This is a genomic window from Streptomyces sp. NPDC017676 (assembly GCF_044329325.1).
GTDB lineage: Bacteria > Actinomycetota > Actinomycetes > Streptomycetales > Streptomycetaceae > Streptomyces.
Genome location: NZ_JBIRJA010000025.1, coordinates 1 through 57,417, shown reverse-complemented (window position 1 = coordinate 57,417; position 57,417 = coordinate 1). Strand labels below are relative to the sequence as shown.

Genomic DNA, 57,417 nt, shown 5'->3' with positions numbered 1-57,417 from the left:
GCACCGTCGGCGGACTGGGCGTACGCGAGTACGAACACCTCGTCAGCCGCACGTCCGGCACGCCGCTGACGGTGGTGCGCGCCGCGACACGGGGCACGGCTCGGTTCGTCAGCCGGGCCCGTTCCTCCGCCGAGCGGGGAAGACCACGCGGGGCGGTCTCCGACCGCCGGGACCCGGCTCTGGAGGCCGGCCACGCCGTCTGGGCCCGCCGGGGGAACGTGTTCACCGTCAACGCCTCCGGCAACCACCCCGGCGTCCACCGGTTGTGGCTGGAAGCGCTGGCGCTGGGCTACCGCGTCGCCGTGCGTCCGTCGCGGCGGGAGCCGTTCACCCCGCACCGGCTTGTCGCGGCATTGCACCGGGCTGGTGTCCGCGAGGACCAGCTGATGCTGCTGCCCACGGACCACCGGACCGCCGACGTGCTCATCCGCGGTGCCGACCGCGCTGTCGTGTACGGCGGCGACGAGGTGGTCACCCAGTACGCCCGCGATCCGCGCGTGCTGCCCCAGGGGCCGGGCAGGACCAAGATCCTCGTCACGGCGGACACCGACTGGCGGGAGCACCTCGACACGATCGTCGGCTCGGTCGCCGACGAGGGGGGCACCGCGTGCGTCAACGCCACCGCCGTCTTCGTCGAGGGCGATCCGGCGCCGCTCGCCGAGGCCGTCGCGGCCCGCCTGTCCCGGCTGCCCGTTCTGCCGCCGCAGGACGTGCGGGCGGTGCTCCCGGTGTGCCCGCTCGACCGGGCGCGGGCCCTGGACTCCTACCTGAGGTCGGTGGCCGCGGGGACCCGTGCCTGGCTCGGTGGCGACGGCGTCGTCGGCGACCTCGGTGACGGAAGCGCCGTCCTGCGTCCCGCCGTCCACCAGGTCGGCAGTTCGAGTGCCGCGCAGCTCCGGACGGAACTCCCGTTCCCCTGCGTGTGGGTGGCGCCCTGGAACCGTACGGACGGCATCGCTCCGCTGCGGGACACACTCGTGCTCTCGGCGCTCACCCGCGACGGGGCGTTGCTCGACGCGCTGCTGGCGGAACCCACCATCGCCAATGTGTACGTCGGTGACCACCCGACCTACTGGATGGCTCCGGGTGTGCCCCACGACAGTTACCTGTCGGACTTCCTGATGCGCAGCAAGGCCGTCGTCGGCGCCCTGTGACAGGCGGTCAGTGGGGCATGAGCAGCATCAGGGCCGTCCCCAGCGCCATCGCGCCGTCGCGGACGTGACCGTACGGGTCCGTCGCGGCGGCGCGGTGCGCGGCGTCCGGGGTGGACCGCAGCGAGGGCATGGGGCGGGTCAACGACCACATGGCACAGGCCAGGAGATACACCGTCAGCAGCCCGGTGACACATGCGGTCGGCACCGGTGCGCCGGCGGCATGGCCATGAGCCGCGGTGTCGTGCACGGTTGGGACGCCCGCGGCCAGGGTCTCGTGGGCCGGCACCCCACGGCCGTGGGGTGTGCGCAGCATCCAGGCCATCGCGGCCATGCCGGCCGCGGACGGCAGCCGGCCGGCGATCTCCGCCACTCTGTTCGCCGTGCGGCGGCGGAGGGCGGTCAGCGGGAACCACAGTGCGGCGAGCGCGAAGAGAACCGTCGTGGGCCGACCGGTCAGCGATCGGCCGAGACTCCAGGGCATGGCCGCCATGGCCACGGACATGGCGGCGTGCAGGAGGTGGTCCACCCGGTCACGGCGTCCCGCCCCCGTCGACCGCACACCGTGCCACAGTGCGTGCACCGCCGCGAGGGCGAAGAGGACCGTCAGCATGAAGTGCACGATGTCGACGGGAGTGTCCATGGGACGCGTGCACCTTTCCTGGTCCATGACCTTTCACGGTCTTGACCGGGCGTGCGGTTGTTTCGTGACAGAGCTCGCTCGCCACCAGGAGCGGACGGGTCGCGGACCGGTGTCGTGCCCTGCACGGGGACGGCGCGGACTCTCCGAGTGCCACGGTGTGCCCGCTGGACGGCGTCCGGGACGGTCGTGCCGACGCCCCCGACGCGGCCCTCCGCAGCCGCTTGTAGCATGGTGCGCACGAAGCCAGAAGGGAAGATCCATGCAGGCTGGCGCCCACCCCGACACCCTCGATCAAGCGACGAAGGACTTCCTTTCGGCGCGCCCGCGACTCTTCGGCATCGCCTACCGCGTGCTGGGCAGTACGGCGGAGGCCGAAGACGTGGTGCAGGAAACCTGGCTGCGGTGGCAGAACACGGACCGCACGAAGGTCCTCGAACCGGCCGCCTTCCTCACCACGGTGGCCACCCGGCTGGCGATCAACCTGGCCCAGTCCGCACGGGTGCGCCGGGAGTCCTATGTCGGTCCCTGGCTTCCCGAGCCCGTCGACACCACGGAGGATCCGCAGCTGGGCGCGGAGCGGGCCGAGGCCCTGGAGATGGCGGTACTGCTGCTCCTGGAGAAGCTGAATCCCGTGGAGCGCACCGCCTACGTGCTGCGGGAGGCGTTCGACTACCCCTACGGGCGGGTCTCCGAGATCCTGGAGACGAGCGAGGCCAACGCCCGTCAGCTGGTGAGCAGGGCACGCAGGCACCTCGCCGCCGAGCGCAGGGAGCGCGTCACGCCGGCAGCCCACCGGCGGCTGCTGGAGGTGTTCCTCTCGGCGGCGCGGACGGGTGATCTGTCGGTGCTGGAGGACGTTCTCACCGCTGACGTCGTCAGCTACTCGGACGGTGGCGGGATCCGCGGCGCGTCCAAGATCCCGGTGATCGGACGCCCTCATGTCTCGCGGTACCTCGTGGCCTTCGCCCCTCGCTTCTGGCCGCAGGCGGACATCCGGTGGGTCGAGGCGAACGGCCTGCCGGCCGTGCTGGTCTCGTCCGGCGAGAAGGCTGTCGCCCTGCTGTCCGTCGACGTTTCGACGGAAGGCATCGACCGGCTCATGTGGGTGATGAACCCGGCCAAACTGGAGCCCTACGTGGCCTCCCTGCGCGGCTGACCCGCCGGGCGCGGGGGCATTGTCCCCGGCCGTCGGCGGGCAGGCGTCACAGGAACGGTTACTTGTCGGTCAACCAGTAGTCCGGATCCCGGACGCCCCCGGGTACGCGCTCCCGGACGTCCGCCGGGACGCCGTACCACGACCACATCGGAGTCATGCCGTGACCGAGCGCATCCAGCCACCCAGTCTGCCGACCGAGAAGGACTACGAGGGGAACGAGTTCTCGCCCATCTACACGACCACCGTGACCGTCGACGGTGGCGTGGCCTCGCACGGTCGGGCCTCCGGCCGGGCACGCTCGTCCGACGGCGCCCTGGACCTCGATCTGCGCATGCCCGCCGAACTGGGCGGCGACGGCCAGGGAACCAACCCGGAGCAGCTTTTCGCGGCCGGCTTCGCGGCGTGCTTCCACGGCGCGCTGAGCCTCCTGGCACGGCAGGAGGCGCTCGACCCCGCGGCCATTTCGGTCATGGCGACCGTCGCCTTCGGACGGGATCCGGAGGACGGTGGCTATCTGCTGCACGTCGATCTGGTGGTGCGGTGGCCAGGTGTCGCTCGCGAGACGGCAACGGAACTGATGGAGAAGGCCGACGCGCTGTGTCCCTACGCGCGCATGGCCTGGAGAGGCACGCCGACCACCATCACGCTCGCCTCCTGACCGGCACGTCCGGCATGCGTCGGCCGTCGCCCCGGGCGACGGCCGCTCGGCCGGCACACCCGGTCAGGACGGGAACCACAGGTCCGCGTCGGCGGCTTCCTCCTTGCGGACGGCGAAGGCGGAGATCTCCTTCTTGTGGAGACCCTGCCGGGGCAGGGCCGCGACCAGCGGGTGGTCCCGGTCCGTGCCTTCCCGACGGTCCCGCTCCGGGGTCGCGGCTTCGAAGAACTCCGCGTTGACGGACCGGTAGTGCGCCCAGTGCCGCGGCAGGTCGTCCTCGTGGAAGATGGCCTCCACGGGGCACACGGGCTCACAAGCATGGCAGTCGACACACTCCGCGGGGTCGATGTAGAGCGTGCGTGCACCCTCGTAGATGCAGTCCACGGGGCATTCCGTGACACACGCCCGGTCCTTGATGTCGACGCAGGGCTGCGCGATGACGTACGTCATCCCTCTCCTCCTCTTCGCCGTCGAACACGCCACGGGGCCGCGGACGGCCGTCGGACTCATCGGTAGGACCGGAGACGCCGTCTCGTTGTGACACGTGTGCTCTCCCCGGGGTCACCCACCGCGGAGCCGCCGGGCGACCGTGTCACAAAGCTCCGCCGGGCCTGGTCGTAGTCAGTGACACCCACAGCGACGGGAGCAATCGTGGCCATCACCGAACAACGACTGTCGACCATGGTCCTCGTGATCGGTACCGGCGGAGCCGGCCTGCGGGCGGCGATCGAGCTGGCCGAGGCCGGCGTCGACGTCGTTGCCGTCGGCAAACGCCCCAAGGAGGACACCCACACCTCCCTGGCCGCCGGCGGGATCAACGCGGCCCTGGCCACGATGGACCCCGAGGACAGCTGGCAGCAGCACGCCGCGGACACCCTCAAGGAGAGTTACCTGCTCGGCGACCCTCGCACCGCGGAGATCGTCACCCAGGGCGCGGCCCTGGGCATCGACGACCTGGAGCGCTACGGCATGGCCTTCGCCCGCGAGGGGGACGGCCGCATCTCGCAGCGCTTCTTCGGCGCGCACAAGTACCGCCGCACGGCCTTCGCCGGCGACTACACCGGCCTGGAGATCCAGCGCACGCTCATCCGGCGCGCGAGCCAGCTGGACATACCCATGCTCGACACCGTCTACATCACCCGTCTCCTGGTCCACGACGGCGCCGTCTTCGGGGCCTACGGATTCGACCTCACCAACGGCACCCGTTACCTCATCCACGCGGACGCCGTCATCCTCGCGGCCGGCGGGCACACCCGCATCTGGCGGCGCACCTCCTCGCGACGGGACGAGAACACCGGCGACTCCTTCCGCCTGGCGGTCGAGGCCGGGGCCCGCCTGCGCGACCCCGAACTGGTCCAGTTCCACCCCTCCGGCATCATCGAACCGGAGAACGCGGCCGGCACCCTCGTCAGTGAGGCGGCCCGCGGCGAGGGCGGCATCCTGCGCAACGCCCTCGGAGAGCGGTACATGAGCCGCTACGACCCTCAGCGGATGGAGCTGTCCACCCGTGACCGCGTGGCCCTCGCCTCCTACACCGAGATCAAGGAAGGCCGCGGCACCCCCAACGGCGGGGTCTGGCTCGACGTCTCCCACCTCCCCCGGCAGACGATCATGAACCGGCTCCCCCGGGTCTACCAGACGCTGCTCGACCTGCAGATGCTCGACATCACCCGCGAACCCATCGAGGTCGCCCCCACCGCGCACTACTCGATGGGTGGCGTCTGGGTCCGCCCCGAGGACCACAGCACCGACGTCCGCGGCCTGTACGCCATCGGAGAGGCGTCCAGCGGCCTCCACGGCGCCAACCGCCTCGGTGGCAACAGTCTCATCGAACTCCTCGTCTACGGCCGCATCACCGGCCGGGCCGCCGCCGCCTACTCGGAGTCACTCACCGCGCAGCCCCGCTCCGCCGCGGCCGTGGCCCGGGCGCGCGCCGAAGTCGACGAACTGCTCGCCGCCGACGGGCCCGAGAACGTCCGCGCCCTGCAGCGCGCCATCCGCAACACCATGACCGAACACGCCGGTGTCGTCCGTGACGAACGGGGTCTGCGCACGGGCCTGGCGGAACTGGACACCATCGAGAAGCGCATGGAGAACATCGGAGTCCACCCCGACATCGCCGGCTTCCAGGACCTCGCCCACGCCTTCGACCTCAAGTCGGCCGCCCTGGCTGCCCGCGCCACCCTCGAAGCGGCGCTGGAACGCCGGGAGACCCGCGGTTGTCACAACCGCAGCGACTTCCCCGACATGGATCCCGCCTTCCGCGTCAACCTCGTCTGGTCCCCGACGACCGGAATCACCCGTGAGAGCATTCCGCCCATCCCGGGCGAGATCGCGTCCCTCATGGAGGACGTCTCCACCGATGGAAAGCTCGTCGAGTAGCTGTCCGTCATCCCCGCGATCCTGCTTCACACTCTTCGCCTTGTCACAGAAATCGTGCGCAGCCGGTCTTTTCTGGTGCAGACCGACTTCACACATCACTGAAAGGATTCCACTATGAAGGTCGTAGTGATCGGCGGTACCGGACTGATCGGCTCGAAGCTGGTCGCCAAGCTCAAGGAGCACGGTCACGAGGCCGTACCGGCGGCCCCCAACACCGGCGTCAACACGCTCACGGGCGAGGGCCTGGCCGAGGTCCTCGACGGTGCCTCGGTCGTGGTGGACGTCTCCAACTCGCCGTCCTTCGCGGACGACGCCGTCATGGAGTTCTTCCGCACCTCGACCACCAACCTCCTCAAGGCCGAGGCGGACGCCGGGGTGACCCACCACGTGGCCCTCTCCGTGGTCGGTACGGAACGGCTCCAGGAAAGCGGCTACTTCCGTGCCAAGCAGGCGCAGGAGGGGCTGATCAGGGACTCGGGAATTCCGTACTCCATCGTGCACGCCACGCAGTTCTTCGAGTTCATGAAGGGCATCGCCGACTCGGCGACCGACGGTGACACCGTCCGTCTGGCCCCGATCAAGATCCGGCCCGTGTACTCCGACGACGTTGCCGCCACGGTCGGCCGCACCGCTGTCGGTACCCCCGTCAACGGGGTGGTCGAGGTGGCCGGGCCCGAGGTGTTCCAGCTCGACGAGCTGATCCGAAAGGGCCTGGCCGCCAAGAACGACCCGCGCACGGTCGTGACCGACGTGCACGCACCGTACTTCGGCGCGGAACTGCAGGAGACCACCCTGCTCCCCGGTCCGGACGCGCACATCGCGGAGACGCGTTTCGCCGACTGGCTCGCGCAGCAGCAGCACTGAGCCGTGAGGTGGTGGGCCCTGGGCCAGGGCCCGCCATCCCTTCGAGGGGGCCTGTCATCCGCGCACCGCGGCACGACAGGCCCCCGCCTCATGTCCGGCGCGGCGACGGCCGAGACGCCGGCACGCCTCGTCACCGGCAGACAGCAGCCACAGAGAAAGACATCCGCCATGCTGATACGACGCGATCAGTCCGTTCCTCCCCGTTCCGGTTCGTACCCTGGGGTGACCGGTGTGTACACCATCGACCCGGTCCACAGTTCGATCGGCTTCTCCGTCCGGCACTCCATGATCTCCAATGTCCGCGGGAGATTCGACCGTTTCGAGGGCCTTCTCAAACTCGACGGCTCCGACCCGTCGCGTTCCGAGGCGTACGTGAGTGTCCAGACCGACAGTCTGGACACGGGCATCCAGGAGCGCGACGCTCACCTCCAAGGGCCCGAATTCTTCGACTCCGCGACGTTTCCGCTGATGGCGTTCCGCTCCACCGGCATCGTCCCGCTCGGCAACGACGAGTTCCGTCTCACAGGCGGTCTGCGCATCAAGGACATCGAGCTGCCCCTGGACATCGACGTCGTCTTCGGCGGAGCCGGCGATGACGCCTACGGCCAGCACCGGGTCGGCTTCGAGGGCACGGCCACGCTGCGGCGTTCGGACTGGGGGCTGGCCTGGAACACACCGTTGGCGACGGGGGGAGTCCTCGTCAGCGACAAGGTGACCCTGACACTGGACGTCTCCGCGATACGGCTCGACCGGGACACGGCAGCCTGACCGGAAGCCGGTCTGGGCGGGGCGGCACCCGTTCCGGAACCACCCCGCCCGGCCCCTCCCCGCCCTGTGTCCGCGCTTCGGCTCCTTCGACCACGGCCACGGCCGCGTCCATCACTCGGCCTGCGCTCACGCGGCGGTTTCCGTCGCCCCCGGCGTACGCGCCGTGCGCCGGCGCATGGAGCGGCGCTCCCCTTCCGTCGTACCGCCCCAGATACCCTCCACCGGATCGGCGTCGACGGCCCACGCCAGACACTGCTCCCTCACGGGGCAGCGACGGCAGACGGCCTTCGCCTCGTCCGTCTGTATCGCCACCGGGCCACTGTTGACGTTGCCGATCGGGAAGAAGAGATCAGGGTCCTCGCCTCGGCAAAGCGCCCGTTCGCGCCAGTCCATGGAACACCTCCTGGGGTGAGGGACGGATACGGTCTCGGGGGGCGGCTCGTATTCAGGGAGTGCGAAGACGCGGGTGGGCAGTACACCACCGCTCGTCACTGGAAAGGACCGAGCGGTCGGCGTGTGTGTGACACCTGAACGGTGCCGGACTCGCGTTCCCCCGAGGCCGGCGGGTGATCCACCGATGTGCGCGACGGGCCTTTCGCCCCCCTTCACGGGCCGCGGCCGTGTTGCGGAGCCGGCGACCGCATGTCCACGGTTCCGACCGACGCAAGGGGGCGGATCGGTCGACGCCGACGGACGAAGCGGGGGCCTGCTCCACCGTGACCGCCATGGCCGTCGCGGTCACGCACCGGGGCATTCACTGACGTGGGTCTCGGACCCGCGTCGGAGCGCCGCCCTCTTCGACTCCGATGCCGCCGCGCGGCCGTCCCCCGCGACCGGGTTCCCGGGCGACCCGTCATGCGCGAGGGCGGTTCCAGGAGCGCAGTTTGTCGGGGTTGAGGACGACCCAGATGTGGACGACACGAGTGCCGGTGATGTCGAGGCTGATGACCGCGGCGACCTGGTCGTCGCAGCGGACGACGAGACCAGTGCGTCCGTTGGCGGGGTGCGTGTGCAAACTGGTGCGGGGGTGCCGGGCGAGCAGGGTCAGCAGACTCCGGGTGACGCGTGCGCTGCCGGTGACGGGCCGCGTCAGCGCGCGGACCTTGCCTCCGCCGTCGAAGAATGCGGTGACGTCCGGGCTCAGCAGGGACGCCAGGCGGCCGGCGTCCCCGTCGGCGCACGCGTGCCGCACGGCGTGGGCGATCTCGTCCTGCCGGCGTGGCGGCGTCGGCTGTGCGCGCCGGGCCCGATGGCTCCGGCGGGCCGTGTCTGCCGGCTCAGCGCTCCTCCCCTCGGACTGTCCCACGACGCCCGCGAGCGTGCCCGGTGGCATTCCTAACGTGTCATCGAGGACGAGCGCACCTCTCACGAGCGGTGACAGCGGGTCCAGCGTTCGCAGCAACACCGCGCTGACCTCGCCCCCCGGACCGGGACCGTTCTGCTCCCTCCCCGGCACAGGGCCCTGGGCGTCCTCCCTGTGGCCGGGCAGGGCCAGCCGCGCCAGGCAGATCTCACCGACGACGCGGGTCAGCCAGGCTCGTGGCACCGTTATCCGCTCCCGCTGGTGATCGGAGAGCCCGTACCACCGCCGGTACGCCTCGTCGGTGACACGCTCGGACGCGGGGCGACTGCCCAGCATCCAGTGAGCCACCTCCAGCAGGTGCCTCCGCTCGTCGAGCAACTCTGTGATCGGCAGTGTGTCACCGACAGGCTCCATACCGCGTTCTCCCTCCGGACGGCCCTCCGGCAACATCGTCGCCGCGGTGGCGTCGCATCTCGCGACTGCCTCATTGTGTCGCCGAAACACACTTTTACGGGACCCCGCTGTCGGTGTCATTACCCACGGCAATACAGTGGGTTCTGTCCAACAGGCCGCTCCCGAGGTGCACTTACCCGGGTGGCCCCTCACCCGCCCATCTCCCGAAGGGGATCAGCATGCGCAACGTGTTGCGTACCGTGGCCATCGGTGCCGTGTCCGCAGGACTCACGCTCGCCCCGGGGGTCGCCCAGGCGACACCCGGCGGTCCCGGTGTCACGGGCAAGACGCTGGCACAGTGGACCACCCATAGTTGGGACTACTCTCTCCGTGAGATCACCATTCCTCCCGGTCAGGGGACGGGATGGCACTACCACGACGGCTACCTGTACGCCTATGTCGAGCAGGGAACACTGAGCCACTTCGATGCCACGTGCGCGTCGGACGGCGTGTACGAGAAGGGCGACTACATAGAGGAACCGCCTGGCGCGACGCACGTGCACATCGGGCAGAACCGCGGCGCGGTGGATGTCGTACTGAAGGTCCTCTACGTACTGCCGCACGGCGCCCCCTTCGCCGAGGACGCCCCTGATCCCGGCTGCGAGCCGAAATAGCGGGGCGCGTCGCTCCACGGCTGTCACAGCTCCCGCCACTGCCTTGTCAATGCGGTGTCGACGGCTTGCGGCGGCAACCGCAAGCCGTGCGGTGAAGAAGGAGGAGCATGGCAGGGACACATGTCAGCCGATGCGTTCGAATGATCGCTGTTCGAGAGACGTCCGTGCCCAGGCTTCCGGCACCAGCTGAGGAAGGACGACAGGATGCCCCGAAGCACTGACCGGCAGGCCGATCCCGCCGCCACCACCGCGTCGCTGGCGGCGGAGGCGGCGCTGCTAGAGGGCCGGCTGCGCCTGCTCAGAGAGGCGATCGACACGGTCGATGCGCGCATCGACGCCGTCTCCGAGGCCCTCCGGCAACTGCACCGCTCGGTGGCCCGGCCCGCCGACGGCCAGAAGCACCCGGGCGAGACAGACGGCACCAGGCTCGATCATTCGAGGACCGACCGCCCCTGACGGATCGAGCGGGCGGACCCGGTGAAGCGTCTCGCCACTCGATGCGTTTTCTCCGGTGTCAGCCCGCTCAGATCTCGACCGGTGGGGGCCGCTGCATATGATGTGCGGGTAGCATCCAACGGTGTTGGGCCGGGTTGACGTCGCCGGCACATCGGCGGCCCCGCCGGAACAAGGGTTGAGGACGAGAGGAACACATGGGCTCCGTGACCCCCAAGGCTCGCAACATCGAGATCACCGCCGAGAGCCTCCGGGAGGACCTGGCCCGGCTGGAGGTTCAGAAGCAGGCGCTGGAGCGGGAACTGTCCGCGGTCACCGCTCACCTCGACTCGGTGCAACGAGCCCTCAGCGCCCTCCAGGCCCTGATGCCCATGGCCGCTGCGTCGTCCGCGGCACCCGCGTCCGTGGATGTCGGGCCGGCGGCGGAGCCGACGCCCGAGGGCGCGGACGCGAGCCGGGTGAGGACCGACCACGCCGACGCCGAGGCCGAGGCCGAGGCCGACAGCGCACCGAAGTACGGCAAGCTGACCGAACAGATCCTGACGTACTTCGCCGAAGTCGCGGACACCGACGTGCGTGCCCGCGATGTCGCCGCCGCTCTGGGCCGGGACACCGACAGTGGCAGCATCAACGCCGTGCGCAGCACGCTCGACCGTCTGGTCGGCTCCTCCCGCATTCGCCGTGTCGGCCGCGGCCTGTACCGCGCCGCCAAGTCCTGACCGGAAACCGTACTGCGCCGCGCCAGGTGATGGGTTCCGCTGTCACCTCCGGGCAACGGGTGCTCCCAGCGGGACACCCGCCACCCGGCATGTCACCGCCGGCTCACCCGGCGACGGCGTCCGTGGGCTCCTCGCTGCTCCGTGGGGCGCCGCTGGAGACGAAGGCGTCTCTCGGGTGCTGGACCGAGACGAGGGAGACGATGTCGCGGCCGTAGAAGGCGGCGGTGGCCCACACCGCGAAAACACGCATCTTGCGTTCCCAGCTGGGTACGGCAAGCACGTGGTAGCCCCGGTGCATCAACCATGCCGGGAAACCCTTGATGACCAGACGCCGGTACTGGAAGATGCCACGGCCCAGCCCCAGCGTCGCCACCACGCCCAGACTGTGGTGCACGTAGTCCTTGGCCGACCGGCCCCGAAGCGACGCCAGGATGTTCTTCGCCAGAAGCTTGCCCTGACGGACGGCGTGCTGCGCGTTGGGCACCGTGCGGGCCCCCGGCCGTCCTGCGGCGAGGTCGGGCACGGAGGCGTCGTCACCGGCCGCCCATACGTCCGCCACCACCTCGGTGTCCGTGCCGACCCGGAGATCCGCCCGCACCGTCAGCAGGCCCCGTTCGTCGACCGGAAGGTCGGTGTGGTTGTGCACGATCGGGTTGGACGCGTTGCCCGCCGCCCACACGATCAGGCCCGAGTCGTACTCCTCCCCGTCGGACAGCACGACGTGCCCGCCCTTCGCGGAGACGAGCTGGGTGTTCAGATGCACCGTGCCACCCCGCTTCTCCAGCGAGCGCACCACCCACTCACCGGGCCGGTCGGTGACCTCGGGAAGGATCCGGCCCCGCGCCTCGACCAGGTGGAAGCCCAGTTCTCCCGCGTCGATCTCCGGGTAGTGCTTCAGCAGGGCGGTCGCCAGGGCCAGCAGTTCACCGAAGCCCTCCACCCCGGAGAACCCGCCTCCGACCACCGTGACGGTGAGCAGCTTGCGGCGCTCGGGACCGCGCGGAAGGGTCGCCGCACGGTCGAACGAGGTGAGCAGCCGGTCGCGGATCGCCACGGCCTCCTCGACGTGCTTCAGTCCGTACGCCTGGTCGCTCAGCCCCGGGATGGGGAACGTGCGTGTGACGGCCCCCGCCGTCACCACCAGCACGTCGTAGTGGAGGTCGAAGTCCGGCCCGCTCTCCGGCCGGACCGTGACCGTGCGCGCGCTGTTGCGGATCTCCGTCACCGTGCCCGCTATCACACGAGTCCGGTGCAGGTGCCGCCGCAGCGAGACCGCCGCATGCCGGGCCTCCACCGACCCGGCGACCACCTCGGGGAGGAACGGCTGGTACGTCATGTACGGGCGAGGGTCGACCACGGTGACGCGTGCCTCACCCCGGCGCAGCTTCTTCTCCAGGCCCCACGCAGTGTAGAAACCCGCGTAGCCGCCACCCACGATCAAGATCTCACGCACGGTGTCCTCTGTTCCTCTCGGTTTCACCCATCAAGACCGGCCAGAACCACGTGGTGTGACGGGACCGGGGGCGAACCGGGAATCCGGTACGCGCAACGGGCGGCGCCGTTTCCGGGCCACCCCTCGGATTGGATACCGTCCTCGTCGCGGAGACACGGGGCGTTTGCGGTGCCGACCGCCGGATTGCCACGCCTGCGCCGTGCCGCGGGCCGGCCCGGACGGCCGGGGAACGTGCACTTCCGTCTGTCTCGTGGCCCGGCGGCACCCGGGTCCGCGGCGAGATGCCGTCGGGGAACCCGGCGGCACCCGGGCAGCCGGTGCCGTGGGCCTTCACCGGCTCGGTACCGGCGGCGCCGACGATCGTCGCGGCCCGCCGGTACGAGCGGTGTCCGTGCGGGGGCGGAGCCGGCCTGCTGCCGCCGAGCCAGGTCGCGGTCCAGTCGCCCTGCTGCCCGAGCTGCTGCCCGGCGTGGGCCGTACTGCCCCGGTCGTCGGTGCGGCCGGCGCGTTCGTCACGCGTTCGCGTGCCGGCTCCAGTGCGCCTCCAGGATTTCGGCCACCTCTGCGGGGCGCTGGAGCAGGGGCCAGTGATTGCAGTCCATCTCGATCACCGCGGACGCGTGCAGGGAGGCACCGAGCTTGCGCCCGAACTCGATCTGACAGGCGGGGTCGAGCGCCCCCCAGAAGACCAGGCACGGCGCTGACACCGCGGACAGCCCTGGCTCCCACTCCGCGCCCATCGTCACAGCCGACCGGTACAGCCTGAGGATGGCGTCCTTCATCGGACCGTCCACGTGGCTCACCGTCTCCCGGGCCAGATCAATGGGCACGTCGAAGCCGGTCGCCAGGTCGTCGGCGAACTGTTCCGGTTGCAGTTCCTCCATGAAGCGGTCGCCTTCGACCTGGTCCTGCCAGATCTTGGCCAACGGGTGCCATACGTATGCGGAGTTGACCGGTCCGTTGCCCCCTGCCCAGGTACGCACCAGATCGGGGCGCAGATAGGCGACGCGGGCGGTCAATATGCATCCCCAGTCGTGACCGACCAGGTCGACCGGCTCACCGACCCGTTCCAGCCGTTCGATGAGCCAGTCCACGTACTCCTCCTTCGTGGATCCGAAGCCGGCCGGGCGCGCCGCGCCGAAGCCGGGCAGGTCCCAGGCTTCCACGTCGGTGCGGGTCAGGTGCCGCCGCACACCGTCCCACACCCGGTGGGTGTCGGGGACGCCGTGAATCAGGATGGCAGGCATGGACAGGTCCCTTCGTCAGCGGGCGACGCCTCGCGATCGGTGTCGGGAGAGCATCCTGTCACACTGTTATGTACGTGGCTTCCCGGGCACCACTCATCGTCACACGTCGGCCGGACGGGGTGGAATCCCTTCTGATCGGGTGACGGGCCCGTCCTGGTGTCACATGATCCGTGCCTGTCCGGTCTGCACTGCTGAGGGCACCGAAGACGAGCCCGTCGGCCGAGAGCGTCCGGGACCGCGTGCTCCGTCCGCCGACCGTCACGGACGTCGATCCAGCCGAACTCGGCGGTGTGACGCGGTGCCGTGTGAGAAGGAGGATGCCGTATGGACCAGGCCGGTGACGCAGTGCCGATCGCGGATCTGCTCGACGAACGACGGCATCTGCTCAACGTCGCCTACTGGATGCTGGGCACGGGCCCGGAGGCCGAGGACGCCGTGACCGAGGCCTACCGGCAGTGGTACAACCTGTCGGATCTCCAGAAGGCCCGCATCACCGACCCGGGTGCCTGGCTGACCGAGATCACGGGCTCCGTCTGCCTGGCCCGCCTCATCCTGCCCGGGCGACGACCCGCAGGCGCGGGCGGGAAGGGCGGCGACACGGTGGCGGGACTCCACCGGGCCCTGGAGGAGGAGATCAGCGGCGCCCTGCTCAACGCCCTGAACGCTCTGTCCCCCACTGAACGAGCGGCTTTCGTCCTCAACGACGTCTTCGCCATGCCACCACGAGCGGTCGCCGGCATCGTGGGACGGACCCCACACGAATGCGCCGAACTGGCCGACCGCGCCCGCCGCAGCCTGCGCAGCACCCGCTCACACCCCACCACACCGCAGCAGCACGACAGGATCGTCCGCGCGGTCCGGCAGGCCTGCACCACAGCCGACGCCACTCATCTGGCATCCCTGCTGGCACCCGACGCCACCGCGTTCTTCGACGGTGGCGGCAAGGTGCGGGCCCTCACCCGGCCGGTGCACGGCAATCAGCACGTCGCCCGCACCCTCCTCACCCTCCTGACCCCCCGACCGCACACGACTCTGCACCTCAGCCCGGCCAACGGCCGTACCGCGATCGTCGTACGCCACAACGACCAGGTAGCCGCCGTCATCAGTTTCGACATCGCCGACCACCACGTCTTCCAGGTCTGGGCCGTTCTCAACCCCGACAAACTGCGCACCTGGAACCGGCCCCGCACTCCCGGCGCCCCCACTTCCACGGCCCTCGGAGACTGAGACGCTCCCACACCGTGCGCCCGGGAAGTCCGAGCGCACAACACCTTTTTCCGCTGATCACAACAACTGGTCACGAACGACCTGTAACGGATCTGGACCGGCCCTGGTCTATGAAGCAGACACAGTCGAAATCAGTGTGACTTGTTGTGGCGTGTCATGGAGTCGGCCGATGGGCGGACCGTCACGCGGCAGCCGTACGAGCGCGCCCGCCGGCAGCACCGATCCGCGGGGAACGGAGACAGAAGGACCATGCATCGTGAGACGCCCTCCATGGGAAGCAACCTGGAAGAGGCCGTATCTGTCTTCGTGGAGCTCCGTCCACGTCTGTTCGGTATCGCGTACCGCGTTCTCGGCAGTGCGACGGAGGCCGAGGACGTGGTCCAGGACGTATGGGTGCGCTGGCAGAGAACAGACCGCTCGGTGGTGGTGAACCCCGTCGCGTTCCTGTCGAGTGCGACGACACGGCTGGCCATCAACGTGGCCCAGTCGGCCCGGGTGCGCCGCGAAACCTACATCGGCCCCTGGTTGCCCGAGCCCGTCGACACGAGCAACGACCCGGAGATCGGCGCGCAGCGGGCCGAGGCACTCGAGCTGGCCCTGCTCCTCCTCCTGGAGAAGCTGAACCCGAGCGAGCGGGCCGCCTACGTACTACGGGAGGCGTTCGACTACGGCTACGCCGAGATCGCCGAGATACTGGGTCTGACCCCTGTCAATGCGCGCAAGATAGTGAGCCGGGCACGCAAACACCTGTCGGCCGGGCACCGGCGGTCCGTGGACAGGGCCGAGCACCGACGCCTCCTCGATGCCTTCGTCTCGGCGGCGCGGACCGGAGACGTCGCCTCGCTGGAGGCCGTCCTGGCCCCGGACGACGCCCGTCAGCCCGGTGGCAGGTCCTCCGGTCCCACTCACAGCCGACAGGACGGGACGCTGGGCGCCACGCTGCCTTTCCCGGCGTTCGGGGTGTTGCTCGAACTCGGTTGACCTGCGGTGACGGCTGCGCTCGGGCGTTCCCGGTGCGGACTGACGGGCAGGATTCACGTCACCGCCGACGCGAAGGGTTGGGCAGGCCGCGCAAGCGACCGGACCAGGTGTGCGACCATCTTGGACGGAAGTTCGCACCGGCTCGGACCCGGTGACACGGGCCGCCGACGTCGCCGCCCGCCGGTGCAGCTGGGGGCCACGAACGAGACGGGCGCTCCCTCCCCCGCGGCTCGCCAGGATTCCGCCGCTACGTAGGCGTGCGTCGTTGCGTTTCCAGTGGGCCAGTGGCAACAATTGATGGGCAAGCATTCACCGAAGTACCACTGCATCTTCTCCCTGTGACAACACAGGTCTCCCGGAGCGGATGCAACTGGCGCGGCGCGCACCATCGAGGTCACCACTGAGGGACTGCAGCAGGATCTGGCCCGTCTGTGGTTTCAGAAGCATGCGCTGGAGAGGGAACTGGCCGCCGTCATGGCCCATCTGGGCACCCTCCGGCAGGCCTTGGGCACGCTCCAGCTCCTGATGGCGGATCCCGCGGGTGACACGCCGGATCCCGTGGACACCGTCGGTGTGGCCCGGAGTCGTGCCCCGGGGCCCGGACGGGCGCATTGGGACACTCCCCCGGCCGGACGTCCCGCAGCCGCGGACGGCACCCGGACCTCGGCACCTCCCGAGAACCGGCAGGAACGGGGCATGTGGGCTCCCCGTCCCACAGCCGAGGGGGAACGGACGTACGGAAAGCTCACCGAGCAGATCCTGGAACACCTCTCACGGGCCGGCGTCGTCGACGTACGCGCCCGGGACGTAGCGGCGGCACTCGGCCGTGACACCGGCAATGGAAGCATCAACACGGTGCGCAGCGCACTCGACCGTCTGGTCGGTGCGTCCCGGGTCCGGCGGACCGGCCGGGGTCTCTACCGGGCCCAGCCCTGACCAGATCCGCGGTGACGAAAGTGAACGGCCCCGGACGCCGTCTACGGGGGATCGATGACGTCCGGGGCACTGCACCCGCTCGGCTCTGTGCAGCGGGTGTGACAGCGCTCCTGACGCTTGTCCGGGGTTGCGACCCGACGTCAGGAACACTGTGATGAGTGTAGCGCACTCACACGGTGGTGAAGGCCGGCAGTCACCACACCGGCAGTTCCGGCGATGTTCGACTGGGCGGTCCCGATAACAGTGTGATGACATGTTGCGTTTCTTGTTGGAGTGCGCCCCCCTTCAATGGATCATCGGAAGGCGTGAAGCACTCGTCATCCCCACTTTCCCCCGGCACCCACACGATCACCGTCCCTCACGGCGCCGTCCACGTCGAACAGCGATACCACGTCGCCGGTTCGGGCCCGGTATGCATCGCTCACTCGGGCGGACCCGGCATCGGCTGGGAATACCTGCGCATGCCCGCGCTCGAAAGCAGCCTCACCATGGTGTACATCGAGCCCGTCGGTACAGGCGCTTCCGGACGGCTCCCCGATTCCCGGGACTACTCCGTGACCACGTACGCGCGTCTTCTGCACCATGTGGTCGAACACCTGGAACTGCCCGAGGTCACACTGCTCGGTCACTCCCACGGTGGTTTCGTCGCCCAGCGGTACGCCCTCGACCACCCGGCGCGGCTCGCCGCCCTGGTCCTGTACGACACGTCGCCCGTGGCAGACGAACAGTTCTGGTCGGCGGCGGTCGCCGCCATGCAGCGCTTCGTGGACCGTCACGTCGACGACCATCCGGAGGTGGCCGGTTACGTCGCCGCCCTCACAGCCCGCCTGGACCTGCTCGACGACGACGGCACCACCGCCATCCTGCGCAAGATCATGCCCGCCTATCTCTTCGACTACTGGGACAGGGAGGAGGAGTTCGCACCCGCCCGCCAGTCGCTGCGGATGTATGCGGCCCCCACCCGGGGCGAGGGCGCTCCGTTCGATGTCCGGGACGCCCTGCCGGGTCTCACCACACCGGCACTCGTCCTCGCCGGCAGGCAGGACTTCATCTGCGGACCGCGATGGGCCCGCCTCCTGCACGAGGCCATGCCCGCGGCCGAGTTGTCGATTCTCGAGGACACAGGGCACCTCGCGCACATCGAACGGCCCGAGCAGTTCAGCGCGGCGGTCCTCGCTTTCCTCCGCGGTCAGGGTGTGCTGGGAAGCCGGCAGAACCCGTAGGCCTTCCACCGGACGACCGTGTGGAAACGGCCGCTCGTCGGCCGCCGTGCGCCTGCCGACCGCGGGCGGTGCACGGCGCCCGCGTCGACGGCGCGCACGGAGCCGCCGATGATGTCCGGCGGCACGGCGCAGGCGGTCCCGGTGCGGCCGGTGCCGGGAACTGAGCGGGTCCATGACGTCACCGAGCAGGTCTGTACTGACGGCAGTCCGCGCCGGGCGGGCCCGAGCTCCCGTCGCGCGGATGGTCCATGGGCAACGTGAGCGGGGCGGCGCGGGCGGCGACGGTGCCGTTCGCCGGCCGAGCGGCCGAGCCGGCCGGCTTCCGGCGCGGCTCCGCCGCGCGGGGTCCCGCACATCCTGCGGGCTGAGTTCCTTCACAGGAGACCGCAGTCTTCGGCGCGCTGCTCGCAGCCACGCTCCGTGGCCGGCCTGGCCGTCGTGACCGAGCGCGTCCACGGAACCGTCGCTCACCAGGTGTGGACATCACTCGTGGCGGATGCCCTCCACTCGGGTGACCTGTCGCACTGTCGGCAGCGTCAGGGCGGTCACCAGCAGCACCGCTCCCGCGCCGATGCCGGCCATCGCCAGCATGCCGATCCAGTCGAACACCGCCGTACGGCCCATGAGGTGGAGGAGGCTACCACCGAGCACGGTTCCGACCAGTCCCGCCACGAGCATTCCGATCGCCACGGGCAGCGCGGTCTGCCACAACACCGAGCCGTTGAGGGTTCGCCTCCGGGCACCGACGGCGATCAGCATGGCCATGACGCGTTGTTGGTCCCTCAGTTGTTCGACGGCGCCGATCAGCATGCTTGCGGCGATCAGGAGCAGCACGACGGCAACGCCTGCGAGCAAAGCACGCCTGATGGCACTCAGCGCCGTGTCCTCCTTGCGGTCCTCCGGGAATTCGACCTGGAACTGCGGATTCAACCGGACCGCGGCAGTGCGGATCCGGTCGTGGACATCTTCTCGGGAAGTCCGGTACTCCAGGCTCACGGCATGGGTCGCGTGTGCGGTCGCGGTCGCGCCGGCGGCTCCGGGAGTGGCGAGCAACATCGTCTCGGGAAAGACACCTTGCGGGTTTTCCGCCCTGGCCCGCGCCGTGGCGGTGATCCGGGGCACCCGCCAGTCCGGTCCACTCGTGCCCATGCGCATCCTCGTGCCTGCCTCCCACTCCGTCGTGTCGTCCGTGCTCCCGATGCCGGGAGCGACCACGAAGGCATCGCCGTTCGCACACGTGGGGACGGAGGCCAGGAGACGAAGTACTGCGCAGTCGGCGATGCGTACGGTCTGCGGGACGCCGTAGGGGACCTCGCTCACCTGCAATTCGGCGAAGCCGACGGCCCGTGTCACCCCCGCGGTCCGGGCGAGGAGAGAGGCGTACGGCTTCTCACTGCCGGCTCCGACCAGACGGACCACGCCGACCCGCGTGTCCGGCGCCGGCCGCCCCCGTGCCGTGGACGGGTGGTCACCCGTATGGCTGTGGGCCATACCGGTGAAAAGGGTCTGCAACGCGATGGCCCCGGCAACGGCGACCACGATGCCGTTGACCGATCGGGTGGATGCTTCGCTGTGCGACCGCAGCCGGCGCACCGCGAGCTGCCAGGAGAGGGGGCCCGCCCCGCCTGCCCGTTCGGTGAAGCGATCGAGGAGCCACGGCACGACAGCTGTCACGCCCACGAGCAGCGCAAGCATCCCGGCGACCAGCGCGACGACACCTGCGGTGCTCCGAACCTGCGATGCGTCCCGGACGGACGTCCACAGGAGCAACAGCCCGAACAGGGGCAGGGCGACGCGCCACCACAGCCGCCGCTTGGCGCCGACGGACCTGCGCACCACTCCCAGCGGTTCGGCGACCACCTTGTTCATCGCCAGATGAGCGCTGACCAGGGACAGACAGGGCACGGCAACGGCCACCACGGCCGCCAGGGACGGCTCGGGGGTGAGGTCCTGTGCGAAGACACTGAGTCCCTGGACATCGACCAGGTCGACGAACCGGCGTCCCGCCACGAACAGCGCGGCGCCCACAACAACGCCGATGAGGGAGCTGACCAGCGCCTCACCGGCGGCGATCCCGGCTGTCATGCCACGGTCCGCGCCGATCAGCCGCAGAGCCGCCAGCCGCCTGTCGCGGTGTTCACCGCCGAACCTGGTGGCCGCGGCGATGAACACGGCGACCGGGGTGAGCAGTACCACGATGCCGACGACGGTGAGCAGCACGAGATCGGGGGCCAGGGGCTTGTCCGGATAGACCTTGCCGAAGTGGTCGAGCCGCCGTGCGCCCGCCACGCCGCTCTGCATGTGCTCGCCGCCCAGGAAGAAGACGTACTCGCCGGGGCCGAGCAGGCCCGAGTCGTCCACCTCCCCCGCGACCGGGTGGTCGAGGCGGGCACGCAACAGGCCGTTCCCGGGTTGCGCGAGCAGTCGTCCGAGGGCCGGTGACACGACCATCTCGCCCGGCCGCGGAAACCTGTCCAGCCCGGGCGGCAGAGGGGCATCGGGCCCCTCGGGTTCCACGAGTCGGCCGCGGATCGCAATACCGCGGAAGACCGTGTCGATGTCACTCACCAGTACGGTGCGCCGGGAAGCCGGTACGACCCGGTCGTCCAGGTTGACATCGATGCGTCCGTGGATGCGCGCGTCGCGATGCTGCCTGGCCGTGGGCACCGATGCCGCGAGAAGCATCACGGCGACCCCGACTCCGATCCCCGCGGCCATCAGGATGGTTCGTACCGCGCTGCCCCGGCCGCCGGTCAGGGCGAGTCTTGCTCCCAGGGCTAGTGCGCGGAACCGGCCGAGGCGCTTTCTGCGTTCCGGAGCCAGGGCCGGGACGGGACCGGGTTGATCTGGCCGACGTGGGCTCACTGACTTCCTCTCGTGCTGCGGCAGAGCTGTGTCCGGCCCGACGGCAGCGAGCAGGCCGGGTCCGCCAGGGCGGGGCGAAAAGTCGAAAGCGGCGTACAGAGGTGGCCGCCTCCTGCGTGCATGGCGCACGGCACGGCAGCCCGGACGGGGACGCCCCTGGACGCCGGAACGACTATACACAGGGTGTGTAGTGGGCTGGATAGGTCCCGCGGCGTACCCGGTGCCGCTGAGCCGCAAAGGGCGCAGCGGCACCGGTGGAGACCGCTGCCGGGTCGGTGGCACCGACGACCTGAGCCGCGTGTCAGAAGGGCACGATCCCCTGTTCGGCCGGCCTGCCTGTGGCGGTTGCCGCGTAAGAGGTCGTGAACCCGCCGGGTGGTGCCGTCTACGCACCCGCCTGCCGCGCCTCACGCCGGCTCCAGCTCCTCAGCCGGTACGGATGAGCCGGGTACACGCCCAGGACGCGCACCTCGGAGGAGAAGAACCGCAGCTCGTCCAGGGCGAGGGCGACATGGTCGTCGCCGGGATGCCCCTCGACCTCGATGTAGAAGCGGCTCGCGTTGAGCCCCGCGCCGATCTGATAGCTCTCGATCTTGGTGAGGTTGACCCCGCTGCTGGAGAACCCGCCGAGCGCCTTGTACAGCGCACTCGGTATGTTGCGCACACTGAAGAACAGACTCGTCATCGTCGGCTTCCCGGTCTGCGGCACCGGAGCGGCCTCCCGGGACAGCACGACGAACCGCGTGGTGTTGTCAGGGTCGTCCTCGACCTCGGCGCGCAATACCTCCAGGCCGTGGAGCGCGGCCGCGGCGGGCGGGGCGAGCGCGGCGTGCCGCGGGTCGCCCAGCTCGGCCACCTCGCGCGCCGCTCCGGCCGTGTCGTCGCTGACGAGGGTGCGCCAGCCACCCTCCCGCAGCACCTTGCGGCACTGCCCCAGGGCGTGCACGTGGCTGCGAACGTACTCGACCTGGTCCAGGGTGCCGCCCGCCACGCCCATGAGGTCGAAGCGGATGGGCAGGAAGTGTTCGGCGACGATGTGCAGGCCCGAGTCCGGCAGCAGGTGGTGCACGTCGGCGACGCGTCCCGCCGCGGAGTTGTCCACCGGGATCACCGCTACGTCGGCGTCGCCCAGGATCACGGCGTCCAGGGCTTGACTGAAGCTGGTGCAGGGCAGTTCGCCGTTCGCCGGGTACAGGGCGTTCGCGACGGACGCCGAGTTGGAACCGGGTTCTCCCTGGTATGCGACAGTGATCACGTTCTTCACCCCTTCCTGAGGGGCGTGTTGTCGACAGGCGGCAGAATCTCCGTTGCGCATCGCGCCTGCTGGAGTATCGGGGAACTGGTCTCGATGATGCTCACCAGGTCGTGCCGGTCGCCCATCGTGTCCCCGGACAGGATCTGCTGGTAGGCCTCGGTCAGGACGTGCTGGACGACGATGGCCACCTGCCGGACCTGCCGCGCGAGCCGTGCTTCCATGACCTGCGGCAGAACATCCCGGGCGGCGGGGAGGTCGTGCACGGTGGCCGCCAGACTCGACCGCTCGTCGTGCAGTACGGCCGCCAGCTCGGCGGCCTGCCCGGCGGGTGCCGCCCGGGGGTGCGGCGGCGCCGCGCCCGGCACACTGCCCGCCAGCGCGTCTGTCGTCCGACGGGCCGCTCCCAGCGCCAGGGCGGCGATCGCGGTCCAGTGGAAGGCGGCGTCGCTCGCGAACAGGGGCTTGCCCGTCGTGTACGTGGCGAAGCCGACCGGCACGTACACATCGACCCCTACGTACGCGTCCGTCGCCCGCGACACCAGCCCGGACGCCGGGTGGCTGTCGCCTCTGCCCCGCGGGAGCATGCCCGTCGTGCGGAGGTTCCTGGCGGGCATCACGAACAGATCGGGGGCGTTCCGCTCGGCAGCCGTACCGGCACAGGACCGTCGGCCGTCGGCGAGCGGTAGGGCCACCCACGGCGCGGCGTCCGCAGCGGAGGGCAGCCGCCAGCGCCCCGAGAGGGTGTAACCCCCGGAAACCGGCCGTACGGCTGGTGTACCGGTCCGGTCGGTGCCGGGGAAGCCGGTGGGCAGCGGTGCCGCCCAGTTCCAGGTGCTGGTCAAGGCCCGCCAGGCTGAGGCGGGATCGTCATGGCCGCGCTTCTCGAAGGCGGAGAGCACCGCCAGAAGGGCGGTGTCCGGTCCCAAGGCCCTCAGCGGGTCGTAGTGCGTCGGCATCGACATGTGTTCAGGCCGCCTGTTCGTCGACTTGGGCTCCGGTTGCCGTCAGGACGACGTTGTGCAACTCCTGGCCCTGCTGGTAGCGGCCCAACTGCTGCCTCAGGAAGTCCTTGCTCATGGTCTGGAACGCGTCCGTGAACGCGGCCACATGAGGGGTGATCAGCGCGCCGGGGAGGTGCCACAGGGGGTGGCCGGCCGGCAGGGGCTCTGGATCCGTGACGTCGAGCGCGGCGCGCAGCCGCCCGGCCCGCAACCTTCGGACCAGGGCGTCGGTGTCGACCAGTTCCCCGCGCGCGATGTTCACGAGCATCGCGTCGTCCCGCAACAGCGCCAGTGTTTCCGCGCCGAACATGCCGCGCGTCCGGTCGGTCAGGGGCGCGCACAGCACGACCGCGTCCACCGTGGGGAGCAGCGCGGGCAGCTCCGCCACCCCGTGCACGTGCCCCTCCTGGGTCACACGCGCCGTGCGGGCCACGCGGACCACCTCGCACCGGAACGGGCTCAGCCGCGCGGCGACCGCCGCGCCGACGGCCCCGTAGCCGACGATCAGGACGCGTTTGCCGACCAGTGTCATCCGGAACTCGGGCTGCCATCTTCCCTCGGCCTGGCGCGTACCGAAGTCGTCGAGTCCCCGGAACAGAGCGAGCAGCAGGGTCACCGCCAGCTCGGCTGTCGCCTCGCGGTGCACACCGCGGCCGGTCGCGAGCCGCATGCCGGTCGGCACGCGGTCCAGCAGCGGCATGACGTACTCGTAGCCGGAGCTGAGGAGTTGGAGCACTTCGAGGTTGTGCATGCGCGGCAGAACCGAGCGCAGTGCGTGGTCGGCGCCCGGCGACGGTGGGCCGACCAGGAAACGCACATCGTCCGGATCGCCGGGTAGTGCGGTCGAGCCGTCCCAGAAGTCGTAACGCAACCCGGCCGGCAGGCCGGGGACCTGGTGCGGGGGGTACGGGAGCCAGACGGTCCTGACGTCGCCGTCCTTCATGGTCGATCAACTACTTCCAGCTTCGTTGCCGCGTGGACCGACACGGACACACGTAGTGGTCCCACGCGGATTCTGATTGCCTCCATGCAGTTTCATGCATCCGTGACACTAGACGTGTCAGTCGATGTGAAGGTTTGATGTGAAGCTCGCCACTTGAACGGCTGCGCCGTGGCGGAGTGGGCACGATCAGGGCAACGCACCGGGGCCTGCATGGGACTTGGCCCACCACGTCCGACGCGGGTGGCGACTGGTAGTCGCGTGCTTCGAGGCGGTTCACGCGACGTTCAATCACACACATCAATCCGGAACACAACGTTGTGATGGACTCGCCATAACGTCTGCTACGTTCGAGGCGCATCGAACGCGGGCCGACATGGATCTCCGGTCGGCCGACAGCCGATGTGACCTTCACCTCTGCCCAGATTTGGGAAGTTGATGACACAAGAGACGAATGCCCGCCGGAAGCATGCCCTCCGGCGGCGTCCCGTTGCGCTGGGTGCCGCGGCCGTGGCCGTGGCCGGAGCCATCGCACTGCCGGTGGTGGCGCAGGCAACTCAGGGCGACCCCGCGACCGACCCCACCCTGCAGAAGGCGTTCTCGGCTGCCGCGGCCGAATTCCACGTTCCCCCGCAGGTGTTGCTCGCGGTGGCCTACGAGCAGTCGGCCTGGGACTCCCACAAGGGGCAGCACAGTGCCTCGGGTGGTTACGGCCCGATGCACCTGACCGACGTCACCCCCGAGATGATCGCCGGCGGCTCCGCGGGCATGGCCGGCCGCGCCGAGGCCGCCGAGCTCGCGAAGGGCGAGGACAAACACACCCTGCGGACCGCCGCGAAGCTCTCCGGACTGTCCGTCGACGAAGTGCGTACCGATCCCTCGGCGAACATCCGCGCCGGCGCTGCGCTGCTCGCGTCGTACCAGAAGGAACTGAACGGCCAGACCTCCGACAACCCGGACGACTGGTACGGGGCGGTCGCCCGGTACAGCCAGGCCACCGTGCGCCAGGGCGCGTCGGCGTTCGCGAACCGGGTCTTCGACACCATGAAGAAGGGTGTCACCCGCAAGACGGACGACGGCGAGATCGTGCGGCTCACCGCCGACAGCGAGGTGACCCCGGCCACGTCGCAGATGAAGGCGCTCAAGCTGCCGAGCGCCGAGGCGACGACCGACCCCGAGTGCCCGCCGACCCTGGACTGCACCTTCGTCCCGGCCGCCCCGGGCAACGGGCAGGTTTCGGACCGGCCCGCGAACGGGATCAGGATCGACCAGATCGTCATCCACGACACCGAGTCGCCCTACGAGTCGGCCATCGCCACGTTCCAGAACCCGTCGAGCTTCACCTCGGCCCACTACGTGGTGCGCTCCTCCGACGGCGCGGTGACCCAGATGGTGCCCACCAAGAACCTGGGTTTCCACGCGGGCAATTACTCCACCAACCTGCACTCGATCGGCATTGAGCACGAGGGCTACGCGGCGCACGGTGCGACCTGGTACACCCAGTCGGAGTACCGATCGACCGCGGAGCTGGTGAAGTACCTGGCCAAGCGCTTCGACATCCCGTTGGACCGTCAGCACATCATCGGTCACGACAATGTCCTGGCGCCGGCCGACCGGTTCACCAAGGACCAGCACTGGGACCCGGGCCCCTCCTGGGACTGGGAGCGCTTCATGGGCCTGGTCGGTGCTCCACCGAGGGCACGGCACGGCGTCGGCCCCGTGGGCTCAGCCGTGACGATAGCTCCGGATTTCACCCGGAACGAGCAGACCATGCAGCTCTGCCCGCAGGATGACGGCAGCGGCGTCACCAAGGAGTGCACGACCGTGCGCCAGGCGTCGAACTTCGTCCGTCTGCACACGGAACCGCGTGCTGACGCGCCGCTCTTCGCCGAGCAGTCGATCCACCCGGACGAGCCCGGCACCGACCGGATCAGCGACTGGGGTTCCGCGGCCCAGGCCGGCCAGCAGTTCGTCGTCGCCGGCAAGAAGGGCGACTGGACGGCCATTTGGTACAGCGGCAGCAAGGTGTGGTTCCACAACCCGCACGGTCGCCTCACCGTTCCCGCCCATGACGTGACCGTCGTTCGGCCCGCCGGTACCGAGTCCCTGAAGGTCTTCGGCACCAGCTACCCGGACGCCGACGAGTACCCCGAGGGTCTCTCGCCGTCGACGCAGGCCCCGCTGAGCATGTACAGCGTTCCCGCCGGGCAGGCGTATGTGGCCACGGCCGAACCGACGCCGACCGACGACTTCTTCCCATCCAGCGGCAAGGTCGTCTTCGGTGCCAAGAAGATGTACACGATCCAGTACAGCCACAAGACCGCGCTGATCCAGGCGGACGGGGTCAACGCCACGCGTTGACGGGTTTCACAGGGGTGGGGGGCCTGACCGGTCGGCCATCCGGCGCAGTGGCAGGCGCCGATCGGCCGACATGTCGCCCCCACCTCTGCTGAAGTGGCCGTCAGACGTTTCCCTCATCGACCGAGTGCGACGGCCGGCTGCCGGTCAGGGCGGCCGGCCGTCGCACGTGACCGGGTGATCGGCCGGCCGGGTGAACTCCTCAGGGTCGCCGGGCGGGGGCGGGGAGCGGCGAGCAGCACGAGACGGGAGAGAACCTCCAGGGCGTGCCCGCGCAAGCGCGCCAGGTGCCTGCTTCCGGCGAACGGCCTTTGGACCCGTGCCGGCCCGTGGCTTGGTCACTGCGGGATGTGCGGCTGCTCCGGACGCGGCAGACGCCTGACGGTTCGACAGACGGGACGACGAGGACACTGCCTCCCGCGTTCCAGAACAGTGGGCAGCGCGCGGTGTGGGAGGACGCCGGAGCGCCCGGCCGGTCGCAGCAGACCGCCTCCGGCTCCAGCGGAGCGTCACCGCTGACCGAGCCGCCGGCCACCGAGAAGCGCTCTCCCCCACCGACCGCTTCGGTGGCCTGCCCAACAAGCGGACGCTCATCTTCGACCCGCAGACCGGGGACCTGTTCGCCGACGAGGAACGTACGCACAGCGATACGCCGAGGACCTCACCGCCAACCGCGAGGACCAGGGCGAGATCTCCGCGCGGATCGCCGCTCTGCGCGAGCAACCGGAGCGATTCGAGGAGGACGAGGCGTGGCCGGCTCAAGGGCAGGGCAGGTTGCCGGGGGCGAGCACGGCGGGATCCGAGGCTGAATCCGACGCCGCTGCGGACCAGGTGCCGTCGGCGGCCGCACGGGAGCCCGCTGCACTCGACGAGCCCCCGCACCGGCCGCGATCGTCTCCAAGGCGCCCCGGACCGTTTTCTCGCGGCGGCGCGAAACCCAGGACGGGCCGGCCGTCAGGAAGAGGGCTGCCGCCAAGGGCAGGGCCGCCGCCACGAAGAAGTGGGCAGGAAGGCGGACGGGCCTGCACCGCACGAACTCGCCCTGCTCCTGCGGCTGAAGTCTCCGGGATACCCGCACACCGCGCGCGAGGTCCTCGACGCGGTCAACGCGGCACACCCCCAACGGAAGACATCCGTCCAAGCCGTGCGCGACAACCGCGAACTCCTCGTCGAGAAGGACCGCATCGAAAAGTCGCGTCGGCAGAAGGCGGTGATGTACACCGCGCAGCCCGGCCGGCGCGCCGTGATCGAGCGGGCGCCGCGACCGGCAGGCCGTCATGCGTCGGGCTTCATGGTGCTCACCGTACGTGGGCAGGGGCGCGGATCGGGGCGAGGCCGGGGTGCGTTCCGGACAGGATCGATCGGCAGTGCGTGGCTGCGTCCCCGTGGGCCAGGGCGGGGCTGTCCAGCACGGTCGAGGCGACGGCCAACGCCGCCGAGGTCACCGCAGCGCGACCCGCCGCGCGTGCGCCGGGCAACGTCAGCGGCCGGCTTCCGACAGAGAGATTCGGATCACACCATCTAAATACGAATCTGAGATGCAACAATGTTACGGTGATCTCGTGAGGCTGACCAGATACACGGATCTCGCACTCCGGGCAGTGATGCGGCTGGCCGTCCTGGACGGTGACCAGCTGGTCACCACGCGACACATCGCCGAGGCCATGAACGTGCCGTACACGCACATGGCCAAAGCCGTGGCGGAGTTGCAGCGCCTCGGGGTGATCGAGGCGCGGCGCGGACGCAACGGCGGACTGTCGCTGACCGCCGCGGGCCGGGAGACCGGCGTCGGCGAACTGATCAGGACACTGGAGAACGACCGCGAGGTCGTCGTGTGCGAGGGCGACACACCATGTCCCCTCTCCGGCGCTTGCCGACTGCGTGACACGCTGCGGCAGGCGCAGATGGCCTTCTACGCCTCACTCGACACCGTGACCGTGGCGGACCTGGTGAAGTCACCGACCGGGCCCGTGCTTCTCACCCTCGGCGTCGCACCCACCGGCTGACGAAGAGGGGCGCCCCCCTCCCGCAGAACTCCCGGCCGGGGGTCCGCAGGGGTCGGACACGACCTTAAATATGCATTTGAAATACCAATTACATGGAACATCGAACACAGGAGTGTGTCTGATGCTGTCTGCGCAGTCGGTCCCCGTCGTCCGAGCGACACTCCCCGCCGCGGGAGCCTCGCTCACCACGATCACCGATCGCTTCTATCAGCGACTGTTCGAAGAACACCCGGAGCTGCTGCTCAACCTGTTCAACCGGACGAACCAGGTCAACGCCTCGCAGCGGGAAGCACTGGCCGGAGCGGTCGCCGCCTTCGCCACGCTCCTGGTCGAACGGCCCGACGAACGTCCGGACGCCATCCTGTCCCGCATCGCGCACAAGCACGTCTCCCTCGGCATCACCGCCGAAAGCTACCCGCTGGTCGGCCGTCACCTGCTGGCCGCCGTCGCCGAGGTGCTGGGCGACGCCGTCACCCCCGAGGTGGCCGCCGCCTGGGACGAGGTGTACTGGCTGATGGCCAACGCGCTGATCGCCACCGAAGCCCGCCTCTACGCCGCCGCCGGCGTCGAGGACGGCGACGTCTGGCGCCAGATGGTCGTCACCGAACGCCACCAGGAGTCCCCCGACGCGGTCGCGCTGGTCCTGCGCCCCGCCGACGGCGGGCCCGCCCGGCCCTTCCGGCCCGGCCAGTATGTCAGCGTCCGGGTGGAGCTTCCCGACGGCGCACATCAGATCCGGCAGTACAGCCTCTCCACCGCTCCCGGCCGTGACACCTGGCGGATCACCGTCAAGCGCGAGCGCTCCGCCGACGGGACCGTCCCCGACGGAGAGGTCTCCTCCTGGCTGCACGCGAACGCGAAGGAGGGGTACGTCCTCGACGTGTCGCTGCCCGCCGGCGACCTGGTCCTGCCCGACGGCGACACGCCGATCCTGCTCGCCTCCGCCGGCATCGGCATCACCCCCATGCTCTCGATGCTGGACCACCTCGGCCGGACCGGCGCCACGCGCCCCGTCACCGTCCTCCACGCCGACCGCAGCCCGCGTCAGCACATCCATCGCGCCGAGCAGGCGCAGCTGGTCGACCGGATACCCGGCGCCGACCTGCACGTATGGTACGAAAACGACGCGCATCACGTCGCGGGCCCCCAGGTCTACGCCGGGCGCACCGCCCTGGACGAGCTGAACGTCACCGACGACACCACCGCCTACCTCTGCGGCCCGCTGCCCTTCATGCGCGCGGTGCGGGGCCAGTTGCTGGCCAAGGGACTGCACCCGTCCGCCATCCACTACGAGGTTTTCGGCCCCGACCTCTGGCTCAGCAAGTAGGCCCCGTAGGGCCGGCGCCGCCCCCGTTGTTCTTCGCGGTCCCGCAAGAGAGCCGCCGGCCTCCGGGCCCGGCACGACCGCCCCCCGCTCGCACGGACGAGCTACGAGTCGGCGTCACCGGGTCCGGGGGTGGCCTCGCAGACACCGGGCGGCTCACGGGCGGCAGGCCCGAATGACGTGGATGCGCGCGAACGGCCCCGGCGCCGAGGCCGGCTGCCAGATCCCGCTGTCGGCATCAGCGCCGGATCAGACGCTCCCGCCGGGCGCGGGGCGGCGGTCCCCTTCTCGACGGAGCGGCGTGGCAGGCCGCCGTGCGGCCGGCCGCACGGCCGAGCGACAGCACGGCACCACCAGTTGGTCCACCGCGATCGGCCAACGAGCATCGCGTCCGGCGCGACGGCGACCGACGCCGAGCTGCGAGTCAGCCCGGGCCCCGCTCCGTCTCGACGTGGAGGATGCGGTCGTCCGCCCTGCCCTCACCGGGTCTGCGCAGGCACCTCTTGCAGCACCCACTCGTTGCCGTCCGGGTCGTTGAACGTGGCGTACGAGCGGTATTCGAGCCGTTGGGGATGGGGGCCGCTGCGCCGCGTTTCGTCAGTGCAACGGTGGAACATGTCGCAGGTGTCGTGGAAGATCTCACCCGTCCTGACTCCCCGCTCACGCAGTTGCAGACACGCCCTCTCGATGTCGGTCACGACGAGATGGAGCCCCCGGACGGTGCCAGGCAGGGCCGTTGTCACCCCGGTTCCGAAAAGAACTGAGCACGGAGATCCCGGAGGCGTCATGTGTACCACTCGATATGAGTCGTCGCTGATGTGGTCCTCGTCCAGGCGGAACCCCACCGCCTGATAGAAGGCCTTGGCGCGATCGACGTCGGAGACGGGGAGGACGACCAGCTCCAGCCTGAACTCCAAGGGGGGCTCGCTGCCTTCGGCGGTGACCGCAGCCGTTTCGGCGCGCGCCGGACTCTCCACCTCCTGGATCTCCACCCGATAGACGTAGAGCTCGGGGCTGCGCCCGTGTGAGGTGGCTGTCCAACCGCTCACCACACGCCAGGCTGCGTCGCGTCCCCGCAGAGGCTCTCCTTCCGGTGCGGAGGCTGAACGCAGCTCGGCCTCCAGTTCCTGGTGCCGCTCGTGCGGCACGTGCAGTTCCAGAGCGAACCGGCGCGGGGGACGACCACCGGCGACGGGGGTGAAGGACGGCAGCTCCACGGCCGGAACCTCGCGGAGCGCATTGAGCAAAGTGACGTGCAACGTCGTCATGACCACATCTCTTCCTGGAGTCTCTTGGTAGGCGGAGTCGGCGGACGCCTTGGAGCCAGGCAATGGTCCGCTCGATCACCGGGGTCGGTCTCGGGCACGGTCGTCAAGGGGTGGGGTACGGTCCTTGTCGGCTGAGCCAGACCGTGGTGTCCCGGGGTGGCTGGTCCGTCACCGCGACGGGGGCGGTCAGCACATGAGCAGTGAGGGGCAGGGGGATCGGCTCGGTGCCGAAGTCGGTCATCCGTCGGCTTGCCCACGTGGACCGGTCAACCGGCGCCCTGGCCGGCGTCCCGATGGTCCAGGGCGAAACGGCCCTGGCGTTCACCCGCGGTCATCCCGCCCCACACGCCGTACGGCTCGTTGTTGTCCAGGGCCATGGCGGCGCACGCCTCGATGACCTCGCACTGATCGCAGATCCGGCGCGCATGTTCCTCCCGCTGGCGGCGCCGGTGGCCCCTCTCCCCCTGAGAGGGGAAGAAGACGGCGCTGTTCATCCCGCGGCAGGCGGCTCGCTCCTGCCATTCCCAGTCGCTCAGCAGCGGCAGCAGTCTGGTTCGCATCATTCCTCCTCCTCCCGCCCCCACAGGACCCGGACGTGTGTGATGGTTGCGTGAAAACTTGGAGCCCCACCGCGGCTGCGGGGACCACGTCCGGTCCGAGGGGGGCGGGAAGCGTGGGCCCCACAGCCCGTGGGGCGGACGTCTCAGTCGTCGACGGCGGACCGGGCGGTACCGCCGTCCGGTCCGCTTCCCCGCAGGTCCGTCTCCCCCGTCCCGTTCAAGGGTCGTGCAGAACGAGGAGAACCCTGCCTGAGGCGCTGCGCACTGCACCTGGCTACGCGTACCCGCCCCTACCGGGCAGGGAGACAGCTCCCATGCGGTCGGCGTGGGAGTCGGAGTGCACAGGTGCGTGACCCTGGAAAGGGTTGCCGCTGGCACGGGTCACCCCTCCGGGACGGCGTCAGATGGCGTACGGGGGCAGTCTGGACGTCGACGAGCACGACGCCGTCCCGGATGGACGTGGGTCATGGGTCATCGCCGGCCAGGGGTGCGGGCGGCGATCACCGCTGTCAGGAGGGGTGAAGCTCCACGACGACGCGGTAGCTGGCAGGTTCTGAGGTGATGTGAAGGCCCGGGTCGTCGAACATGCGCTGCAGTGAGGCATGCCATTCGGGGTTGCCGGTGGCCTTGTCGAGTGCGGTGCCTGAGGTCCACTCGGCGATGTGGACGAACTGCACCTCAGGCGTGTCGGCGAGTGGCCTGTGCAGGCGGGAGCGGAGGAAGCCGGGCTGGGCCGACATGATACGGGCGTTCTCCTGGTACACCTCGACGAAATAGTCGGCCTCGCCCGTCGGCACGGTGTAGCGCTTGATGACAGTGACCGGCCCGTCGATGCCCGTCTTCGATTCCAAGGATTGACTCATGCCCACAGTGACCGACGATGCCAGTCATCTGTGACCAACGGTCGGCTGCCGATGTCGCGCAAGGGCGTCGAGGACCATCTCGCTGAGAGTTCCCACCCGGCCCTCAACGAGGTCCCCCGGAACCGGTCCCATGTCCCCTGACGCACCTCGGTCGAGAAGCCTCCCGCTTCACGACACCGGCCTGGCGTCTGTGTCCGCCGAGGCGTCGGGAACACGGTGCCGGCGACGCGATCACGGGACCGCCGGCCCTGCCCCACCCCCTGGCGCGGGGCGCGGGCCTATGGGCTGGGAGCCGGGCCGCAGGCGGTCCCGGCGGGCACCCGCGGTGAGCTGCACCGCGGCGGGGGCTGGGCCGGCGCGCGGTCACCTGGGGCGACCTGGAGCCGCCGCCGACCGCTTCGTGGCCGACCCGCCCGGCGCCGCGCCCAGCGGGCGGCTCCACCGCACCGGCGGCCGGTCCTGCGCGCCGACGGCGCCCTGACCTTCGTCGGCCGGGCCGGCGACCAGGTGAAGATCCGCGGCTGCTCCCACGGCGTCCGTCACCGAGGCGGCGCGCACCCGGCAGCCCCGCAGGCCGAGGACACCGAGGCGTTCCTCCTGTCGGGTGCCGCCGGCTGCTCGACCAGCCCGGCCTCACGTCGGCCGATGACCTCACCGACGCGGGCGAGACCTCGCTGGCCGTCGCACGCCTGGTCGCGTTGGTCGAGAGCACCTACCCGATCCGGGGCAGGGCGAGGAGGTCATGCGCCGGCCCGACCTGGCGGCCCGCGCCGTGCTGGTGGCCACATGCCGGGCGGAGCCCTGGAACGACCTGGGCTCTCTCATCGGCAAGGTCACGCACGCAGTGCTTCCGGACGAGGCCGACCGACGCTGATCCGGCGGCCATGAACCGGGGCTTCGGTGGCCGGTCCGCCCAATGCGGCCGAGGAGGATGCGGATCACACGACGCGGGTGCGGGGCAACAGACGGCGGCGGCCGGCGGTCCGGTACCGCCAGGTTTCACGGAGCCCGATGCGCTGTCACAGATCTCGTTCGACCCTGGTCATACGGGTAGCACACAGCGCCCCACTTCCACATCGCACAACGTGCGACACATCAAAAGGGTTGATCATGAAGGTGGTCGTCATCGGCGGGACCGGGCTCATCGGCAGCAAGGTGGTCGCCAAGTTGCAGGAGCACGGTCATGAGGCCGTGCCTGCCTCTCCCAACAGCGGTGTCAACACGCTCACCGGCGAAGGCCTGGACGAGGTGCTCCAGGGTGCCCAGGTCGTCGTCGACGTCTCGAACTCCCCGTCCTTCGCGGACGACGACGTCATGGAGTTCTTCCGTACCTCGACGTCCAACGTCCTCAAGGCGGAGAAGGCCGCAGGCGTGAGCCACCACGTCGCCCTGTCCGTGGTCGGTACGGACCGTCTGCAGGGTAGCGGCTATTTCCGTGCCAAGCAGGTGCAGGAGGATCTGATCAAGGACGGAGGCATCCCCTACTCGATCGTCCACGCGACGCAGTTCTTCGAGTTCGCGAAGGGGCTCGCCGACCAGGCGACCGACGGTGACACGGTGACCCTCCTCCCCGTGAAGATCCAGCCGGTCTTCTCCGACGACGTCGCCGCGGCCGTCAGCCGCACCGCCGTCGGTGAGCCCCTCAACGGCATCACCGAGGTGGCGGGTCCCGACGTCTTCGAACTGCCCGAGCTGATCCGCAAGGAGCTTGCCGCGAAGCAGGACACGCGCAAGGTCGTCGCGGACCCGAACGGCACCTACTGGGGCGCGAAGATCCAGGAAGACACCCTCCTCCCGGGCCCGGACGCGCACATCGGCGAAGTCCACTTCGGCGAGTGGCTCGCGCAGCAGAAGTAGCCTGCGCAAGCGGTCCTGGCGAGGAACGGGCGAGCCCACGTCACGATCAGGCCGCGTACGCCGGCGCACCGACGGGGCGATGGGTGGTGTGACGGCCACGGGTCGGTGGGCCCGGTGACGTGGCGAGGCTCCTGGTCGTGCGGCTGGTGTCCCACTTCCCAGCAGCCGACGTCAGGGCCTCACCGGTCCCGCCTCGTGCCGTGCTCCCCCTTCTGGGGGAGCACGGCATACTCCCGTCGGATCACTTCGCTCCCCCCTCCTCCGGCCGGCCCGCGCAGCGCGGACCGAGGCATCACCTCGCCGCCGGCCGGCCGCGGCGGTGGGCGCCACAGAGCGCTACGCCTTGCAGGCGGGCGTGCAGGGGACCGTTGCGGTGTCGGCGGCAACGGGAGCACGCATGGGCCCTCCCGCTACGGAAGTCGGAAACGTCAACTCAAACGCATGGATACCGCGAGCGGTTCCGGCGGCTCGCTGAAGGAGTCATCGTCGCTCCGGCGGCCGGACGCACAAGCGGCCCCCTTGTCCACGACAGGTGGCCGCTTCGAGGCATGAGCCACCGCGTCCGCCTCGGCCGGGACTGACCCCGGCCTGTGCCCCTTCTTCCAGCTCAGTGAGGTTGCCCCCGGGAGCAGGCTCGACGGCTGCTTGCCCGTCCGGTCGGACAGTGAGGCAACACGGTCCGGGCCGGCGCACACGGCCGGCGCCGTGGATCAGTGCAGGCCCTGGACGACGTACCGCGTGCCATGGACCGCGCTCTTCAGCCGGCAGGTCATGGAGATGCTGCGTTCTCGGTCCCTCATGAGCGGCAACCCGCGGGCCGTGGCAGCGGGGTTGCGCGGAACTGAGATGTGACGAATGGCCATCCGGCTGGAACGGGTGGGCCTGTCGGCGACATGCTGGTGAGGTCCGCGGGCTGCGAGACGCGAGCCACCACCGTTTCAGACTGCTCCCACTCCCCTGCTGCGTCATCTGCTCGCGGTGACTTCGGAGCCCGGCGGAACCCAGTGGGTGATCGCTTCGTGCGTGCTGCCCCGCAGGTAGCGGACGAGGTCCTCGTCGGTGCCCTCGGCACGGAGTTCCCGCACGATCTCCTCGACAGCCCTGTGGACGACAGGAGAGCCGTTCCCCACCACTTCGTGTCCGAGGGGAGTGAGTTCGATCTCGACACTGCGGCGGTCGTGTGATGACAGGCGCGTGGCGACCAGTCCACGGTCCTGCAGACGTGTGACGAGACGACTGGTGCCGGACTGACTCAGGCCGATCCCGTCGGCCAGGACGTTGAGGTACAGCAGACCCGAACCGGCTCGCACGCTTTCGTCCAGCGCGCGCAGGGCGTGGAACTCACTTGCGCCCAGCCCGAGGTGCTGATGAAGGTGTCGCCCGACCCGGGACTCGATCCGACGGTGGACACGGGTCAACGTGTCCCACCGGGCCATCGAAGCGGCAACGGCGTTCATGGTTGGTTGGCCTCCCTGCTGTCCGCAGCCCCTGCCGTGTCCCGCATGACACATGCCGGCACAGGAGGACGGCGGAACAGCCGCCGCTGGTCTGCAGCAAGTAGACAGACCAGGGGTCGTCGTTGTGACAGCCGCAGCAGTACGACGATTTCTCCAACGCTCTTGAGCCGGCGACGTTGTCAACGGTGGGCTTGTACGGGAACCGAGTTGCAGGGGCTTCACTCGACGTTCGCTGCACCTGGTGGTGGAGTCGTCACACCGCCTCCGGTCAGATGACGTCAACCGACCCGGAATCGGGGCCGGGTTCGGCGAGAGCGGTCTTCAGTTCGGTCCGTCGCTTGATGCCGAGCTTCACGAAGACCTTGCGCAGGTGGTACTCGACGGTGTGCGCGCTGATGAACAACCGTGCGCCGATGTCCCGGTTCGTCAGCCCCTCGCGGGCCAGGCGCGCCACGTTGAGTTCCTGATCGGTGAGCTGCGCCGCCGACCCCCGCACGCGGACCCGCAAGGTTTCTCCGCTCGCGCGCAGCTCGTCCGCGGCGCGCTGGGCGAAGCCGTTCAGGCCACAGGCGCTGAGCACCTGGTGCGCGGGGCGGAGCTGTTCGCGCGCGTCGGCGTACCGCCCCCGGCGGTTGAGTGCCTCGCCGTACAACAGACGGCAACGCGCCACCCAGATCGGTATCCGCTCTTGTTCGAAGCCCTTGATCGCATCGCGGTACAGCTTCTCGGCCTCGTCACCCGCACGCAACTGCGCCTCCGCCATGGCCAGCACGGCCAACGCGTAGGTGGTTCCGACCGGCCGCGTGACGCGCGCCAATTTCTCGAACGCCTGCTCGGCGAGCGTGCGCTCGCCGGTGTGCGCGGCCGCTTCCACCAGTTCGAGCAGCGTGCGCATCGCGAGGTTCAGTTCGTGGGTGTAGGGCAGCTCGCGGCGACTGCAGGCCACCGCCTCGGCGAAGCGGCCCAGGCCGTTGTAGAGGACCGCCTCGGAGAAGTTGGCCGCGCACAGCGCGTGCCCTTCGCCCCGCGCGTGCCCGTCCGCCCTGATCTGCTCCGTCCAGCGCTCCGCCTCGGCGGCCTGCCCCCGGTATGCCGCGAGGAGGAGCCGTCCGTACTGCGGGAGCGGATTGCCGGTGACCTCCTTGATGGCGTCGATCTCATCGCAGGAGGCTTCCGCCCCGTCCAGGTCGCCGTCGGTCATCTGCACCAGCATCAGCAGGCTCAGGGCGATCGGCAGTACGGTGACGACGCCTTCGGCGCGGGCGACCTCGACCTGCCGGTTGGCGAGCGCGCGGAGCCCGTCGGGGTCCCACAGGTCCTGGGCGGCGCGGGAGGCGAACCACACCCAGTGCAGCTCCAGGAAGTCGGGTGCCTGTTCGAGGAACGCACGCTGCGCCCGTCGCAGGGTGGGGAGCGCGGCCTCCTGGCCTTCGGTGGCGAGCAACGCCTGGCCGCGCAGGATCAGGTCCCGTGCCCGGCCGGTCTCCTCGGCGGCGGGCGTTGCCCGGAGAATCGCGTGCGCGACGGCGGCCACCTGTTCGGCGTCTCCGAGCCTGCCGCCGTATGTTGCGGCTGCCAGCGCTTCGATGTAGGTGTCGCGGGCGAGCGCCGGGTCGAGCGCTTCGAGTCCCTGCGCCGCGGCGAGCAGTTGCTGTACCCCACCGCGGTCGCGCCGCAGCGCGTATCCCGCCCGAGCGCGCAGCCGCGCGACGAGCGCCTCCTGCAACGCGGTGAGAGGAAGGGCGCGGACGTACTCCAGCAGGCGCAGGGCCGCGGCAGGCGCGCCGGCGTCGTGTGTGGCCTCGGCGGCTGCGATCAACCGCTGCCCGCGGGAGAACGGCGAAGGTGTGAGCTCCGCCGCCCGTTCCAGGAACGCGCCCGCGGCAGCCGCACCGCCGCGCGTCCGAGCACGTACCGCGGACCGCTCCAGATCCGCGGCGACCTCCTCGTCCGGGTACAGCGTCGCGCTGGCCCGATGCCAGGCGCGGCGGTCCGGATCGTGTTCGACGCTGGTGACGTCCGCCAGGGCGGCGTGGACACGACGCCGGTCCCCCGGTGACGCCGCCCGGTACACGGCCGACCGCACCAGCGGATGACGGAAGGCGACGCGGGTGCCGACGACGAGCGCCTCGGCGTCCTTGGCCGCTTCGAAGGCCTTCGAGTCCAGTCCGAGTGCGGCGCTCGCCCGCCACAGCAGTCCGGGATCACCGGTGGGCTCGGCGGCTGCCAGCAGCAGCAGGAGGCGCGCCGACGCGGGCAGCGGGGCGAGCTGCACCATCAGACTCTGCTCGATGCGGTTCTCCAGCGGCAGGGAGTCCGCCAGGGTGAAGCCGCCGGCGACCCGGGCAGGGCCCACGGCCCGGGGGAGCTCCCGCAGCGCAAGCGGGTTGCCGCGAGCCTCCGCGATCAGTTGGTCGCGTATGCGCCGGTCGAGACCACCGGGCACCGCCAGGCGCAGCAGTTCGCACGCATCCTCGTGGCCCAGCCCCTCGACGACCATGTGCGTCAGGCCCGCGAACACATCATCGGCCTGGCGCATGGCGAACACCAGGGCGATACCCTCCGCGTCCAGGCGCCGGGCGGCGAATGCGAGGGCACGCGCGGACGCCTGATCGAGCCACTGGGCGTCGTCGACGATGCACAGCAGTGCCCGGTCCTCCGCGGCCTCGGTGAGCAGTCCGAGCAGTGCCAGCCCCACGAGGAACGGGCTCGGCACGGCGGCGCCGCTGCGCAGCCCGAACGCCACCTCGATCGCCTCCTGTTGCGGGCCCGGCAACCGGGCGGCCGAACCCATCATGTGCCCGCAGAGCTGCTGGAGGCCGGCGTAGGCGAGTTCCATCTCGGACTGGGAGGCGACGATGCGCTCGGTGCGGACGTGCGCCGCGGCCCGCGCCGTGATGTGGTCGAGGAGTGCCGTCTTACCGACTCCGGCCTCACCGGAGACGATCAGCGCCCCGCTGTGGCCGAGGCGGGCACGGCTCACCAGCGCTTCCAGTTCCGCCAGCTCGCGGCGTCGCCCCCGCAACGGCGCGATATCAGGCACGGTGTCCACCTTCGCCGGAAACCCACCATCCTGTCATGACTTCACCATCACATTCTGTCGAAGCATCGCCCGAACCATCCCGAGTGCGAGCAGAGGGAGGATCTGGTTGTGGCGGGACAGACCGACTCCGCCGCGGGAAGCGCACTGCCCACGGGGCGCGGCCCCCAGTTGCACCTGAACACCGCGGCCGGCCACCCCGTCCCCTGAACCGAGACACCGTGCGGCCGGCAATGGCAGGAGCCGACCCGCACCGGACACGCACGCCCCGTCGCCGGGGAACAGGGAACACGACGGCGTGCGACCCGTCCCATCGCGCGGGGCACCGCGACGGTCGCCCCGCCACAGCGTGTGCGCCCGCGCATTCCTGTATTCGCGGGTACCACGGGTCCTCAGGCGGCTCCCTCGGTCGGAGAAGCAGCGGACGGCTCAGGGACCGGCGGGTCGGGCAGGTCTTCCAGGAAGTCCGCGGTCGGCGTGAAGAACAGGGAGCCCGTGACCGGAGTGGAGAAATCCAGGATGCGGTCGTACGACGCTGACGCCGTGCCCAGGAACATGCGCTCCAGCATCGTCTCCGTGACGTCGGGAGTGCGCGCGTAGCCGATGAAATAGGTGCCGAACTCCCCACGGCCCACGGATCCGAAGGGCATGTTGTCACGGAGGATCTCGCGCTCGTTGCCGTCCGCGTCGGTGACCGTTGTCACAGCGACGTGAGAGTCCGCCGGTTTGGCGTCGTCCGGCAGCTCCACGTCGGACAACTTCCGGCGACCGATCACCTTCTCCTGCGCTTCGACTGGCAGGGCTTCCCACGCGTCGAGGTCGTGCAGGTACTTCTGCACGACGACATAACTGCCGCCTGTGAACCGGGGGTCTTCCTCGCCGACGAGCACGGCCGCGTGCGCTGCCGGGCCCGTCGGATTCTCCGTGCCGTCGACGAAGCCGAGCAGGTCACGTTCGTCGAAGTAGGTGAAACCATGCACCTCGTCCTGGACCGTGACCGCTCCGCGCAGCCGGTTCATGATCTCCGTGGCGAGCCCGAAGCACAGGTCCAGCCGGGAAGCGCGGATGTGGAACAGCAGGTCGCCGGGGGTGGCCACGGCCCGGTGCACGGGACCGTTCAGTTCCCGGAAAGGATGCAGCCCCGCCGGACGCGGTCCGGCGAACAGCCGGTCCCAGGCGTGCGAACCGATACCGGTGACACAGCTCAGCCTGCCGTCGGGCTGGGCACGGAAGCCCACGGCCCGTTCCAGTGAGCCGACGTCCGAGAGCAGTTCGCGAACGGTGGTCTCGCCACCGCTGTCGATCGTGACTACCAGGAAGATCGCCGCACTGGTCAAGGGAGACAGAACCATCTGAGGCACCGGTTCTGTGACGTCTCCGGACATGCATCATCCTCTTTCGTCCACGTCGATGGCAGCTGATCTCAGCGTCGGTAGTCACTGAGACGATCGGTGCGGAACAACTCGCGCTCCTCGTGGCACCGACGTGCGTGCAGAAGCGACGGTGGTGATCGGGTGAAGGGTGCTCACTCGGTACGCCAGGGGAGGCCGCAGCCCAGCTTTCCGAGACGCGTCAGACGGCGTGGGTCCCGTGCGGTTCCAGTACTTCACCCTCAGTGGCAGCCTTCGTCGGACGATCCGTGACGGGGCCTGTGGGCGCCGTCCGGGGACTCACCGCCTCCAGGGTTCTCGGCGCTCTCCCGCCCGGGTCGACCGGCACACCATTCGCGGTAGCTCGTCCGCGCGACGAAGGCGTCCGCACCTGGCAGAAGGTCCGTGGGCCGAAGACGCGCACCGAAGAAAGGGCTGCGGGCGTCCGCGAGGACATGGCGGTGCTCCGCGTGCACGGTGGTCAGGGCGGCACGCACGAACGCGTCCAGCCTGACATTCTCAGGACCGGCGATCTCACGGACGCCGATCAGGGGCCGGGACACGGCGGTGTGCGCGAGCATGATGGCCACGTCGGTCAGGGACACCGGGCGCACTTCGACCGGCGGCACCCAGACGATCCAGTCTTCGGTGCCCGCGGTCGCTATGTCCTCGGCCGACTCGAACATCTGCGTGGAACGCACTATGGAATAGGAAATGCCGGACCGCTGAACCATGGCCTCGTGCGCCTGGAGGGCTCGGAAAGCACCCTCACTTCTTGTCCGGTCCACACCTACCACGGACAGGGAGACATGGTGTGCGACACCGGCGGCCCTCTCTGCCTGGAGGAGGGCGCTGGTGGAACGTCGCCATGACGCGACGAGGGCCTCCTCGTCCCTGACAAGGCCATGATCGTCGGTGACGATCCCGGAGTTCAGGGACGGCTGACGACAGAGGTCGATCACTACCGAGCACTGGCGCAGGGACTCGGCGATCTCCTCTTGTGCGAGCGAGTCAAGACCCCCGGGTGCCGAGACCAGGCCGACCTCGTGTCCGTGGTCCCTGACCCAGAGAGCGGTCTCGGCGCCTATGAGCCCACCGTCGTCGAACACAACGACCTTCATCCGGAAACTCCCCTATGGACGGGACCGCGTCGCGGTGCTCGACTGGACTCTTCGGGGGTGGCCGCGTGAATTCCCGCGAGCAGACCGGTGGACTGACCCACCTCGATGAGGTAGCCGTCGGGGTCACGGAAGTAGCAGCGCAGTTCGGATCCGCGGTCGACGGGCTCGGTGAGGAATCCGGCCCCGTTCGCGACGGCATGCGCGTAGAAGGCAGCGATGTCGGCGACTCGCACATTGAGGAATCCGGAAACACGCTCACCACTGCGAGGTGCCTCCAGTGTGACCCCTGGTTTGTCGGGGGTGGGACCACCGCCGGGGTTCATGATGATCCAGGTGTTGGCGACCTTGACGATCGCCGGATTCTCCTCCATGACGACCTCTCCGCCGAAGACGTCGGCGTAGAAGCGCCGGGACACCGCGACGTCGCGCACCGTCAGGAAATGCGTGAGCAGGAGTCCCTGCTGCGGTGCGGGGAGGTCCCCGTGAGGTGTCATCGTCCGTCATCCCTTCATGGGCCCGGGTGGTTGAAGGTGTGACCGGACAGGCACCCGGCCTGTGACACCAGCGGGCGTCCGTGACGAGGGTCTGAGGGACAGATCACCTCCTGGGGGCGAGTGTCCGCGGCGCCGGCCTTCGCGGGCCGGCGCCACGGAGCCCCAGGGGCGACCAGGTCACCGCCGGTGTGCGGGAGCCTCAGTGGCGGACGATCTGGGGGGCGACGTCTTCGGTGAAGGCCTTACCGCCGGAGCGGGTGGTGACCTTGCTGCTCTTCAGGGGATCGACGCCGCAGAACGCGGCCTCCAGAGTGCCGGCGAGGACGGTGTTGACGGTGCCGTTGTTGGACGTGTTCGCCATCGAGGTCATGCTGCGCTTGCCGTCGGCCGTCGTGAAGGCGTACGTGTAGTAGCCCTGCACGGTGCCGGTGTGACCGTAGACCGTCACGCCGCAGGAAAGCTTCCTGCCGCGCAGGCCGAGTCCGTAGGACTGGGTGCCGTCCGCGTTCACCGGGACCGTGCTCATCATCTCCTTCAACTGCGGCTCGGGAACGAGCTTGCCGGAGACGATCGCGGCGAAGAACCGGTTCAGATCAGCCGAGTTGGAGATCACGGCTCCGGCGGACTGAGCCCAGGAGACGGTCTGCTCGGTGGAGTCCACCAGCGGCAGTGTGGTGTCGTCGTCGCGGACGTAGCCCCGCGCGTAGGAGCCGGTGATGGTCGTCTGCGGATGCACGTAGGAGGTGTTCTTCAGGCCGAGCGGCTGGAAGATCCGCTGTTCGTACTGCGTGGCCATCGGCACACCGGTGACGTGCTCGATCATCTGTCCCAGCACCACGAAATTGGTGTTGGAGTAACTGTAGGCGGCCCCCGGCTGGTTGGTGGGCTGGTGCGCGGTCGAGAGGTCGATGAGTTCCTGGTAGGTGAACACCTTGTTCCGGACCGCCTCGAAGCCCGGGACAGTGTGGTAGAACATGTCGTTCGTGTAGTCCCACAGGCCGCTGCGGTGGCTCAGCAGGTGCCGCACGGTGATGCGGTCGTCCGGCAGCGGCTTGGGGAGGTAGTCGTTCGCCGACGCATCCAGGTCGATACGTCCCTCGGCGACGAGCTGCATCAGCACCACGGTGGTGAAGCTCTTGCTGACGCTGCCGACGCGGAACCTGCGGTCGGCGTCCATCGCGGTGCCGGCCGCGGTGTCCGCCTCCCCCATGGCGATCCGGTAGCTGGAGGATCCGGAGTCGATCCGGGTGAGCGCGCCGGGCGCGCCGTTGGCCATCGCCTGCTTCTGCACGGCGAGCACACCCGTGACCGACGGGCTGGGAAGGCTGGTGGTGGCGGCACCGGCGGGCGTCACGGCCAGAGCAGCCATCACGGCGGTACCTGCGAGCACGACGCTCGCGTTCTTGATGCGCATCCGATTCTTTCTGACGTGATCGGGTGAAGACGCTGAAAGCGATCTACGGGCCGTAGCACGGTCCCTGACAACAGCCGTCGCTGATCCTCGCCTTGGAGGGCAGACATGGGCTGGAGAACGCTGGCCCACACCATAACGCACACGGTGGACACGGTGGCGAAGACAGCTCCGCCGGGTGGGGCCTGGATCCCTTCGATTCCAACACCTTGCCGCCGGCCCTGGGTTCCCTCACTGCGGCGTTCACGTTGAGTTCCATCCAGGCGGGCTGGATCATGACGGTGACCCTGCCGGGCTCGGTGGTGCGCGGGACCCTGGCGGATCTGCTGTCGGACCGGGTGGGGCGGGTACGGGTTCTGCTGCGCACCATCGCGACCTCCCCGACGGGGCCAAGCACATGCCGCTGGTGCCGGGAGTGCCCTTGGGGATGGCGGCGTGCGGATCGCCGGCCGGTATGAGCGTCTGCTTCAGCGAGTTGCTCCCTGGCCGGGTACGCGGCACAGGCGTCGGACCCCTGTGCTCGGCCGTAGAAGGCGCCGCCTCGTCCTGGACCTCCCGCCGGGAACCTCGCCCCGTACGGCACTACACTCACCAAGCCCCCGTCAGAACCCGCGAAGCAGAAGGCCGTGTTCATGATGCACGCAGCAAGGGCGATCGGCGCGCCGCACGATGACCGGACGCAAACCCGGGACACTGCCCGGGACCCAGGACCCATGGCGTCGGTGTTCGCCAACTTTCGCCAGTACCTCATGGGATGGGACGCGGAGGCCCACCCAGGGCCCGAGGTCGATCAGTTCCGCAGCGGGCTCGCCACCCCACAGTTCAACGGCGTGGTGCGCGTGCGGTCCACGTCCGCGACAGGGCCTGCCGTGGCGGCCGTTCGCAGGGACCTGGAGGGTCTTCCCTGGTGGTGGTGGGTCGGGCCCGACAGCCCCGGGGACACCGCCGACGCCCTGCGGCGCCACGGCGGACAGGAGCTCGCCGTCCTGCCCGTGCTGGCGAGGCCGCTCGGCCACCCGGCCGAGATGCTCGACCCGGCCGGTCAGGACGGCGCACGCGCCGACCTGCGGGTGGAGACGGTTCGGGACGGCGAACGGCTGACGGAGCTGGTCCGGACGTACCGGACGTCGATGGGTATCGCGTCCGGCCTGGAGCCGGAGATGGTGCGCATCGAGTCGCAACGCGAGGACAACGCGGACATCGTCCGGCTGGCCGCGGTACTGGACGGCCGGGTGGTCGGGTCGACGGTGGTGATCAACGCCCACGGGGTGGCCGGGATCTTCCTCGTGCACGTGGCCGAAGCGCATCGCCGGCGGGGCATCGGGGCGGCACTGACGGTCGCCGCGCTCCGGTCGGCGCAGGAAAGAGGGATGCGCTCCGCCGCGCTCGTGGCGAGCCCGGCGGGGGAGCCGCTGTACCGGCGCTTCGGCTTCACGACGCTGTCCGAGTACCGCCTGTTCGCCTTCCCGGCCTGACCGTCCGCCCAGCGGTGGTGACGCCGGTGGTGCGGGACAATGACGGTGCCGGCTGTCACCGAGTGCGGTCCGTGTCACAGATTCACTCGACGCCTGGTCATGGTGGGAGAACCCTGTCGAAACAGTGTTGGGCCGATGGCGTGAATCCACCGAACCGTGTCAAGGACTCCCGTGGGCTCGCCGGGCACCGGCTCGGCGTCCCTCACCGTCGCGAGCGGGCGGGCAGACGCACGGAACGGGATGCCGCCGCCGACCAGCCCCGTGTGCACCCCGGCCCGGTAGTCATCGGATCAGGCCCGGCGCGGACGCCTCCCGCTACGTATCGAGGTCCTCCTCCGGAAACAGGGTCGACCGGCGGCCGCCGTACGCCGCAGGCACCCTCACGCGACTCACGGGTTCCCGCGTGGATCTCCCGGCCCCCGTGAGAGCGTGACGGTGCGTCAGGAGCGCGCTGGACGGTGGAGTCAGATGAGTTCCAGCCCGCCGTCGACGGTGATCACCTGACCGGTCGCATGACGCCCGGCGGGATCGGCCATACGGAGGATCCAGTGGGCCACCTCCTCAGCGCTCGCGATGTGGTGCGTGGGGATACGGTCACGCTCGTAGGCGTACATGTCGTTGGCGGCCTCCGGCGTGAGGCCGGCGTGCAGCATGACGTCGGTCCGGGTGGGGCCGGGAGCGACCGAGTTGACCCGAACGCCTTCGCCGGCGAGTTCGAGGGCCCAGCTCCGCGTCATCTGCTCGACGGCCGCCTTGGTGGCCGAGTAGTGCGCGCCGCCTGCCATGGGGCGGTGGCCGTAGGTACTGGAGAGGTTGATGATCGTCCCGGAGGTCCTCCGCAGGTGGGGCAGGGCTTCGTGGGCCAGCAGGCTCGGAGCGACGACGTTGAGCGCGAACAGATCGACGATCGTCTGCTTGTCGGTCTCCGCCAGGGGCATGACCGCCGTCGCGCCGGCGTTGTTGATGAGGTGGTCGAGGCGGCCCCAGCGTTCCACGGCGGCACTGACAACCTTGGCAGGTGCTCCGTCGCCGCATATGTCGATCGCCAGGACGTCGATGTTGTCGTGGGCCGCGGCCGTCTCCTTCAACGGCGCCTCACGTCGCCCCACACCGAGTACGTGGGCGCCCGCCTCGGCGAAGGCGATGGCCGCGGCCCGGCCGATGCCGGAACCGGCGCCGGTGACGATCGCGACATGGCCGGAGAAGGTCCGGTCGAGGGGGTCGGCAGGCATGAGCCACTCCTTGTTCGATGTTCGTTGTACATAGAACACTATGGGAAGGCTTCGCACCCTCGTCAAATGGGAACGTGGCGGAGTGACGACCACAACAGTGTGCACTGCGGCGGTCTGCCCAGGTCAGCAAGGGGTTGCGCCGGACGATGGACTCATCGTGTGTCACACGCGACAGGGACTGGAGCGGGCCGGACACCGATCGGCGCGGTGGGTCCGACACCATGGCACAACGCGGGCACGGGTGCCACCACACACCGCAACCGGTGCGGCGGAACGTCAAGGGCGGAGGCGGTGCGCGTCACAACCCTCATGGCGACGGGTTGTCGCCCGCCCGGGGACACACAGCTCGTTGAATACGGGGCGCCGGCAGTGGCGTCGCTACGCCGGTTCGTCCCGCTCGGTGACATGATCTCCGATGTTGTCGCTGACAGCGGCGGACAACAGTGCCTGCAAGAGGCCGGGGAAACGGGCCTCAAGGGCGTCACGCCTCAGCTTCACATAGCAGCGCGTACCCTCCTGACGGGTCTGCGTGACGCCCGCCTCGCGCAACATCTTGAGATGATGACTGAGAGTGGATTTGGCGACGGGAGCGCTGAATCGGCCCCATCCGCGCTCGGCACCGTCGGACAGGATGCGGACGATCCCCAGCCGAGTCGGGTCGCTCAGCGCTCCGAGCAGACGCGGCAGGGCGATCTCACTGTCGGCGGGGAACGAGTGGTCCGGCATGCCGACCATGCTACCGGGCGTTCGGTACATGTCGAACATCACTCGCGGTCATGGGGAGAGCACTGATCCGCGTCACGGCTCGGCTTGCCGTCCAGCGCCGCGCTTCCAAGATCCTGTCCGTGTGGCACCAGCTCGGCCGGCAGGGAGAAAGCACGCGAAACCGTGGCACGGCCTGCCACCAGGCGCGTTCCCCGGCTCGTCCTGCTGCACCTTGTGGTGTTCTTCATCGTCGACACGGCCGTCCCGGTTCTGCGGCGCGACCGCCCGACAAGCCCATACTTCCGTGCGTACACCGCCGTCCCCGTCCTGGGGGGCTCCTGCGCGGCGCTCGCCACAGAGGTCGAGGCGGTGGTCTGGACACGCTGGCTGACCGTCATCGCGGTAGGCGTGGCCCTGGGGGCCGTGGCCGCCCTCCACCGCCGCCGGCCCTCGTCCTGGACGGCCCGGCGGTGCCGGCTGATGTGACGGTGCGTCGCTGGACGAACCGCGGTGACAGGCCGCCGGTGGGCGGGGTGCGGCGTGGGTACGGGGGCGGGTGCGTCATGGGTGCCTCCGTGTTCCGGGCGGCGCGACGGCGGTGCGCCGGAGCGGTCAGGAGACGCACCCGGCGGCTTCGGCTGCTGCCGCCGCAGAGGGGTGACGGGAAGACGGTCGGGCGATCCAGTGGTCCAGGAAGGCGGACGCGCGCGACGAGCCCTCGGCGTCCCTCCCGTCCACAGCGAGGGGACGAGCAGGCCAGGGGATGGGGGGTGGATACCCGCCGATGTGTCATTCCGCTCGCCGTCAGATGGAATGCGCGTTCGACGGCCGGTGCCGGCCGGGCGAGCCCTCACGCCCCCGCCGTGGGACGGGTGAGGGCGATGGATCACCAGGGGCCCGTACGCGGTCACGCTCGCACCATCACCCGTCCGGCCGTCATGTCGTTCGCCCGGTCCTGGGGCAGTACGCATCGGCCATGGGGCCGTGACGACCGCCTGTTCGCCGGACACGGCCCACCCACCGGAGCGGACTCACACGCCTTGTTCGAATTGACGCCGGGCCGCCGCGGCCCCGTACTGAACAGGACGGGCTCTTGGCAAAAGTTGCCCCGTCAACTTCCATCATCTGCAGCCTCTCCCCTCTCAGGGAGCCACCATGACGGTGCAGCAACAGACAGCGACGATCCAGACGGTCCTGGTGTACGAGGACGACCCCGGTTTTCCTCCCCGGGTCAACATGCCCGTACCGCATCCCGTTCCCCAACTCGACACGCAGCCGTTCCCGACGGCCATCGCGGACGCCGCGCCGCAGCCGGACGGTGCCGGGCCGGGCACCGAGGCGTTCCGCTACTGGGTGGCGGCCGATGCCCTCAGCAGGGCCGGCCAGACCTGGGGTCCGCTGGTTCCCACCGGAACCCAGTGGCACCCGACGGTCGGCCGGGCCCTCACCGCGCACCTCGACGCGGGAGTCGACCTCAACGCCTACTACGACCGCAAGGGCCTGTGGTTCTTCCGCAGCACGGTGGCGGGGGTCATCGTCGCCGCCTGTGAGAGTCCCGAGGTGGTCGCGCACGAGACGGGGCACGCGGTCCTCGACGCCCTGCGCCCCCAGCTGTTCAACGCCGCGAGCGCGGAGACGGCCGCCCTGCACGAAGCCTTCGGCGACATCAGCGCGCTGCTGACCTCGCTGCGGCTGGAACCGCTGCGGATCGCGGTACTGGCCGAGACACAGAGCGACCTGGAGCTGTCCTCGCGGGTGTCGCGGATGGCCGAGCAACTGGGCGCCGCGATCCGGCAGGGCCACCCGAACGCGGTCGACCCGGACTGCCTGCGCAACATGTCGAACAGCTTCTTCTACCGCGACCCGGTCCATCTGCCGCCCAGCGGGCCCGCGAACACGCTGTCCAGCGAGCCGCACTCGTTCTCCAGGGTGTTCAGCGGCGCCTTCCTGAAGATCCTCGCCGGGATCTTCCGCCAGCAGGACCTGCAGGACCAGGCCGGCCTGGCCAGGGCGGCCGAGATCGCGGGACAGCTGCTGGTGGACGCCGTCGTGGCCGCGCCCGTGGTGTCCGCGTACTACGCGCAGGTCGCGGGTCACATGATCGCCGCGGACCAGCGCCGCAACGGCGGCAGGTACGGCGCGTCCCTGCGCTCGGCGTTCATCCGCCACGGCATCCTCTCCCTGGAGGCCGCCACATCCATCACCGAGCCGGAGGTGGCTCGCCGGGGCGCCGGAATGGCGGAGGCGACGCCGGGCGGCAGCGAGGAGGAGGGGCTGACGGCCGTCACCGTCCACGGGGCGATGTACGGCATCACCCAGCCCCTCGTCCTGTCCGCCCCGGCGCAGGAGCGACGCTTCGGCATCGCGAGCTCGGACCCCGCGGGCGGCTCGGTCCGGCCCGCCGACCCCGAGCAGGTCGCGACGTCGTACCTGGAGGACCTCTTCCGGCGGGGCCGCGTCCACGTGCCCGAGGAGCACCGGACCGCCGCGGCGTTCGTCGACGACAGCCCCTCCCGGCTGACGACCCACGAGATCACCCGGAGCACGACCGGTGAAGGCCTGGCCCTGGTCCGGCGTTGCTTCGACTGAGTGCCGGCCGGGTCAACGGAAGCGCAGACGGCGGACGGTGAGCCGTCCGTCGTCCTCGCTCCTGACGACGTGCGTGGTACGCGGAGTCGGCTCCTCGCCCTCGTACACCGCCTCGCCCCGTGCCAGCAGATCACTGATGAACTTCTCGGACGCCCGGCGCTCGGCGTCGTCCGCCGGCCCGCCGTCCACCGGTTCTTGCAGGTCCACCGGGAAACCGGCGCGTTCGAGCGCTTCGGCGCCCCGCGCGGTCGCCATCGCGAGCACGAGGCGTTCGGAGACGCTCCGCACGACCACGGCCTCCGTGTCGTTCACGGCCGTGGTCAGCTCGGGCAGGCCCCGGCCGTCCGGCAGCTCGACCGACGCCCGGTGCACCGGACGGTTCTCCGTCGCGGCGCGCGCGAACACCGGGTCCGGCGCCGTACGCATCCCCGCTTCGCGGGCGAACGCGCGCTCCCGGGAGTCTTCGCCCACGAAGACACAGTCACCGGCCGTGGCTTCGCCCGCGCCGGCGACCGCCCGGTCGAAGATCCCGCGACCGTCCTTCGCTCCCCAGTGCACCAGCGCCTCGTCCGTGAACCGGCCGGGGAACGCCTCGTGCAGCGCGGCCTCGGCACGTTGCGCGGCACCGGCGCCCGGTCCGGGGTCGGAGATGACGCCGGTGCGTACGTCGCGGAGGGCGTCGAGCGCGGCCATGACGCGCGGGCGGGGGCGCAGTGTCACGGAGCCGTCGGGTTCCACACGGGCGTCAGCCAGGGTCGCCCCGACGTCGAAGAAGATCACAGGCATGTCCAGTGCCTCCCCACGACGGCCACTGTCGAGTCGGGCCCACCCGGGTGAGATGTCCGGCGGCACGTGGGGTGGTCGGCGCAGAGCATGTCGGGCCTTCGGCAGGGACAAGGGAATCCGCCCAGCGGGGCGGTGGGCGGCGTGGACGCTGAGAAGCAGCTGCCCGCGCCCCGACACCACCTGCGCGGCGGGAGCAACGTCGTACCGGCGCCGGCCTCCAGGTGGCTCGGCGCCGTACGCGCGGCGCGGTGCTGGACAGGGTCGGTCCGTCGGTGCCGCAGGCGTCGTGGGCGAGATCGGGGCCAGTCCATCAGCGCCGTACGCGCCGTGTCCGAGATCAGGCCCAGTCCATCAGCGCCCGCACCTGTCGCGCCCGAAATCCGAGCCAGACCACCGGCACCCACAGCCACCCCCGCCCGAAATCCGAGTCAGTCCGTCGGCCCCCGCAACCGTCGCGTACGAGCCGGTACCGGGCCGGTCGACTCACGGGCGATGTACGTCGTGTTCAGGGTGTGCCGGCGGGGGCGGGCGGCGGCTCCGTTGATGCGGCGGATCAGGATGTCCGCGGCCAGGCCGCCCAGTTCCTGCACGGGCTGGCTGACCACGCTCAGCCGCGGCCGGATGAGCGTGGTCCATTCCGCGTCGTCGAAGCCGATCACCGAGACGTCGTCGGGGATGCGGGCGTCGAGGTCCAGCAGGGCGTCGAGGGTGCCGAGCGTCGCCACGTTGTCGGTGGTGAACAGGGCGGTGGGGCGGTCGCGCGAGGTCATCAGCTCCAGTACGGCCGACCGCGCCCACGCCCGCTCGTACCCGGTGTGGCGGATCAGCTCCGCGGAACGCGGGATGCCGGCGGCCCGCAGGGCCTGGCGGTAGCCGGCGACACGTTCCGTGGTCGTCCAGATGTCCGCGCCCGGCGCCAGACGGGTGCCGTCGTCGCCCGGCATCGCCGAGGTGATCACCGCGATACGGGTGTGTCCCGCCTCGGTGAACCGGGTCACCGCCGCCTTCACCGCCCCCCGGTTGTCGACGACCACCGTGTCCAGGGCGGCCCCGGACACCACACGGTCGAGCAGCACCACCGGGATGCCGGCGGAGACGGCCCGGGCGAGGTGCTCGTCGTCGGTGGCGGCCGGCGCCACCACGAGCCCGTCCACGCGCCGCTCGATGAACAGCTGGACCGCGGCCTTCTCCTTCTCGCTGTCCTCGTCGCTGTTGGCGAGGATGGCCTGCAGCCCCGCCTTGGCCGCGACGTCGGCGATGCCGCGCACCGCCCGGGCGAAGTAGGCGTTCTCGACGTCGGCGACGACCACTCCGAGGGTGTCGGTCCGGCCGCTGATCATGCTGCGGGCCACGGCGTTGGTGCTGTAGCCCAGCTCGGCGGCGGCGGCGAGCACCCGCTCCCGGGTGGCCGCGCTCGCCGATCCGTACCCGCCGAGGACGCGTGCGGCCGTCGCCTGTCCCACACCGGCGTGCCGGGCGACGTCCGGGATGGTCACGCGCCGCCGCGGCTGCGATTCAGGGGCCATGTGCGCATCTCTTCGTGTCGGCCCGGCGAACACCGGGGAACGGGACGGTGGGATTCAGCGCCATTCAACCATTGACGCGGGCCCTCGGGGCGTGGGTAAGGTACGACCGCGTTGGTAACGTTATCAATCCTGCCCGCCAGAAGGCTCCGCCTGCCGTCTCCCGGACGGCCGTCCGCGCGCCCTGCCCAGGCCGCCCTCTCTCCCCCATCCGATCCCCGGAGGTCTCCGCGATGGCAACCGACACCCTTTCGCCGCCACCGGTCGGCGCAGATCCGGCCATCACCCTCGTCGACGTGGTCAAGGACTTCGGCGGCGCCCGCGGCGGAGCGGCGGTACGAGGGGTGAACCTCACCATCGCCGAAGGGGAGTTCTTCTCCCTGCTGGGGCCGTCCGGCTGCGGCAAGACCACCACCTTGCGGATGATCGCCGGATTCGAGGAGCCCAGCGGCGGCCGGATCCTGCTGCACGGCCGGAACATGGTGGGCGTACCGGCCAACAAGCGGGACATCAACATGGTGTTCCAGTCCTACGCGCTCTTCCCGCACCTGAGCGTCGCCGACAACGTGGCGTTCGGACTGCGCCGCCGTCGCGTCCCCAAGGGCGAGATCCACGACCGGGTCGACCGCATCCTGCGCACCGTCGAACTCGCCGAGAAGGCCGACCACCGGCCCCGGCAGCTCTCCGGTGGCCAGCAGCAGCGCGTGGCCCTGGCGCGGGCCCTGGTCAACCGCCCGCGCGCCCTGCTCCTCGACGAACCACTGGGCGCACTCGACCTGAAGCTGCGGCAGTCCATGCAACTGGAGCTCAAGCGCATCCAGCGTGAGGTGGGCATCACCTTCGTCTACGTCACGCACGACCAGGCCGAGGCGCTGACCATGTCGGACCGGATCGCGGTGATGAACGGCGGCCTGATCGAGCAGGTCGCCTGCCCGCAGGAGGTGTACGAGCGCCCCGCCACCGCGTTCGTCGCCGGCTTCATCGGCACCTCCAACCTGATCAGCGGCCGCCTGACCACAGCCGGACCGGAGGGCGGGGTGATCGACCTCGGCGACGGGCAGCGCATCACCGTGCCGCCGTCCGACGCGGCACCCACCGCCGGGTCGGACGTCCAGCTCACCGTACGGCCCGAGAAGATCACCCTGACCACCGGCCCGGCCGGGGACGCGAGCCGCATCCGCGGCACCGTCAGCGAGGTGGTCTACCTGGGCACCTCCACCAGTTACACCGTGGCCACGAGCACCGGCGCGGAGATGACCGTCTTCCAGCCCAACGACGGCACCGCCTCTGTCGTACCGGCCCGCGGCGACACCGTCTGGCTGTCCTGGGCCACCGCCCACTCCTACCCGCTCGGCACCACATCCGCCGCGCCGGCCACCTCCGCCGCCGACCGGGCGGTCCCCGACTCCGGTTCCCTCACCCCGAGCTGACGACAGGTCGACATGATGCCCCTGCAGCCCACACCTCCCGCGCCCTGGCTGCGCGGACTGACCGAGCGCCGCTGTTCCCGGCGCGGTCTGCTGCGTGCCGTCCTCGGCGCCGCCGCCCTGGCCCCGCTCGCCGCGTGCAGCGTGCCCGGCGCCCGCAAGCCCGTACCCGGCACGGCCGCCGAGATCGCCGCCGCCGTCAGCGACTTCTGGACCGGACGCACGAAGAAGGGCCGGCTCAGCTTCGCCAACTACACCCAGTACATCGACACCGACCCCGGCGACCAGAGCCGGCACCCCACCCTGGAGGCGTTCACCCACGAGACCGGCATCAAGGTCTCCTACGACGAGGTGATCGACGACAGCGCCTCCTGGTTCGGCAAGATCCAGCCGGAGTTCGCCTCCGGGCAGGGCATCGGCTACGACCTGATGGTGCTGGGCGGCGACAGTTACCTGCCCAAGTACATCGAACTCGGCTACCTCGCCCCGCTCGACCACACCCGGCTCCCCAACTTCGCCCGGTACGGCGGCGCCGCGTTCAAGAACTCCTCCTTCGACCGCGGCAACGTCTACACCGTGCCCTGGCAGTCCGGCATGACCGGCATCGGCTACGACCCGGCCAAGGTCGGTCGGAAGATCACCAGTTGGCAGGACCTGCTCGACCCGAAACTGCGCGGCAAGGTCGGCATGTGGAACGACGCGGTGCAACTGGGCAACGTCGCCCTGCTGGCCGTCGGCGTCGACCCGGAGACCTCCACGCACGCCGACTGGCGCAAGGCCGCCGCCTGGCTGCGCCGCCAGCGCGACGCCGGCCTGGTCCGCTCCTACAGCACCACCACCTACCAGTCCTCGCTCCAACGCGGCGACCTGTACGCCTCGTTGGTGTACTCCGGTGACGTCTTCCAGGCCAACCGGAGCGGCTCGCGGCTGGAGTTCGTCATCCCCGAAGAGGGCGGACTGCTGTGGACCGACAACCTGTGCACCCCGTCGACGGCCGCGCACCCCGTCGACGCCCTGACGTACATGGACTACGCCTACCGGCCCGAGGTGGCCGCCAGGATCAGCGAGACGGTGCAGTTCGTCTGTCCCGTCCCGGACGCCCGGCCGGTGATCGCGCGCGACGCGGCCGCCGCCACCGGCAAGCGCCGGTCCCTGCTCGGCTCCCTGAGCACCAGCCCCCTGGTCTTCCCGACCAAGGCCGACGAAGCCAAGCTGCGCCATCTGCGGGTGCTCGACGAAACGGAGGAGAAGCAGTGGAACGCGCTGTTCGAACCGATCTACCAGTCCTGACGCACCGCCGACGGCGCCCCGGCGCGGTGCTGGCGCCGTATCTGATGGTGCTGCCGGGCTGGCTGTGGCTGGCCGCCTTCTTCGTGACGCCGGTGATCGTCATGGTGTCGCTGTCCCTGCAGACCGGCGACTTCATCGACGGCTTCCGCCAGACGTTCCACTTCTCCACCTACGCCCACGTGGTGGAGACCTACCACGTGCAACTGGTCCGCTCGCTCCTCTACGGCGCCGCGGCCACCGCCGGCTGCGCACTGGTGGGCTACCCGGTGGCCTACTGGATCGCCTTCCGGGCCGGCCGGCACAAGTCGGTCTTCCTCTTCCTGCTCCTGCTGCCGTTCTTCGTCTCCTTCGTCATCCGCACCCAGTCCTGGAACGTGGTCCTCGCCGACAACGGCGTCCTGCTCGGCCCGCTGAAGCACCTGGGGCTGCTGCCCGCCGGCTTCCACGTCCTGGCCACCCCGTACGCGGTGATCGGCGGACTGACCTACAACTTCCTGCCGTTCATGGTGCTGCCCGTGTACGTGGCCCTGGAGCGGGTGGACGCCAAGGTGATGGAGGCCTCCACCGACCTGTACGCCTCCCGGGCGCAGACCTTCTGGCGTGTGGTGCTGCCGCTGTCCCTGCCCGGGGTCTTCGCGGGCGTCCTGCTGACCTTCGTGCCCGCCTCCGCCGACTACGTCAACGCCGGCATCCTCGGCGGCCCCTCGACCACCATGATCGGGAACATCATCCAGACCGAGTACTTCACCAACCTCGACTACCCGGCCGCCGCCGCCCTGTCCTTCGTCCTCATGGGCGCCCTGCTGCTCGCGGTGTTCGCCCACGCCCGCGCCCTGGGCACCGACGAGGTGCTGGAGGTGGCCGCGCGATGACCACCGGCACCGTCACCCGCGCCGAGGACGCCGTCGCGGCGCCCCTGCCGCGCACCGCCCGCCGCCCGCGCCGCCGTCCCACGCTCACCGTGTACACCTGGCTGGTGCTGGCCTGGCTGCTGCTGCCGATCGCCGTCATGGTCCTGTTCGGCTTCAACGACACCCACAGCAAGGTGAACTTCACCTGGCAGGGCTTCACCCTCACCTGGTACCGGCACCTGTTCGCCATCCCCAACCTGACCTCGGCGCTGGTCAACAGCCTCACCGTCGCGCTGGTCGTCACGGTGGTGGCCACCCTGCTGGGCACCCCGATCGGCCTGGCCCTGGGCCGCCATCGCTTCCGCGGCCGCGGCTCCGTGGACCTGCTGCTGTTCGCCGCCATCGCGGCCCCGGAGATCGCCCTCGGCGCCGCCCTGCTGTCGCTGTTCATCGTCCTCGGCGTGCCGCGCGGCTACTGGACCATCGTCATCGCGCACGTGGCGTTCTGCATCCCCTACGTCGCCATCACCGTACGGGCCCGCATGGCGGGTCACGACCCGACGCTGGAGGAAGCCGCCCGGGACCTCGGAGCCGGCCCGTGGACGGCGTTCCGGCTGGTCACCCTGCCGGCCCTGCTGCCCGGTGTGGCCTCCGGTGCCCTGCTGTGCTTCGCCCTGTCCATCGACGACTACATCATCACCAGCTTCAACGCCGGCCGGACGGTCACCTTCCCGCTGTGGGTGTACAGCGCCAGCCGTACCGGTGTGCCCCCGCAGGTCAACGTCATGGGAACGCTGATCTTCGTCGGCGGCCTCGTCATCGCCGGGGCGAACGTGCTGTTCTCACGGCGTCGCGCGGCCTGAGACCTCGCTCGCACACCTTTCCGCACACCTTTCCCGCGCATCCTTCCCGCGCACATCTTCCCGCGCCGCCAGAACACCGGCCCGGCCGTGGCCGGTCGGACCCAACCCTCGAAGGAAACCATCACCGTGCTCTCTTTCAACGAAGCCGAGTTCGTCGCCCAGACGGAAAGCCTCGTGGCGCTGCGCCCCCGGATCGAGGAGGTCGTCGACCGTCTCGTGGACGAGGGCTACGACAACGTCCTCCTGGTGGGTGCCGGCGGCACCTACGCGCAGATGTGGCCCTACGAGCATCTGGCCCGGCGCACCTCGGTGCTGCCGGTGCGGGCGGCCATCGCGGCGGAGCTGGTCGTCTCCGGTGACGCCCGCCTGGGCGAGCGGACCGCCGCCGTCTTCACCTCCGTGTCCGGCACCACCGAGGACAGCGTCAAGGCCATCGACCACTGCAAGGAGCAGGGCGCGTACACGATCGGCTTCACCGGCCACCCCGACTCCCCCGTCGCCCAGCGGGTGGACACCGCGCTGGTGTCGGCGCCCAAGGCCTGGCCGTTCGACGTCCAGTTGCTGCTCTTCATGGGCCGATGGCTCTCCCGGAGGGGCGAGTTCACCGGCTACGGCCGTCTGGCCGACGAACTCGCCGGCCTGCCGCGCATCCTGGTGGAGGTCGCCCGTCAGGCCGAGCCGGTGGCGTCCGACTTCGCCGAGGCCCACAAGGACACCGACTACCACTTCCTCATCGGCGGCGGGAACCTGTGGGGATTCACCTACCTGTACTCCATGTGCATCCTCGAAGAGATGCAGTGGCTGCGCACCACCCGGGTGCACAGCGCCGAGTTCTTCCACGGCTCGCTGGAACTGCTGGAGGAGGACACCAGCGTGATCCTCTTCCAGGGCGAGGACGAGACCCGCGCGCTCACCGACCGGGCCGAGGCGTTCGCCCGGCGCGTCTCCAAGGACGTCACCGTCTTCGACACCCGCGACTACCCCCTGGCCGGCATCAGCCCCGAGTTCCGGGGGCTGCTGGCGCCGCTGGTCCTGGACACCGTGATGGACCGGGTCAGCAAGCACCTGGAGCGGGTGCGCGACCACTCCCTGGACCTGCGCCGCTACTACCGCGTCATGGACTACTGACCGCGGTCCGTCCCACCCCCGCCTCCATCCGCCCCGGCGTGGGGGGGGGGGGGGCCCCCCGCCCCCCCCCCCGGCCCCCCCCCCCCCCCCCCCCCCCCCCCCCCCCCCCCGCGGGGGGCCCAAAAAA

47 protein-coding genes and 2 pseudogenes (1 of these 49 only partly in view) are annotated in these 57,417 nt (G+C 70.1%); 26 read left to right on the top strand and 23 right to left on the bottom strand.

Annotated features, from left to right (window positions below):
• On the top strand, positions 1–1,154 hold the 3' portion of the coding sequence (locus ACH4LD_RS38280; protein ID WP_398055000.1) for an aldehyde dehydrogenase family protein. The gene continues 238 nt to the left of window position 1, outside the view; 1,154 of the gene's 1,392 nt are visible here — the last part of the coding sequence; its start codon lies off the left edge, out of view; the stop codon is at positions 1,152–1,154.
• Between the two features lie 7 nt (positions 1,155–1,161).
• On the opposite strand, the gene ACH4LD_RS38275 is transcribed toward ACH4LD_RS38280, so the two are convergent.
• Positions 1,162–1,794 carry a DUF5134 domain-containing protein gene (locus ACH4LD_RS38275; RefSeq protein WP_398055001.1) on the bottom strand — a complete coding sequence of 211 codons (633 nt, stop codon included), beginning with the start codon at positions 1,792–1,794 and terminating at the stop codon, positions 1,162–1,164.
• A gap of 259 nt (positions 1,795–2,053) precedes the next feature.
• On the opposite strand from ACH4LD_RS38275, the gene ACH4LD_RS38270 reads away from it, so the two are divergent.
• Both ACH4LD_RS38270 and ACH4LD_RS38265 read left to right on the top strand, forming a co-directional pair.
• Positions 2,054–2,950: an RNA polymerase sigma-70 factor gene (locus ACH4LD_RS38270; protein ID WP_398055002.1), complete on the top strand. Its 897-nt coding sequence runs from the start codon at positions 2,054–2,056 to the stop codon at positions 2,948–2,950.
• Between the two features lie 160 nt (positions 2,951–3,110).
• Positions 3,111–3,608 (top strand): Ohr family peroxiredoxin, encoded by a 498-nt coding sequence (locus tag ACH4LD_RS38265; protein ID WP_398055003.1) that lies wholly within the window; start codon positions 3,111–3,113, stop codon positions 3,606–3,608.
• Positions 3,609–3,752: 144 nt separating this feature from the next.
• On the opposite strand, the pseudogene fdxA reads toward ACH4LD_RS38265, so the two are convergent.
• Positions 3,753–4,058 (bottom strand): annotated as a pseudogene (gene fdxA, locus ACH4LD_RS38260) (ferredoxin); the annotation flags it as partial.
• A 231-nt stretch (positions 4,059–4,289) separates the two neighbouring features.
• Between fdxA and ACH4LD_RS38255 the strand changes: the two are divergent.
• The 3 genes from ACH4LD_RS38255 to ACH4LD_RS38245 all read left to right on the top strand — a co-directional run bounded on the left by ACH4LD_RS38255 (position 4,290) and on the right by ACH4LD_RS38245 (position 7,622).
• Entirely contained in the window at positions 4,290–5,990 is a 1,701-nt protein-coding gene (locus ACH4LD_RS38255; protein ID WP_398055339.1) for an FAD-dependent oxidoreductase, read from the top strand.
• Positions 5,991–6,104: 114 nt separating this feature from the next.
• Positions 6,105–6,854: an SDR family oxidoreductase gene (locus ACH4LD_RS38250; protein ID WP_132784251.1), complete on the top strand. Its 750-nt coding sequence runs from the start codon at positions 6,105–6,107 to the stop codon at positions 6,852–6,854.
• 168 nt (positions 6,855–7,022) lie between these two features.
• Positions 7,023–7,622 carry a YceI family protein gene (locus ACH4LD_RS38245; protein WP_398055004.1) on the top strand — a complete coding sequence of 200 codons (600 nt, stop codon included), beginning with the start codon at positions 7,023–7,025 and terminating at the stop codon, positions 7,620–7,622.
• Positions 7,623–7,748: 126 nt separating this feature from the next.
• Here the strand turns inward: ACH4LD_RS38245 and ACH4LD_RS38240 are convergent, their stop codons facing one another.
• The gene (locus tag ACH4LD_RS38240) at positions 7,749–8,015 is read right to left on the bottom strand and encodes a WhiB family transcriptional regulator (RefSeq protein ID WP_103812180.1); all 267 of its coding nucleotides are present in this window, start codon (positions 8,013–8,015) and stop codon (positions 7,749–7,751) included.
• A gap of 460 nt (positions 8,016–8,475) precedes the next feature.
• A complete protein-coding gene (locus ACH4LD_RS38235; RefSeq protein WP_398055005.1) occupies positions 8,476–9,339 on the bottom strand; it encodes an RNA polymerase subunit sigma in 864 nt (287 codons plus the stop codon).
• 218 nt (positions 9,340–9,557) lie between these two features.
• Between ACH4LD_RS38235 and ACH4LD_RS38230 the strand changes: the two genes are divergently transcribed.
• From ACH4LD_RS38230 to ACH4LD_RS38220, 3 genes are all read left to right on the top strand, one after another.
• Positions 9,558–9,992 (top strand): cupin domain-containing protein, encoded by a 435-nt coding sequence (locus ACH4LD_RS38230; protein ID WP_398055006.1) that lies wholly within the window; start codon positions 9,558–9,560, stop codon positions 9,990–9,992.
• 204 nt (positions 9,993–10,196) lie between these two features.
• Positions 10,197–10,448, top strand: coding sequence for a hypothetical protein (locus tag ACH4LD_RS38225; RefSeq protein WP_398055007.1), 252 nt, complete (start codon positions 10,197–10,199; stop codon positions 10,446–10,448).
• 194 nt (positions 10,449–10,642) lie between these two features.
• Entirely contained in the window at positions 10,643–11,164 is a 522-nt protein-coding gene (locus ACH4LD_RS38220; RefSeq protein ID WP_398055008.1) for a hypothetical protein, read from the top strand.
• A gap of 103 nt (positions 11,165–11,267) precedes the next feature.
• Here the strand turns inward: ACH4LD_RS38220 and ACH4LD_RS38215 are convergent, their stop codons facing one another.
• Both ACH4LD_RS38215 and ACH4LD_RS38210 read right to left on the bottom strand, forming a co-directional pair.
• Positions 11,268–12,617 (bottom strand): NAD(P)/FAD-dependent oxidoreductase, encoded by a 1,350-nt coding sequence (locus ACH4LD_RS38215; RefSeq protein WP_398055009.1) that lies wholly within the window; start codon positions 12,615–12,617, stop codon positions 11,268–11,270.
• A 512-nt stretch (positions 12,618–13,129) separates the two neighbouring features.
• Complete coding sequence (locus ACH4LD_RS38210) at positions 13,130–13,864, bottom strand: alpha/beta fold hydrolase (RefSeq protein ID WP_398055010.1); 735 nt, start codon at positions 13,862–13,864, stop codon at positions 13,130–13,132.
• Positions 13,865–14,188: 324 nt separating this feature from the next.
• On the opposite strand from ACH4LD_RS38210, the gene ACH4LD_RS38205 reads away from it, so the two are divergent.
• The 4 genes and pseudogenes from ACH4LD_RS38205 (at position 14,189) to ACH4LD_RS38190 (ending at position 18,231) form a co-directional block, all read left to right on the top strand.
• Entirely contained in the window at positions 14,189–15,091 is a 903-nt protein-coding gene (locus ACH4LD_RS38205; RefSeq protein WP_398055011.1) for a sigma factor, read from the top strand.
• 270 nt (positions 15,092–15,361) lie between these two features.
• Positions 15,362–15,958 (top strand): annotated as a pseudogene (locus ACH4LD_RS38200) (sigma-70 family RNA polymerase sigma factor); the annotation flags it as partial.
• A 501-nt stretch (positions 15,959–16,459) separates the two neighbouring features.
• A complete protein-coding gene (locus tag ACH4LD_RS38195) occupies positions 16,460–17,008 on the top strand; it encodes a hypothetical protein (RefSeq protein ID WP_398055340.1) in 549 nt (182 codons plus the stop codon).
• A 305-nt stretch (positions 17,009–17,313) separates the two neighbouring features.
• Complete coding sequence (locus ACH4LD_RS38190; RefSeq protein ID WP_398055012.1) at positions 17,314–18,231, top strand: alpha/beta fold hydrolase; 918 nt, start codon at positions 17,314–17,316, stop codon at positions 18,229–18,231.
• 483 nt (positions 18,232–18,714) lie between these two features.
• Here ACH4LD_RS38190 and ACH4LD_RS38185 read toward each other — a convergent pair whose 3' ends face one another.
• From ACH4LD_RS38185 to ACH4LD_RS38170, 4 genes are all read right to left on the bottom strand, one after another.
• Positions 18,715–20,949, bottom strand: coding sequence for an FtsX-like permease family protein (locus tag ACH4LD_RS38185; RefSeq protein WP_398055013.1), 2,235 nt, complete (start codon positions 20,947–20,949; stop codon positions 18,715–18,717).
• Positions 20,950–21,481: 532 nt separating this feature from the next.
• Positions 21,482–22,351 (bottom strand): prephenate dehydratase, encoded by an 870-nt coding sequence (locus ACH4LD_RS38180; protein ID WP_103812248.1) that lies wholly within the window; start codon positions 22,349–22,351, stop codon positions 21,482–21,484.
• A gap of 5 nt (positions 22,352–22,356) precedes the next feature.
• Positions 22,357–23,313, bottom strand: coding sequence for a hypothetical protein (locus tag ACH4LD_RS38175; RefSeq protein ID WP_398055014.1), 957 nt, complete (start codon positions 23,311–23,313; stop codon positions 22,357–22,359).
• Between the two features lie 4 nt (positions 23,314–23,317).
• Entirely contained in the window at positions 23,318–24,295 is a 978-nt protein-coding gene (locus tag ACH4LD_RS38170; RefSeq protein ID WP_398055015.1) for an NAD(P)-dependent oxidoreductase, read from the bottom strand.
• A 435-nt stretch (positions 24,296–24,730) separates the two neighbouring features.
• Here ACH4LD_RS38170 and ACH4LD_RS38165 point away from each other — a divergent pair, with 435 nt between their 5' ends.
• The 3 genes from ACH4LD_RS38165 (at position 24,731) to ACH4LD_RS38155 (ending at position 29,983) form a co-directional block, all read left to right on the top strand.
• Positions 24,731–26,653, top strand: a complete 1,923-nt coding sequence (locus ACH4LD_RS38165; RefSeq protein ID WP_398055016.1) for an N-acetylmuramoyl-L-alanine amidase — start codon at positions 24,731–24,733, stop codon at positions 26,651–26,653.
• Between the two features lie 1,559 nt (positions 26,654–28,212).
• Complete coding sequence (locus ACH4LD_RS38160) at positions 28,213–28,656, top strand: RrF2 family transcriptional regulator (protein WP_398055017.1); 444 nt, start codon at positions 28,213–28,215, stop codon at positions 28,654–28,656.
• A gap of 121 nt (positions 28,657–28,777) precedes the next feature.
• Complete coding sequence (locus ACH4LD_RS38155) at positions 28,778–29,983, top strand: globin domain-containing protein (RefSeq protein WP_398055018.1); 1,206 nt, start codon at positions 28,778–28,780, stop codon at positions 29,981–29,983.
• Between the two features lie 476 nt (positions 29,984–30,459).
• Here ACH4LD_RS38155 and ACH4LD_RS38150 read toward each other — a convergent pair whose 3' ends face one another.
• The 3 genes from ACH4LD_RS38150 to ACH4LD_RS38140 form a co-directional block, all read right to left on the bottom strand.
• Entirely contained in the window at positions 30,460–30,897 is a 438-nt protein-coding gene (locus ACH4LD_RS38150; RefSeq protein WP_398055341.1) for a VOC family protein, read from the bottom strand.
• Between the two features lie 617 nt (positions 30,898–31,514).
• Positions 31,515–31,811 carry a WhiB family transcriptional regulator gene (locus ACH4LD_RS38145; protein WP_398055019.1) on the bottom strand — a complete coding sequence of 99 codons (297 nt, stop codon included), beginning with the start codon at positions 31,809–31,811 and terminating at the stop codon, positions 31,515–31,517.
• Positions 31,812–32,317: 506 nt separating this feature from the next.
• Positions 32,318–32,659, bottom strand: a complete 342-nt coding sequence (locus tag ACH4LD_RS38140) for an antibiotic biosynthesis monooxygenase family protein (protein WP_398055020.1) — start codon at positions 32,657–32,659, stop codon at positions 32,318–32,320.
• 754 nt (positions 32,660–33,413) lie between these two features.
• On the opposite strand from ACH4LD_RS38140, the gene ACH4LD_RS38135 reads away from it, so the two are divergent.
• Positions 33,414–33,545 carry a hypothetical protein gene (locus tag ACH4LD_RS38135; protein ID WP_398055021.1) on the top strand — a complete coding sequence of 44 codons (132 nt, stop codon included), beginning with the start codon at positions 33,414–33,416 and terminating at the stop codon, positions 33,543–33,545.
• A 236-nt stretch (positions 33,546–33,781) separates the two neighbouring features.
• A complete protein-coding gene (locus ACH4LD_RS38130) occupies positions 33,782–34,528 on the top strand; it encodes an SDR family oxidoreductase (protein ID WP_398055023.1) in 747 nt (248 codons plus the stop codon).
• Between the two features lie 965 nt (positions 34,529–35,493).
• Here the strand turns inward: ACH4LD_RS38130 and ACH4LD_RS38125 are convergent.
• From ACH4LD_RS38125 to ACH4LD_RS38100, 6 genes are all read right to left on the bottom strand, one after another.
• The gene (locus tag ACH4LD_RS38125; protein WP_398055024.1) at positions 35,494–35,985 is read right to left on the bottom strand and encodes a MarR family winged helix-turn-helix transcriptional regulator; all 492 of its coding nucleotides are present in this window, start codon (positions 35,983–35,985) and stop codon (positions 35,494–35,496) included.
• A gap of 268 nt (positions 35,986–36,253) precedes the next feature.
• Positions 36,254–39,028 carry an AAA family ATPase gene (locus tag ACH4LD_RS38120; protein ID WP_398055025.1) on the bottom strand — a complete coding sequence of 925 codons (2,775 nt, stop codon included), beginning with the start codon at positions 39,026–39,028 and terminating at the stop codon, positions 36,254–36,256.
• Between the two features lie 389 nt (positions 39,029–39,417).
• Positions 39,418–40,410 carry a Dyp-type peroxidase gene (locus ACH4LD_RS38115; protein WP_398055026.1) on the bottom strand — a complete coding sequence of 331 codons (993 nt, stop codon included), beginning with the start codon at positions 40,408–40,410 and terminating at the stop codon, positions 39,418–39,420.
• 227 nt (positions 40,411–40,637) lie between these two features.
• Positions 40,638–41,096: a hypothetical protein gene (locus tag ACH4LD_RS38110; RefSeq protein ID WP_398106213.1), complete on the bottom strand. Its 459-nt coding sequence runs from the start codon at positions 41,094–41,096 to the stop codon at positions 40,638–40,640.
• A gap of 416 nt (positions 41,097–41,512) precedes the next feature.
• Positions 41,513–42,010 carry a VOC family protein gene (locus ACH4LD_RS38105; protein ID WP_398055029.1) on the bottom strand — a complete coding sequence of 166 codons (498 nt, stop codon included), beginning with the start codon at positions 42,008–42,010 and terminating at the stop codon, positions 41,513–41,515.
• Between the two features lie 199 nt (positions 42,011–42,209).
• A complete protein-coding gene (locus ACH4LD_RS38100) occupies positions 42,210–43,424 on the bottom strand; it encodes a serine hydrolase domain-containing protein (protein WP_398055030.1) in 1,215 nt (404 codons plus the stop codon).
• A gap of 710 nt (positions 43,425–44,134) precedes the next feature.
• On the opposite strand from ACH4LD_RS38100, the gene ACH4LD_RS38095 reads away from it, so the two are divergent.
• A complete protein-coding gene (locus ACH4LD_RS38095) occupies positions 44,135–44,896 on the top strand; it encodes a GNAT family N-acetyltransferase (RefSeq protein WP_398055031.1) in 762 nt (253 codons plus the stop codon).
• A 464-nt stretch (positions 44,897–45,360) separates the two neighbouring features.
• Here the strand turns inward: ACH4LD_RS38095 and ACH4LD_RS38090 are convergent, their stop codons facing one another.
• Positions 45,361–46,128: an SDR family NAD(P)-dependent oxidoreductase gene (locus tag ACH4LD_RS38090; protein WP_398055032.1), complete on the bottom strand. Its 768-nt coding sequence runs from the start codon at positions 46,126–46,128 to the stop codon at positions 45,361–45,363.
• 378 nt (positions 46,129–46,506) lie between these two features.
• A complete protein-coding gene (locus ACH4LD_RS38085) occupies positions 46,507–46,854 on the bottom strand; it encodes a helix-turn-helix transcriptional regulator (RefSeq protein ID WP_103812254.1) in 348 nt (115 codons plus the stop codon).
• Between the two features lie 162 nt (positions 46,855–47,016).
• Here ACH4LD_RS38085 and ACH4LD_RS38080 point away from each other — a divergent pair, with 162 nt between their 5' ends.
• Together ACH4LD_RS38080 and ACH4LD_RS38075 are read left to right on the top strand one after the other, a co-directional pair.
• Positions 47,017–47,319 carry a hypothetical protein gene (locus ACH4LD_RS38080; RefSeq protein WP_398055033.1) on the top strand — a complete coding sequence of 101 codons (303 nt, stop codon included), beginning with the start codon at positions 47,017–47,019 and terminating at the stop codon, positions 47,317–47,319.
• A gap of 669 nt (positions 47,320–47,988) precedes the next feature.
• Complete coding sequence (locus tag ACH4LD_RS38075) at positions 47,989–49,422, top strand: hypothetical protein (protein WP_398055034.1); 1,434 nt, start codon at positions 47,989–47,991, stop codon at positions 49,420–49,422.
• A 12-nt stretch (positions 49,423–49,434) separates the two neighbouring features.
• On the opposite strand, the gene ACH4LD_RS38070 is transcribed toward ACH4LD_RS38075, so the two are convergent.
• Together ACH4LD_RS38070 and ACH4LD_RS38065 are read right to left on the bottom strand one after the other, a co-directional pair.
• Complete coding sequence (locus ACH4LD_RS38070; RefSeq protein WP_398055035.1) at positions 49,435–50,208, bottom strand: HAD family hydrolase; 774 nt, start codon at positions 50,206–50,208, stop codon at positions 49,435–49,437.
• A gap of 428 nt (positions 50,209–50,636) precedes the next feature.
• Entirely contained in the window at positions 50,637–51,734 is a 1,098-nt protein-coding gene (locus tag ACH4LD_RS38065) for a LacI family DNA-binding transcriptional regulator (RefSeq protein ID WP_398055036.1), read from the bottom strand.
• A gap of 230 nt (positions 51,735–51,964) precedes the next feature.
• On the opposite strand from ACH4LD_RS38065, the gene ACH4LD_RS38060 reads away from it, so the two are divergent.
• From ACH4LD_RS38060 to ACH4LD_RS38040, 5 genes are all read left to right on the top strand, one after another.
• Positions 51,965–53,161, top strand: coding sequence for an ABC transporter ATP-binding protein (locus ACH4LD_RS38060; RefSeq protein ID WP_398055037.1), 1,197 nt, complete (start codon positions 51,965–51,967; stop codon positions 53,159–53,161).
• Positions 53,162–53,173: 12 nt separating this feature from the next.
• Entirely contained in the window at positions 53,174–54,448 is a 1,275-nt protein-coding gene (locus ACH4LD_RS38055) for a spermidine/putrescine ABC transporter substrate-binding protein (protein ID WP_398055038.1), read from the top strand.
• 26 nt (positions 54,449–54,474) lie between these two features.
• Complete coding sequence (locus ACH4LD_RS38050; protein WP_398055039.1) at positions 54,475–55,320, top strand: ABC transporter permease; 846 nt, start codon at positions 54,475–54,477, stop codon at positions 55,318–55,320.
• A complete protein-coding gene (locus ACH4LD_RS38045; protein WP_398055040.1) occupies positions 55,317–56,162 on the top strand; it encodes an ABC transporter permease in 846 nt (281 codons plus the stop codon). Before ACH4LD_RS38050 ends, ACH4LD_RS38045 begins: the two co-directional genes overlap by 4 nt.
• A 126-nt stretch (positions 56,163–56,288) precedes the next feature.
• Positions 56,289–57,290 (top strand): SIS domain-containing protein, encoded by a 1,002-nt coding sequence (locus ACH4LD_RS38040; protein ID WP_398055041.1) that lies wholly within the window; start codon positions 56,289–56,291, stop codon positions 57,288–57,290.
• The last annotated feature ends 127 nt before the right edge of the window (positions 57,291–57,417 follow it).

Bases quoted from the DNA above. Each gene is read 5' to 3' on its own strand.
- ACH4LD_RS38240 (WP_103812180.1), bottom strand. From the start codon at position 8,015: ATGGACTGGCGCGAACGGGCGCTTTGCCGAGGCGAGGACCCTGATCTC.
- ACH4LD_RS38085 (WP_103812254.1), bottom strand. From the start codon at position 46,854: ATGCCGGACCACTCGTTCCCCGCCGACAGTGAGATCGCCCTGCCGCGT.
- ACH4LD_RS38205 (WP_398055011.1), top strand. From the start codon at position 14,189: ATGGACCAGGCCGGTGACGCAGTGCCGATCGCGGATCTGCTCGACGAA.
- ACH4LD_RS38185 (WP_398055013.1), bottom strand. From the start codon at position 20,949: ATGGCCGCGGGGATCGGAGTCGGGGTCGCCGTGATGCTTCTCGCGGCA.
- ACH4LD_RS38070 (WP_398055035.1), bottom strand. From the start codon at position 50,208: ATGCCTGTGATCTTCTTCGACGTCGGGGCGACCCTGGCTGACGCCCGT.
- ACH4LD_RS38065 (WP_398055036.1), bottom strand. From the start codon at position 51,734: ATGGCCCCTGAATCGCAGCCGCGGCGGCGCGTGACCATCCCGGACGTC.
- ACH4LD_RS38090 (WP_398055032.1), bottom strand. From the start codon at position 46,128: ATGCCTGCCGACCCCCTCGACCGGACCTTCTCCGGCCATGTCGCGATC.
- ACH4LD_RS38130 (WP_398055023.1), top strand. From the start codon at position 33,782: ATGAAGGTGGTCGTCATCGGCGGGACCGGGCTCATCGGCAGCAAGGTG.
- ACH4LD_RS38105 (WP_398055029.1), bottom strand. From the start codon at position 42,010: ATGACACCTCACGGGGACCTCCCCGCACCGCAGCAGGGACTCCTGCTC.
- ACH4LD_RS38125 (WP_398055024.1), bottom strand. From the start codon at position 35,985: ATGAACGCCGTTGCCGCTTCGATGGCCCGGTGGGACACGTTGACCCGT.
- ACH4LD_RS38075 (WP_398055034.1), top strand. From the start codon at position 47,989: ATGACGGTGCAGCAACAGACAGCGACGATCCAGACGGTCCTGGTGTAC.
- ACH4LD_RS38165 (WP_398055016.1), top strand. From the start codon at position 24,731: ATGACACAAGAGACGAATGCCCGCCGGAAGCATGCCCTCCGGCGGCGT.
- ACH4LD_RS38170 (WP_398055015.1), bottom strand. From the start codon at position 24,295: ATGAAGGACGGCGACGTCAGGACCGTCTGGCTCCCGTACCCCCCGCAC.
- ACH4LD_RS38060 (WP_398055037.1), top strand. From the start codon at position 51,965: ATGGCAACCGACACCCTTTCGCCGCCACCGGTCGGCGCAGATCCGGCC.
- ACH4LD_RS38155 (WP_398055018.1), top strand. From the start codon at position 28,778: ATGCTGTCTGCGCAGTCGGTCCCCGTCGTCCGAGCGACACTCCCCGCC.
- ACH4LD_RS38255 (WP_398055339.1), top strand. From the start codon at position 4,290: ATGGTCCTCGTGATCGGTACCGGCGGAGCCGGCCTGCGGGCGGCGATC.
- ACH4LD_RS38230 (WP_398055006.1), top strand. From the start codon at position 9,558: ATGCGCAACGTGTTGCGTACCGTGGCCATCGGTGCCGTGTCCGCAGGA.
- ACH4LD_RS38055 (WP_398055038.1), top strand. From the start codon at position 53,174: ATGATGCCCCTGCAGCCCACACCTCCCGCGCCCTGGCTGCGCGGACTG.
- ACH4LD_RS38275 (WP_398055001.1), bottom strand. From the start codon at position 1,794: ATGGACACTCCCGTCGACATCGTGCACTTCATGCTGACGGTCCTCTTC.
- ACH4LD_RS38220 (WP_398055008.1), top strand. From the start codon at position 10,643: ATGGGCTCCGTGACCCCCAAGGCTCGCAACATCGAGATCACCGCCGAG.
- ACH4LD_RS38245 (WP_398055004.1), top strand. From the start codon at position 7,023: ATGCTGATACGACGCGATCAGTCCGTTCCTCCCCGTTCCGGTTCGTAC.
- ACH4LD_RS38250 (WP_132784251.1), top strand. From the start codon at position 6,105: ATGAAGGTCGTAGTGATCGGCGGTACCGGACTGATCGGCTCGAAGCTG.
- ACH4LD_RS38235 (WP_398055005.1), bottom strand. From the start codon at position 9,339: ATGGAGCCTGTCGGTGACACACTGCCGATCACAGAGTTGCTCGACGAG.
- ACH4LD_RS38210 (WP_398055010.1), bottom strand. From the start codon at position 13,864: ATGCCTGCCATCCTGATTCACGGCGTCCCCGACACCCACCGGGTGTGG.
- ACH4LD_RS38100 (WP_398055030.1), bottom strand. From the start codon at position 43,424: ATGCGCATCAAGAACGCGAGCGTCGTGCTCGCAGGTACCGCCGTGATG.
- ACH4LD_RS38225 (WP_398055007.1), top strand. From the start codon at position 10,197: ATGCCCCGAAGCACTGACCGGCAGGCCGATCCCGCCGCCACCACCGCG.
- ACH4LD_RS38115 (WP_398055026.1), bottom strand. From the start codon at position 40,410: ATGTCCGGAGACGTCACAGAACCGGTGCCTCAGATGGTTCTGTCTCCC.
- ACH4LD_RS38145 (WP_398055019.1), bottom strand. From the start codon at position 31,811: ATGATGCGAACCAGACTGCTGCCGCTGCTGAGCGACTGGGAATGGCAG.
- ACH4LD_RS38095 (WP_398055031.1), top strand. From the start codon at position 44,135: ATGGCGTCGGTGTTCGCCAACTTTCGCCAGTACCTCATGGGATGGGAC.
- ACH4LD_RS38175 (WP_398055014.1), bottom strand. From the start codon at position 23,313: ATGTCGATGCCGACGCACTACGACCCGCTGAGGGCCTTGGGACCGGAC.
- ACH4LD_RS38045 (WP_398055040.1), top strand. From the start codon at position 55,317: ATGACCACCGGCACCGTCACCCGCGCCGAGGACGCCGTCGCGGCGCCC.
- ACH4LD_RS38270 (WP_398055002.1), top strand. From the start codon at position 2,054: ATGCAGGCTGGCGCCCACCCCGACACCCTCGATCAAGCGACGAAGGAC.
- ACH4LD_RS38135 (WP_398055021.1), top strand. From the start codon at position 33,414: ATGCGCCGGCCCGACCTGGCGGCCCGCGCCGTGCTGGTGGCCACATGC.